Annotated in this window: 53 protein-coding genes, 2 pseudogenes and 1 other annotated feature (2 of these 56 only partly in view); of the genes and pseudogenes, 32 read left to right on the top strand and 23 right to left on the bottom strand. The window is 55.5% G+C overall.

The window, feature by feature from the left end; translation table 11 throughout:
• Positions 1–406: the 3' portion of a gamma-glutamylcyclotransferase gene (locus AC3Y5R_RS13180; RefSeq protein WP_489921714.1), read on the top strand. It extends 272 nt beyond the left edge of the window; the window shows 406 of its 678 coding nt (coding positions 273–678); its start codon lies beyond the left edge, outside the window; it ends in the stop codon at positions 404–406.
• A gap of 40 nt (positions 407–446) precedes the next feature.
• Here AC3Y5R_RS13180 and AC3Y5R_RS13175 read toward each other — a convergent pair whose 3' ends face one another.
• The 9 genes from AC3Y5R_RS13175 to AC3Y5R_RS13135 form a co-directional block, all read right to left on the bottom strand.
• Positions 447–1,889, bottom strand: coding sequence for a serine/threonine protein kinase (locus tag AC3Y5R_RS13175; protein WP_489921713.1), 1,443 nt, complete (start codon positions 1,887–1,889; stop codon positions 447–449).
• 52 nt (positions 1,890–1,941) lie between these two features.
• On the bottom strand, positions 1,942–2,892 hold the full coding sequence (locus AC3Y5R_RS13170; protein ID WP_489921712.1) for a hypothetical protein: 951 nt from the start codon (positions 2,890–2,892) through the stop codon (positions 1,942–1,944).
• A gap of 14 nt (positions 2,893–2,906) precedes the next feature.
• Complete coding sequence (locus AC3Y5R_RS13165; RefSeq protein ID WP_489921711.1) at positions 2,907–3,683, bottom strand: PP2C family protein-serine/threonine phosphatase; 777 nt, start codon at positions 3,681–3,683, stop codon at positions 2,907–2,909.
• Complete coding sequence (gene tagH, locus AC3Y5R_RS13160) at positions 3,680–4,846, bottom strand: type VI secretion system-associated FHA domain protein TagH (protein ID WP_489921710.1); 1,167 nt, start codon at positions 4,844–4,846, stop codon at positions 3,680–3,682. Before tagH ends, AC3Y5R_RS13165 begins: the two co-directional genes overlap by 4 nt.
• Positions 4,847–4,883: 37 nt before the next feature.
• Positions 4,884–5,582 carry a type VI secretion system-associated protein TagF gene (gene tagF / locus AC3Y5R_RS13155; RefSeq protein WP_489921709.1) on the bottom strand — a complete coding sequence of 233 codons (699 nt, stop codon included), beginning with the start codon at positions 5,580–5,582 and terminating at the stop codon, positions 4,884–4,886.
• Positions 5,583–5,597: 15 nt separating this feature from the next.
• On the bottom strand, positions 5,598–7,712 hold the full coding sequence (tssM, locus tag AC3Y5R_RS13150) for a type VI secretion system membrane subunit TssM (protein WP_489921708.1): 2,115 nt from the start codon (positions 7,710–7,712) through the stop codon (positions 5,598–5,600).
• A complete protein-coding gene (icmH, locus tag AC3Y5R_RS13145) occupies positions 7,712–8,932 on the bottom strand; it encodes a type IVB secretion system protein IcmH/DotU (protein WP_489921707.1) in 1,221 nt (406 codons plus the stop codon). The genes tssM and icmH overlap by 1 nt, the downstream gene beginning before the upstream one ends.
• Before the next feature lie 38 nt (positions 8,933–8,970).
• On the bottom strand, positions 8,971–9,489 hold the full coding sequence (locus AC3Y5R_RS13140) for an SH3 domain-containing protein (protein ID WP_489921706.1): 519 nt from the start codon (positions 9,487–9,489) through the stop codon (positions 8,971–8,973).
• A 424-nt stretch (positions 9,490–9,913) separates the two neighbouring features.
• Positions 9,914–10,705, bottom strand: a complete 792-nt coding sequence (locus AC3Y5R_RS13135; RefSeq protein ID WP_158782877.1) for a DeoR/GlpR family DNA-binding transcription regulator — start codon at positions 10,703–10,705, stop codon at positions 9,914–9,916.
• 357 nt (positions 10,706–11,062) lie between these two features.
• Between AC3Y5R_RS13135 and AC3Y5R_RS13130 the strand changes: the two genes are divergently transcribed.
• The 9 genes from AC3Y5R_RS13130 (at position 11,063) to AC3Y5R_RS13090 (ending at position 20,273) form a co-directional block, all read left to right on the top strand.
• Positions 11,063–11,869: a transketolase gene (locus AC3Y5R_RS13130; protein WP_158785300.1), complete on the top strand. Its 807-nt coding sequence runs from the start codon at positions 11,063–11,065 to the stop codon at positions 11,867–11,869.
• Entirely contained in the window at positions 11,869–12,786 is a 918-nt protein-coding gene (locus tag AC3Y5R_RS13125) for a transketolase family protein (protein WP_489921705.1), read from the top strand. The genes AC3Y5R_RS13130 and AC3Y5R_RS13125 overlap by 1 nt, the downstream gene beginning before the upstream one ends.
• A gap of 12 nt (positions 12,787–12,798) precedes the next feature.
• Entirely contained in the window at positions 12,799–13,596 is a 798-nt protein-coding gene (locus AC3Y5R_RS13120) for a GolD/DthD family dehydrogenase (RefSeq protein ID WP_489921704.1), read from the top strand.
• A 95-nt stretch (positions 13,597–13,691) separates the two neighbouring features.
• Entirely contained in the window at positions 13,692–14,627 is a 936-nt protein-coding gene (locus AC3Y5R_RS13115) for a D-ribose ABC transporter substrate-binding protein (protein WP_489921703.1), read from the top strand.
• A gap of 54 nt (positions 14,628–14,681) precedes the next feature.
• Positions 14,682–15,293, top strand: coding sequence for a DUF2291 family protein (locus tag AC3Y5R_RS13110; protein WP_489921702.1), 612 nt, complete (start codon positions 14,682–14,684; stop codon positions 15,291–15,293).
• A 10-nt stretch (positions 15,294–15,303) separates the two neighbouring features.
• Positions 15,304–16,854 carry a sugar ABC transporter ATP-binding protein gene (locus AC3Y5R_RS13105; RefSeq protein ID WP_489921701.1) on the top strand — a complete coding sequence of 517 codons (1,551 nt, stop codon included), beginning with the start codon at positions 15,304–15,306 and terminating at the stop codon, positions 16,852–16,854.
• A 36-nt stretch (positions 16,855–16,890) separates the two neighbouring features.
• Positions 16,891–17,958 carry an ABC transporter permease gene (locus tag AC3Y5R_RS13100; RefSeq protein WP_489921700.1) on the top strand — a complete coding sequence of 356 codons (1,068 nt, stop codon included), beginning with the start codon at positions 16,891–16,893 and terminating at the stop codon, positions 17,956–17,958.
• Complete coding sequence (locus AC3Y5R_RS13095; RefSeq protein ID WP_489921699.1) at positions 17,951–19,486, top strand: FGGY family carbohydrate kinase; 1,536 nt, start codon at positions 17,951–17,953, stop codon at positions 19,484–19,486. The genes AC3Y5R_RS13100 and AC3Y5R_RS13095 overlap by 8 nt, the downstream gene beginning before the upstream one ends.
• Entirely contained in the window at positions 19,476–20,273 is a 798-nt protein-coding gene (locus AC3Y5R_RS13090) for an SDR family oxidoreductase (RefSeq protein ID WP_489921698.1), read from the top strand. The genes AC3Y5R_RS13095 and AC3Y5R_RS13090 overlap by 11 nt, the downstream gene beginning before the upstream one ends.
• A gap of 60 nt (positions 20,274–20,333) precedes the next feature.
• Here the strand turns inward: AC3Y5R_RS13090 and AC3Y5R_RS13085 are convergent, their stop codons facing one another.
• Positions 20,334–20,891 (bottom strand): YbhB/YbcL family Raf kinase inhibitor-like protein, encoded by a 558-nt coding sequence (locus tag AC3Y5R_RS13085; RefSeq protein ID WP_489921697.1) that lies wholly within the window; start codon positions 20,889–20,891, stop codon positions 20,334–20,336.
• Between the two features lie 211 nt (positions 20,892–21,102).
• On the opposite strand from AC3Y5R_RS13085, the gene AC3Y5R_RS13080 reads away from it, so the two are divergent.
• Together AC3Y5R_RS13080 and AC3Y5R_RS13075 are read left to right on the top strand one after the other, a co-directional pair.
• A complete protein-coding gene (locus AC3Y5R_RS13080) occupies positions 21,103–22,536 on the top strand; it encodes a YchO/YchP family invasin (protein WP_489921696.1) in 1,434 nt (477 codons plus the stop codon).
• Between the two features lie 108 nt (positions 22,537–22,644).
• Positions 22,645–23,604 carry an apurinic/apyrimidinic endonuclease family protein gene (locus AC3Y5R_RS13075; RefSeq protein WP_489921695.1) on the top strand — a complete coding sequence of 320 codons (960 nt, stop codon included), beginning with the start codon at positions 22,645–22,647 and terminating at the stop codon, positions 23,602–23,604.
• A gap of 271 nt (positions 23,605–23,875) precedes the next feature.
• On the opposite strand, the pseudogene AC3Y5R_RS13070 reads toward AC3Y5R_RS13075, so the two are convergent.
• A pseudogene (locus tag AC3Y5R_RS13070) lies at positions 23,876–24,943 on the bottom strand (porin).
• A gap of 994 nt (positions 24,944–25,937) precedes the next feature.
• On the opposite strand from AC3Y5R_RS13070, the gene AC3Y5R_RS13065 reads away from it, so the two are divergent.
• The 6 genes from AC3Y5R_RS13065 (at position 25,938) to spy (ending at position 32,926) form a co-directional block, all read left to right on the top strand.
• The gene (locus tag AC3Y5R_RS13065) at positions 25,938–27,158 is read left to right on the top strand and encodes a bifunctional succinylornithine transaminase/acetylornithine transaminase (protein ID WP_489921694.1); all 1,221 of its coding nucleotides are present in this window, start codon (positions 25,938–25,940) and stop codon (positions 27,156–27,158) included.
• Positions 27,155–28,189 carry an arginine N-succinyltransferase gene (gene astA, locus AC3Y5R_RS13060; RefSeq protein WP_489921693.1) on the top strand — a complete coding sequence of 345 codons (1,035 nt, stop codon included), beginning with the start codon at positions 27,155–27,157 and terminating at the stop codon, positions 28,187–28,189. The genes AC3Y5R_RS13065 and astA overlap by 4 nt, the downstream gene beginning before the upstream one ends.
• Positions 28,186–29,655, top strand: coding sequence for a succinylglutamate-semialdehyde dehydrogenase (gene astD / locus AC3Y5R_RS13055; protein WP_489921692.1), 1,470 nt, complete (start codon positions 28,186–28,188; stop codon positions 29,653–29,655). Before astA ends, astD begins: the two co-directional genes overlap by 4 nt.
• Positions 29,652–30,980, top strand: a complete 1,329-nt coding sequence (gene astB, locus AC3Y5R_RS13050) for an N-succinylarginine dihydrolase (protein WP_489921691.1) — start codon at positions 29,652–29,654, stop codon at positions 30,978–30,980. The genes astD and astB overlap by 4 nt, the downstream gene beginning before the upstream one ends.
• A gap of 84 nt (positions 30,981–31,064) precedes the next feature.
• Positions 31,065–32,063 carry a succinylglutamate desuccinylase gene (gene astE, locus AC3Y5R_RS13045; RefSeq protein WP_489921690.1) on the top strand — a complete coding sequence of 333 codons (999 nt, stop codon included), beginning with the start codon at positions 31,065–31,067 and terminating at the stop codon, positions 32,061–32,063.
• 371 nt (positions 32,064–32,434) lie between these two features.
• Positions 32,435–32,926: an ATP-independent periplasmic protein-refolding chaperone Spy gene (gene spy, locus AC3Y5R_RS13040; protein ID WP_489921689.1), complete on the top strand. Its 492-nt coding sequence runs from the start codon at positions 32,435–32,437 to the stop codon at positions 32,924–32,926.
• 90 nt (positions 32,927–33,016) lie between these two features.
• Here spy and cho read toward each other — a convergent pair whose 3' ends face one another.
• The 5 genes from cho to AC3Y5R_RS13015 form a co-directional block, all read right to left on the bottom strand.
• Positions 33,017–33,880 (bottom strand): excinuclease Cho, encoded by an 864-nt coding sequence (gene cho / locus AC3Y5R_RS13035; protein WP_489921688.1) that lies wholly within the window; start codon positions 33,878–33,880, stop codon positions 33,017–33,019.
• A 65-nt stretch (positions 33,881–33,945) separates the two neighbouring features.
• Complete coding sequence (gene yddG / locus AC3Y5R_RS13030; RefSeq protein WP_489921687.1) at positions 33,946–34,830, bottom strand: aromatic amino acid DMT transporter YddG; 885 nt, start codon at positions 34,828–34,830, stop codon at positions 33,946–33,948.
• A gap of 59 nt (positions 34,831–34,889) precedes the next feature.
• The gene (gene nadE, locus AC3Y5R_RS13025) at positions 34,890–35,717 is read right to left on the bottom strand and encodes an NAD(+) synthase (protein ID WP_489921686.1); all 828 of its coding nucleotides are present in this window, start codon (positions 35,715–35,717) and stop codon (positions 34,890–34,892) included.
• A gap of 122 nt (positions 35,718–35,839) precedes the next feature.
• On the bottom strand, positions 35,840–37,033 hold the full coding sequence (locus AC3Y5R_RS13020; RefSeq protein ID WP_489921685.1) for a multidrug effflux MFS transporter: 1,194 nt from the start codon (positions 37,031–37,033) through the stop codon (positions 35,840–35,842).
• Positions 37,030–37,611: a TetR/AcrR family transcriptional regulator gene (locus AC3Y5R_RS13015; RefSeq protein ID WP_489921684.1), complete on the bottom strand. Its 582-nt coding sequence runs from the start codon at positions 37,609–37,611 to the stop codon at positions 37,030–37,032. The genes AC3Y5R_RS13020 and AC3Y5R_RS13015 overlap by 4 nt, the downstream gene beginning before the upstream one ends.
• A 201-nt stretch (positions 37,612–37,812) precedes the next feature.
• Here AC3Y5R_RS13015 and osmE point away from each other — a divergent pair, with 201 nt between their 5' ends.
• On the top strand, positions 37,813–38,148 hold the full coding sequence (gene osmE, locus AC3Y5R_RS13010; protein ID WP_158782900.1) for an osmotically-inducible lipoprotein OsmE: 336 nt from the start codon (positions 37,813–37,815) through the stop codon (positions 38,146–38,148).
• A gap of 60 nt (positions 38,149–38,208) precedes the next feature.
• On the opposite strand, the gene AC3Y5R_RS13005 is transcribed toward osmE, so the two are convergent.
• The 5 genes from AC3Y5R_RS13005 to hxpB form a co-directional block, all read right to left on the bottom strand.
• Positions 38,209–38,592, bottom strand: a complete 384-nt coding sequence (locus tag AC3Y5R_RS13005) for a DUF6515 family protein (protein ID WP_489921683.1) — start codon at positions 38,590–38,592, stop codon at positions 38,209–38,211.
• 157 nt (positions 38,593–38,749) lie between these two features.
• Positions 38,750–41,014, bottom strand: coding sequence for a catalase HPII (gene katE, locus AC3Y5R_RS13000; RefSeq protein ID WP_489921682.1), 2,265 nt, complete (start codon positions 41,012–41,014; stop codon positions 38,750–38,752).
• Positions 41,015–41,116: 102 nt separating this feature from the next.
• Positions 41,117–42,514: an L-cystine transporter gene (locus AC3Y5R_RS12995; RefSeq protein WP_489921681.1), complete on the bottom strand. Its 1,398-nt coding sequence runs from the start codon at positions 42,512–42,514 to the stop codon at positions 41,117–41,119.
• 163 nt (positions 42,515–42,677) lie between these two features.
• A complete protein-coding gene (locus AC3Y5R_RS12990; RefSeq protein ID WP_489921680.1) occupies positions 42,678–43,268 on the bottom strand; it encodes a metal-dependent hydrolase in 591 nt (196 codons plus the stop codon).
• A 149-nt stretch (positions 43,269–43,417) separates the two neighbouring features.
• Positions 43,418–44,089, bottom strand: a complete 672-nt coding sequence (gene hxpB / locus AC3Y5R_RS12985; RefSeq protein WP_489921679.1) for a hexitol phosphatase HxpB — start codon at positions 44,087–44,089, stop codon at positions 43,418–43,420.
• Positions 44,090–44,259: 170 nt separating this feature from the next.
• On the opposite strand from hxpB, the gene AC3Y5R_RS12980 reads away from it, so the two are divergent.
• A complete protein-coding gene (locus AC3Y5R_RS12980) occupies positions 44,260–44,799 on the top strand; it encodes a YniB family protein (RefSeq protein WP_489921678.1) in 540 nt (179 codons plus the stop codon).
• A 20-nt stretch (positions 44,800–44,819) separates the two neighbouring features.
• On the opposite strand, the gene AC3Y5R_RS12975 is transcribed toward AC3Y5R_RS12980, so the two are convergent.
• Together AC3Y5R_RS12975 and ghoS are read right to left on the bottom strand one after the other, a co-directional pair.
• Positions 44,820–45,713 (bottom strand): fructosamine kinase family protein, encoded by an 894-nt coding sequence (locus AC3Y5R_RS12975; protein WP_489921677.1) that lies wholly within the window; start codon positions 45,711–45,713, stop codon positions 44,820–44,822.
• A 107-nt stretch (positions 45,714–45,820) separates the two neighbouring features.
• On the bottom strand, positions 45,821–46,114 hold the full coding sequence (gene ghoS / locus AC3Y5R_RS12970) for a type V toxin-antitoxin system endoribonuclease antitoxin GhoS (protein ID WP_489921676.1): 294 nt from the start codon (positions 46,112–46,114) through the stop codon (positions 45,821–45,823).
• 366 nt (positions 46,115–46,480) lie between these two features.
• On the opposite strand from ghoS, the gene AC3Y5R_RS12965 reads away from it, so the two are divergent.
• The 12 genes and pseudogenes from AC3Y5R_RS12965 to btuD all read left to right on the top strand — a co-directional run.
• The gene (locus tag AC3Y5R_RS12965) at positions 46,481–47,236 is read left to right on the top strand and encodes a DUF481 domain-containing protein (protein WP_158782909.1); all 756 of its coding nucleotides are present in this window, start codon (positions 46,481–46,483) and stop codon (positions 47,234–47,236) included.
• Between the two features lie 274 nt (positions 47,237–47,510).
• The gene (thrS, locus tag AC3Y5R_RS12960) at positions 47,511–49,439 is read left to right on the top strand and encodes a threonine--tRNA ligase (RefSeq protein ID WP_489921675.1); all 1,929 of its coding nucleotides are present in this window, start codon (positions 47,511–47,513) and stop codon (positions 49,437–49,439) included.
• A gap of 3 nt (positions 49,440–49,442) precedes the next feature.
• Positions 49,443–49,994: a translation initiation factor IF-3 gene (gene infC, locus AC3Y5R_RS12955; RefSeq protein WP_158785302.1), complete on the top strand. Its 552-nt coding sequence runs from the start codon at positions 49,443–49,445 to the stop codon at positions 49,992–49,994.
• Between the two features lie 97 nt (positions 49,995–50,091).
• Positions 50,092–50,289 carry a 50S ribosomal protein L35 gene (gene rpmI / locus AC3Y5R_RS12950; protein WP_004157374.1) on the top strand — a complete coding sequence of 66 codons (198 nt, stop codon included), beginning with the start codon at positions 50,092–50,094 and terminating at the stop codon, positions 50,287–50,289.
• A gap of 39 nt (positions 50,290–50,328) precedes the next feature.
• Complete coding sequence (gene rplT, locus AC3Y5R_RS12945) at positions 50,329–50,685, top strand: 50S ribosomal protein L20 (protein WP_016169860.1); 357 nt, start codon at positions 50,329–50,331, stop codon at positions 50,683–50,685.
• 125 nt (positions 50,686–50,810) lie between these two features.
• Positions 50,811–50,935 (top strand) — a sequence feature (Phe leader region).
• Positions 50,820–50,861 (top strand): annotated as a pseudogene (gene pheM, locus AC3Y5R_RS12940) (pheST operon leader peptide PheM). It overlaps the preceding feature by 42 nt.
• Before the next feature lie 78 nt (positions 50,936–51,013).
• Positions 51,014–51,997 (top strand): phenylalanine--tRNA ligase subunit alpha, encoded by a 984-nt coding sequence (pheS, locus tag AC3Y5R_RS12935; RefSeq protein ID WP_489921674.1) that lies wholly within the window; start codon positions 51,014–51,016, stop codon positions 51,995–51,997.
• A gap of 15 nt (positions 51,998–52,012) precedes the next feature.
• Positions 52,013–54,400 (top strand): phenylalanine--tRNA ligase subunit beta, encoded by a 2,388-nt coding sequence (gene pheT / locus AC3Y5R_RS12930; RefSeq protein ID WP_489921673.1) that lies wholly within the window; start codon positions 52,013–52,015, stop codon positions 54,398–54,400.
• A 4-nt stretch (positions 54,401–54,404) separates the two neighbouring features.
• Positions 54,405–54,704, top strand: coding sequence for an integration host factor subunit alpha (ihfA, locus tag AC3Y5R_RS12925; RefSeq protein ID WP_004157378.1), 300 nt, complete (start codon positions 54,405–54,407; stop codon positions 54,702–54,704).
• A gap of 119 nt (positions 54,705–54,823) precedes the next feature.
• Entirely contained in the window at positions 54,824–55,807 is a 984-nt protein-coding gene (btuC, locus tag AC3Y5R_RS12920; RefSeq protein WP_489921672.1) for a vitamin B12 ABC transporter permease BtuC, read from the top strand.
• Positions 55,808–55,849: 42 nt separating this feature from the next.
• Entirely contained in the window at positions 55,850–56,395 is a 546-nt protein-coding gene (locus tag AC3Y5R_RS12915) for a glutathione peroxidase (protein ID WP_489921671.1), read from the top strand.
• Positions 56,396–56,745, top strand: partial view of a vitamin B12 ABC transporter ATP-binding protein BtuD gene (btuD, locus tag AC3Y5R_RS12910; protein WP_489921670.1) — the 5' end (the start) only. It continues 391 nt past the right edge of the window; only the first 350 of its 741 coding nucleotides appear in the window; its start codon is at positions 56,396–56,398; its stop codon lies off the right edge, out of view.

Below are 56,745 nucleotides of genomic sequence, written 5' to 3'. Positions count from 1 at the left end.
GCCTGGCAGGATGCTGGCGCTGAAAGAGGGCGGCGCAACCACCGGGCTGGCATTTTGCCTGCCGGAAGAGAAGCTGCACGAAGAGCTGGAACTGTTGTGGAAGCGTGAAATGGTAACCGGCTGCTATCTGCCAACCTGGTGCGAGCTGTCACTGACCGATGGCCGCAAAGTCACGGCATTGGCGTTTGTTATGGATCCGCGCCACGCGCTCTACGAGGCTGATTCCTGCCCGAAAACCATCGCGCCGCTGATTGCCCAGGCGAGCGGTCCCCTGGGCACCAATGCTCAGTATCTTTTCTCGCTGGAGCAGGAGTTGCAGAAGCGGGGCTTGTATGATGACTGCCTGACCGATTTGGTACAGCGCGTCCGTGAGCTCACGCAGTGTCATAACGGGATGGCGGGGTAAGCCCGCTCAGCCCGGAATACCGGGCTGATGTCAGTTCGCGTCAGCCCGGGTTAATCAGCCAGGTTCCCACCCGGTTAATCTCCAGCTGCTGGCTGTGCACCGCGGTGCCAGTCTGCACTTCGATTTTGTAACTTCCCGCCGCCAGATTCAGCGAGGCATAACCGCTGTTATTCGGCTTCACATCCACCGGCTTGCCGTTCAGCGTCACTTTCTGACTGTTATCCAGCTTGAGGTAGACCGTTGCCATCATTGGACTTGCGGCGACGGCTGGTGAGGTTGCGCTGGTTGCCGGAGCCGCCGGAGCAGTGGTGCCAGCCACGGCGGGCCGATCGGTGCTGGCTGGCGCGTCATCACGATTCAGCAGGACCATCACGGCGATCACCGCCAGCAGAGCAACGCCGCTGAGGATCGCCAGCGGTTTTGACAGTTTTCGCACTGGGTGAAGGAGAACCGATTCTGCTGCTCCGGCACCCGGATTGAAGGCAAGCACCACCGGCTCTTGCACCGGCTCGGGGTCTGGCAACAACGGCTCAGGCGTTTCTTCAGCCACATGCGTGACGTTAGTGACCAACTGCTCAACGCTGCTCACCGGCAGTTCAATCAGCGCGGCCAGCTCATCGATGCTTTGCGGCCGGTTCTCAGGCTTCATCGCCAGTGAACGGTCGATGGCATTGAGCAGCGACAGCGAGAAGCCTTCCGGCCGCAGCGTGGTCAGCGGCTCGTAGCGATCTTCAATGCAGCGCACCACGCTGACCGGCGGTGGGTTACCGGTGACCAGCGTGTGCAGCACGGCTCCCAGCGCGTAGATGTCGGTCCACGGCCCCTGGTCAATGTCACTCTCTTCGCTGTACTGTTCAATTGGCGCATAGCCGGGTTTCAGCATGATCTCCGTTTCATCGGAGAGATTGCCGATCTCCTTGCGTGCGGAGCCAAAGTCCAGCAGCACCGGCAGCTGATTTTCCTGGATCTGAATATTGTCCAGTGAGATATCACGGTGCAGGTAACCGGCACGATGAATGGTGTCAATGGCCCCGAACAGCGGCGGCAACAGTTGTCGGATCCAGGCGTCGGTCAGCGTCTCCGGGCTACCCAGTTGCCACTCTTTCAGCGTCATGCCGCTGTAGTAGAGCGTACCCATGTAGGCAGTGCCGTTCTCTTCCCAGAAGCGCAGCACGTGCAGCAGCCCCGGATGGTTAAACCGCGCCAGAAGACGGGCTTCCTGGATAAAACTGTTCAGGCCAGCCGCAAACAGCTTCTGGTACCGCTCGCCGCGCAGGACGATAGCCAGATCTTCATCGCGGGCGGCCAGCGAAATGGGCAGGTACTCTTTGATTGCAATGGTGCGCTCAAGCAGGTGGTCCCAGGCGCGATAAACAATCCCGAAACCGCCACCGCCAATCACTTCCTTAATCTCAAACTCGTTAAAACGGTAACCAGCCGGAAGGGCGTTGGGCACGTTTTTCGCATTCTCGTTTGCCGACATAGTAAACACTCTCTCAGTGCTAACGTCCTGTTATCCCCGGGGACTGTCCGGATTAGTTAACGGTGCGCCAGGCGCCAATAGCCGGGTCGGCCAGGTCTGCATGCAGGTCATCAACCAGCAGCACATTAATTTTCACTTGTTGATCCACCACGGAACCCCAGGCTTTACGCAGGGTATCCACGCGGGCTTTCAGCGCATCCGCATCAGCGGCACGATCTTTGTCCATCTTCACCAGCAGCGCCCCGTCAAAGGACCAGACGTGCAGAGCAGGATTAAAGGTCAGCAGCAGCCAGCTGTCCGGCGCGTCTTTTTTGCTGACCACCAGTCGCTGATTGTTGGCTGCCACGATATCAAGTTCTCCGCTGGCCGGGTGGACGTTACGCAGCGGGAATCCTTCGTAAAATTGCACTGGCACCGGCTGGGTTTTGCCGTTAGCGGAGAGCGTGAGTTCGCTTTTGCCTTCCAGCCAGCCTTCGGTTGAGCAGGAGAGATCCTTGCCGTCCGGAATAAACAGCGACTGGCCTTCTTCATCCCACCAGGTGCGGAAATGGCAGCCGCCCGGCAGATCGAAATGCTGCAGCGGGGCGCTATTGGCGGGCTGGGAAAGATCCAGCGGCTCGGCGTTGCTGGCCGTGGCCGTCGACGTCGCGTCAGCAATCACAATCGGCCGCCAGCTCTGCTCTTTGGCCGCAGTGCCGGTAGCCAGCACCGAACCGGTATCGTTAGTCATCTGCCAGGGCAACTCGACAAGTTTGCTGCACTGATTCTGCAACAGCGTGCCGACGCGGGGCAGGAAACTGGTCAGCACGCTGGACTCTTTGCTCTTTCCGGAGACGATACGTAAATGGATATTTTCCTGGCACCAGTCCTGTGGCGCATTACTCTCAACGTTGTCGATAAACACTTCCAGCGCCAGGCTGGGGGAGTAAACCACGCGATAATCCTCCGCCTGTGCGGCGGTCGCTATCAACAGTGTGGCGGTGGCTGGCAACCAATATTTCATAGCGTTCCTTGGTGTTAATCCCGCGGCGGTAAAAAGCGAGCAGAGTCCGCCATCGATTGTAATAGGGTGGTTTCCTGAGGCGAGCCGATCCAAATCGCCACCGCGCTCAAATTGTCTTTTTTGTCGCTGCGGTTTATGGCTCTTTGCATCAGCGCCAGCCACTCTTCAGGGGAGTTCACCATGCGCAACGCCTGTTCCATCTCTTCCGGCGTCAGGCTGCACCAGAAGCCATCGGTACAGACCAGAAAAGCATCGCCATCTTCCAGTGGCAACACCGTGCTGTAACTGACCGGCTGTGGACCATCCGCGCCGAGCGCATTATAGAGTAAATTACTGTTAATTCCGGCATTATCAACACCCGCATCCTTTAACTGCTGTGCCAGGCTGTGGTCGCGGGTCACCGAGTGGATATACCCCCGGCGGAAGTGATAAATGCGGCTGTCACCAGCGTGGGCCCACCATGAGCGCTGTAAATCACGGTCAATAAACAGCGCCGCAAGGGTGGTGCTCATTTGCTCAAAATTCAGAATATTCCTTTGCGCTTGACGCACCGCCAGGTCGGCGTTTTCGACCCAGCGCACTGTATCATCGGGATTCATCGCCGAATCATGGACCAGCTCGGCCAGTAAAGCGTCTCTGGCAACCCTGGCGGCAATTTCCCCGCCTGCCGTGCCGGCCACGCCGTCACAGACCAGGAAACAGGCACTGTGTTCGCCCAGCAGGGCTCCGGTTTCATCCTGATTACTTTCTCGCGCGCCGGTCTGCGAAGTCGCGGCATAGTTAATATTCATTCGTCATCCGGTTGGATCTGGGAGTCTTTGTACTGATTCACTTCCATGTCATAGGCCTGCAGGAAAGCATCGCCAAACAGGGTATGGAAATCGTCTTCGATTTCACCAGAGGTGTTCTGATAATGGCGCAGGAAGTAGTCCCACAGGGCGGCTTTCTTGATCGGGCTCAGCCCCATGCGCGGCAGATTACCATCGCGCTTCGCATGCTCTTCCAGCCGCTGCGGATTAAAAGATTGCAGCATGGCGGCAATGATGGCGCGGATCCCGGCGATCATTCCCAACTGGTGGGCTTGCAGGTCAACCAGCGCATCCCGTACTGCCTGTTCTGGTGGCATAAACCCCGGCATCTGGCTCTGATAAATCTGCATCAGCACCGTTTTACCGGAAGGCAGGATTTTAAACGGGTTGTTGGCTTCATTGAGGATCATAGTCATCTCTGCCTTCACGCCGCGCTTAAGAATTGAACGCGAGGAGAGCAGCGCCACCGTACCCTGAGAGAACAGGCTCAGCATCCGGCCGGTAATGCGCATCTGGTCTTCGGTCAGCTGAGGTTTGTCGGCATGATTATCCAGCCCCATCCCTTCCATCAGCGCGGCGAGCAGACGCTGCTCGTTGCCCTGAGGCACTCTGCGCCCGGTATGCGGGGCATCATGGTTAACCGGGTCAATGCCCAGTCGGGCATCATTCTGGCGGGCAGTACGGGCGGCAAGTTGTTCAGCAGAGTGCAGTTCCGTGGGATGAACCAGAATCGGCTCCTGCTCATGTAAAATACCCAGCGGATCCTGCGGCAGGGTATCGTTATGGCTGAACAATGCCAGTGGATCAACGTCGCTGAAGGCTTGCTCCTGCTCGCGGGCCGGGTCGCTGACGGCTATCTGGTATTCGCCGATCCCCAGTACGTCACCATGCTGCAGTGAAATCTGACTGCCGCGCGCCAGCGGGGCATGGTTATGCACCACCGCAATCACGCTGCCGTGGTTGGTCAGACGACAATCGCCATTACCGGCGACATGCACCACCGCCTGCAGGCGGGAAATGGCCCGATCCGCATCCGGAAGCACCAAATCGTTGTCCACGCTGCGGCCAATCGTGCCGCCAGGCGGCACAAATTCACAGGCGTTAACGGGTACCTCGGTTTTGCTCTCAACAATGGTAAATCGCATGCGCTTTTCCTGAAGCCAGGCCTTGGGCCAAATAACTCTATTCAAACATCGGCGGATAGAGTCCATGTCGTCCCGGCTGTGCCACAGCGGCCGGATCGAATAACTGAGAAAACAGCTGAGCGGTCAGATTTCCGCTGTGTTTGTGGCTGGCCAGTGGATAGCCATCACTCTGATTGGTCCACCAGTAGCTGGTGTACTGCATCGGGTCGAACTTTACCGCCACTTCGCGCCATGCCAGAGTACAGGGCAGATCCTGATAGCCGATCACATCCATAATATCCGAACGGCCGGTGTCAGGCAGCGACAGGGGAGGCAGCGCCAGCAGTTCATGCTCCAGTTGTTCAGCACTGAACGGAGCGCTGACGGCGTGATGCAGCGTTTCACCCAACTGCTGAAACCAGTCGCCTGAGACTGCCAGCTGAGCCGGATGCCACTGGGCCACCCGCACGCTCTGCAGCGCCAGTAGCGGCCATGAACGCCCAACGCGGTCACGTGACGGTAGAAGGCAGCCAATTTGCACACGCTGGACGCCCAGCGTGGCTGGCAGGGCGAAATTCCACACCGGCGCATGAGAGAACTGCTCGCTGACGCCTTCACTGTGATGATGCCAGTGGGTCAGTCCCAGCAGAAACCAGTTTGACCAGTTGGTGACAATCGCCTCAGGGATCCGCCACTGTAAAAAGTCACCGGTGCCTGGCAGCTTGCCGTACCAACCCAGCTTATTGTTCTCTGGCATCGTGAACCCCTCGGGCTAGTAATCGTCGGACGAAGCCGATTCTTGTGCGGCCATCCCTGCCGTCATCGCCGGGGATTTTTGCCCCGTATTGTCCAGATTGATTGCCATCTTCATCATCAGCGCGTTATCCCTGGCGAACGGCGAGGTCTGAATTTGCCGATCCAGCAGCTGGCTGAGGTGCCAGTCAAGCTGCTGTAACTGGCGGGTGGTGACGTTGGCGGGCAGAGTGCGCTGCAGGTTTTGCATCACCCAGCCACGTAAGAATTCACCATCGTAACTGCGCGGCTGATAGAGCATCTGATAGGCGCGCAGGGCATTACGGCTGAATTCGCTGTCATCGCCCTTATCGTTGCGCAGCGTGGCGGTAATATTCTGCGCCACGCGCGGCAACAGCAGAATCTTCAACGCATTCTGATAGAAGCCCCAGGCCGCGTCACTGACCTGATCGCCACGATACAGCCCTCCGCGCATGCTCAGCGGCGGGTCTTCCAGTGAAAAACTGTCGCTCTGCGGCAGCGCGACCAGGCTGTTTAAGAAGGGTAGCAGATCCAGAATATCGCCCTTATTATTCGCCGCCAGTTGCCGGGCCTGCTGCTCCACCGGCGCAAGGCGTGCCGATACCTGCTGCAGATAGTGCTGGTTTTTATAATAGCTGGTGGTCCATAAAAGTGCGGTAATCAGCAGCGCCACACCCATCGAAACATAACCCGCCCAGTGCAGTACGCGGTTGCGGTGCTCCCAGGAACGATCACTGCCAGCCAGGCCGCTTTCCTGGAAAATCATGTCGCTGAGCAATGATCGAATAAAGTAGCTCTGGCCCTTGTTCGCCGGGATCGGGGCGTTGCGGTTAACGGTATCCCAGCTGGCGATGGAGTGATCAACAGCCTGCGGCAGCTGCAGCTTGCGCGTCAGTTCACCCATAATCCGGTCGAAGGGCAGACCTTCCTGAGTACCGCTGGTGAAGAACAATCCGCGGGCTGACCACGGCATTCCGCCATTTTCCGGTGAAAAGACTATATCGAGATATTCCGCCAGCAGCGGGCGCAATGAGGCAAATTCCTGCGGGAACAGGAAACAGTCGGCACGCTGGGTTAAATCACTCTCTTTCGCCATTTTCCCGGCCAGCTCTTCCTGCAGGCGTAGAGTCAGGTTGCTGAACTGCTGTTCAAAAAGGGCGTTCAGCGCGGGTTCACTGTTGCGGTCGGCCTCCCACGGGAAGCTGAAACCCCAGATACGGTCACGCTGGTTCTTGTCCAGGGTGGCGTAGTAGCTCATAAACCCTTTCAGCAGATCGGTTTTGGTGACCATCACATAGACCGGGAAGTGGATCCCGGTTTGCTGGTGCAGCTCGGCCATGCGCTGGCGTAGCGAGGTGGCCTGAGCGAAACGCGCTTCCGCAGAGTCGCTCAGCAGATCGGCCACGCTGAGGGTCATGATCACGCCGTTAATTGGCTGGCGGGTGCGGTAGCGCTTGAGCAGGTTGATAAAAGTCTGCCATTCGCTGGCATCCCGGGCGCGAAGGCTCTCCTGCAGGGTGTAACGGCCTGCGGTATCCAGCAACACCGCCTCTTCAGTGATCCACCAGTCGCAATGACGTGTGCCGCCAACGCCGCGCAGGGCCGTTTTACCCATGCTGTCGCTGAGAGGAAAATCCAGTCCTGAATTGATCAACGCGGTGGTTTTGCCTGCACCCGGTGCGCCGATAATCATGTACCACGGCAGCTGATAGAGGTACTGGGCACTGAAACGCTGCAGCCAGCCGCGCTTTTTCTTCGTCTGGCGACCGGAAAATTGGATCTTCTTCAGCAGTATTGCTGCTTCGCTGAAGCGGGCGCTGAGCAGCTCTTCGGTAGCTGCCTGTTCAGCATGATCCACGTTGTAACTCTGCAGATTATTCAGCAGCTTGCTGTTAAACCACGCGCGGTAGAGTTGTGGGATCAGCTGAAAGACAATCCACAGGAAATAGCACAACCCGATGACAATCTGGCGATTAAGGTTGTTTTCCAGCCAGTGATAGTCGCTGAATGAGAACTGCGGGCCGATCATCCAGATCAGCGCGGAGAGGGCGGTGATCCCGAGGAAACCCCAGAGTAACCGGCTCAGGAGCACAGTCGTAAAAGTGGATGGCATCAGGATTTCCCCGCTTTACCGGCCGGCGCTTCTGGTGCCGGGAAGAGAATAATTTCAACCCTGCGATTTTGCGCCCGGTTTTCCCGGCTGTCATTCGGTAACAGCGGGCTGCTGTCTCCCCGACCTTCACTGCGGATCATATGGCCTGGCGTCTGCATCTGTTGCTGCATCAGGGTGCTGATACTGCGGGCCTGTGCCAACGAGAATTCATAGCTGGAGGCGAAGTGGGTTGAGCGCACGCGCTGGTTGTCAGTATAAACACTCACCAGGACGGTTCCCTTAATATTGTCCATAGCCGCAGAAACGCGGGTAATGATGGCGCGGCCCTCCGGAGTCAGATCGGTGCCGGAATCGCTGAACAGCTTGTCGGCAGCGACAATCACTTTGCTGCCGCTGGTGCCATCAGTCACGTCCAGCTGGCGTGCAGAGATCAAATCGTCCAGCCGCTGGCGGATGTCCAGCAGCGATCTGGTGGAAGGGCTGCGTTTGCCCAGTTCAAGTTTTGGTAACGGCGTCTGCCAGATTGAGCGCAACAGCGGCTCGGCAGAGTTGCCCAGTCGCCAGTTCAGGCCGGTGTAGATCAGGCAGGCAATAAAAGCGGTAACGGTAATACAGGCCCAGAGTGGAACCGGTGGACGCCACAGGGTATTTTGCCCGGAAGAGGCCAGCGGTTGCGGCGGCGCTGGCGACTGCTGCACGCCACGGGTATCAATGATTAACTGGGCGAGGCGGGTACGCACCGAGTCGCACTGAATACGGCCATGATCGACCGCCCGGTAACGTCCTTCATACCCCAGCAGCAGGCAGTAGTGGATCACTTCCAGCAACCAGAGATGTTGCCCCGGCGTCTGGGAAATGCGCGACAACAGCTGAAACACTTTTTCACCGCCCCAGCTTTCGTTATGGAAGGTGACCAGCAGCCCATTGCCGGACCAGACGCCGCGCGTTCCCCACGGGGTTTGTGCAGCGGCTTCATCCAGCGCACTGCACAGGCAGTAACGGGCACCGATAATGATATCGAAAGGTAAACCGGCCTGCTTACTGCGGGTTTCAAACTGGCGGATCTCATCGACGAGCTGCTGACGCAGGCCGGCGGGATCGTCATGCGTTGCCGCCAGACGTATCTGCACAATGGCATTGAGCAATGGTGCAGCAGCGGCAAGTAACGGGTTCTCTTGGCTGACGGAGAGAGGCTTGTCAGCGGGGTATTCCGGGGTCATCAAACTTAACTGTCTCTGCTGTGCGGCAGCTGCCGGGCCTATTCAAGGATCCAGGTCGCTGTATCATTATTGCGACAGGCTTTGCTCTTTCCACCCACGTCAACGCAAACCTTCTTAGCGCTGCTGTTTTTACGTACACGCGGCCGATCGCCTTTGATAGTGGCATCGTAGAGTTCGGCTTTTACTCCGGCCTTGAAGGGGACGTAGCCGATCAGCTGCTGTTGATCTGCTTCTGCCACGGCCAGCCAGTGGTTTTCCACCTCGCCCAGCACGGTGAACGGCTTGCCATTATCCAGGTAGCGGATAATTTTACCGCCAAAGTCAGGGCTGCTCATTACCGAGGCGTTATACAGAGCACGGTAAGTTTCATTAACCGGGTTGAAAGAGTTTGGTGCCTGTACTGCATGACGATGCGTCAGCTGTACACCATCCACTTCCGATGTGACAAGGGTGTCATCAGTAACCGGAGGCGGAGGTGCTTTACATCCGGCCAGGGTCAGTACTGCCAGCAGGGTTAACGCGATGCTTATTTTCACATTGATCCTCGTGAATATCATCAGTGAGTCTTATAGTCCACAAGCAAAATCCCACTCTTACGCAGAAGACCGGCTGGCCTCTGCGCATGAAAAATTATTCAGGTTTACAGAAAGATAAATATCCTGTCAGTCTACATGACGCTTTTGGGAATGGGAACCATTGCAGCGTGCGACTTTACATGTTAACGGCTGCCCCGCAGGTGGCAAAGTAAGCGGTAAAGTTGACAGCGGGCTAATTTGATTAGGATTGATTATAGGGTTCGGGCCGATTCACCCTGACTGGCTTCAACCGGCCTCTTCCTGTGCGAAGATTTGGGACTTTAATGATTAGATTATCTGATGGGTTTTCCGGCATGAAGAATTTATCAGGCACCGCTCTTTTCAGCCAAATCCCGGTCAGATGTGACAGTGTTTTTCTCACACGGGCGGGCAAAGTGACATCGGATCACTCCGCAATCAGCACCTTCACCCCCAGCGCTTCAAAAGCCCTGACCGACTCCGGCGTGATGCCGCTGTCGGTGATCAGAAAATGGATATTGCTCCAGTCACAAGGCAGCGCAAACATCGACACTTTGTCTATCTTGCTGGAGTCGGCCACCACATAGACGGTGTTGGCGGAGTTAATCATCGCGCTTTTGACCTTGATATCCGTTTCGCTCGGGAAGCTCAGTCCCAGTCGGGGTGAAATACAGGCAGTGGCCAGGAACAACTTCTCCGCCAGCACGTTTTCGAAAAAGCTGGCTGCCTTTTCACCGGAAGTGGAAAGCGTGGGGAATTTAAACGTCCCGCCAGTCAGCAGAATGTTGATCCCCGGTTCGCCGCCCAGCATCAGCGCAATATTCACTGCGGTGGTGACCACCGACAATTTACGGATATGGGTAATATGTTGGGCAATCGCCGTGGTGGTGGTGCCGGAATCGAAAATGATCGTGTCACCATTTTCGATATGCTGCGCAGCCAGTTTGCCGATGGCATCCTTTTCATTCAGATGAGTTTGCCGTTCCAGCAGCAGCGCACCGGTATTCTGCTTGCCGGTCATCAGGGTGGCACCGCCATGATAACGTTGCACATATCCCTCTTTCTGCAGCATACGCAGATCGGTACGGATGGTCGCTTCTGTCAGGTTAAAGGCTTCAGTCAGCATTTTGACGGTGACCGTGCCGTCCTCGCGGATCATCTCAAGGATTTTCTCACGGCGCTGCTGCATATCCGCCAGTTGTTCATTTTTGCTTTTCAACCGAAACACTCCCTTCACCTGAGGATCGGGCCTCAACCCCCGTCGGCCCTGTTGTTATGGCAAATATTACCCCTCGTTCAAACCGAATGCGAGTATCCTTCCCGGTAATTTATATTTTCGAACGAAAATTAATTTTAGGGTGATTGTTGATAAATCACGTTTTTTTCCAGCGATTCAGCGATAGATTACCTGTTTATGTGCGGGTAAGTCCATATTTCAATGAGTTATATTTTCTAATGGCTTTTGTTTGAAATTTGATCTGCGGCACAAAATGCCATAAAACGATAGATTATATTTTTATTCGAAAATGAATGGGCCGCTATCCCCTACGCGGCATGACGATGAGCTGAGGTAATGATGGACTTTCAGGCAATCAAACAGACAGCGCGGCAGGCCCGGCGCTATGTTCTGCAAATGAATCATCGGGCTGGGAAAGGCCACACGGGGGCCGATCTCTCTGAAGTGGACATCATTTGCACATTATTTATGGGCGTGATGGACCGGGGAACCGAACGGCCGGATCAGGATCGCTTCATTCTGTCGAAAGGCCATGGCGCGGGCGGCCTGTACTGCAGTGCAGCGGCAATGGGCATGATTTCGCCTGAGATCCTCGACCAGTTTATGGGCGACGATACGTTGCTGGCCGGGCACCCGGTACGCCAGAAATTACCGGAGCTGGTGGAAATTAACTCCGGCGGTCTGGGGCACGGTCTGCCGATTGGCGTGGGCCTGGCGCTGGGCAACAAACTTTCCGGTCTCGGCCACCGCCGCGCTTTCGTGTTGCTGGGTGACGGTGAACTGGCGGAAGGCTCCAACTGGGAAGCGGCAATGTCCGCCAGCAAATTCAAACTCGATAACCTGATCGCCATCGTCGACCGTAATCGTCTGCAGCTGGCGGGCAAAACCGAAGACATCATGCCGCTGGAGCCGCTGGCGGACAAATGGCTGGCATTCGGTTTCGAAGTGCTGGAGTGCGACGGCCACGATCCGCAGGCAATCGCTGACGCGGTGAACCAGCCTTCCGCTGGCAAACCACGGGTGATCCTCGCCAACACTGAAAAAGGGCACGGTATCTCCTTTATGGCCAATGTCCCGGCCTGGCACCACTCTGTACCCAATGATGAGCAGCTGGCCCTGGGGCTGGCAGAGCTGGAGGAAGACTGATGCAAGACTTACGCGACGCTGTAATCGCCACGCTGGTGGACGAGCAGGGCAAAGGCGCTAACCTCAGCGTGATGGTGGCAGACTCCACGTCCACCTCGAAAATTGCCCCATTTGAGAAGGCTTACCCTGAGCGGGTGGTTAACGTGGGTATTGCCGAACAGAACATGGTTGGCATGGCGGCAGGAATGGCCCTGAGCGGCCGCACGGTATTTACCGCCAATGCGGCACCGTTTCTGTTTGCCCGATCTAACGAGCAGGTGAAGAACGACATCTGCTACACCGAAACCAACGTGAAAATGCTGGGCCTGAACGCCGGTTTCGCCTATGGCCCACTCGGGGCCACACACCACTGCACCAACGATATTGCTATCGCCCGGACCTTCGGCAACCTGCAAATCTTCGCGCCGGCTGATGCGGTGCAGGCCAGCGCCATTGCCCGCTATGCTATTCAGCATCCTGGCCCGGTTTATATCCGTATGGACAGTGACAAAGTGCCGGTACTGCACGACGAGAACTATCAATTTGTGCCGGGCAAACCCGAAGTCCTGCAGCAGGGACAGGAGACAGTGGTGTTCTGCATGGGCACGCTGGCCCACGAGGCACTCGCTGCCAAAGACGACAGCATTACCATCGTGTCACTGCCTTCTCTGTGGCCGCTGGATGAAGCTGCCGTGGTGAAGTTGATCGCCAGCCATCAGCAGGTGCTCACCATGGAAGAACACACCCTGAGCGGCGGCCTGGGCAGCATTATTGGCGAGATACTGCACAAGCACGGTCTGCGCCAGCGCTTCACTCCGCTGGGTATTCCCGCTAACGAATTTACCCACAGCAGCAGCCGTGCGGCCCTGCGCAGCCAGTTCCGCATCGATGCGGAAGGCCTGCGTACCACGCTGCAACACGTTGTTGCCGCAGCCTGAGGAGAGCCACCAATGAGCAATGAATATGACGTCAGCCTGCGTTACGGCGTGGACAGCAATACGGACCTGAGTGGCAAAGTGGCAGTAGTCACCGGTGGTCTGGGGGGTATCGCCATGGCCAGCAATGAGATGCTGCTGGCGAAAGGTGCGAAGCTGGCGCTGCTGTACCCGGCCTTTGAACACGGCAAAGTGAGTGACGTGGCCGGGCAATTTGATGCCGATCGTGTGCAATTTGTTGAGTGTGATGTGACCGATCCCGCATCTGTGGAAAAAGCCTTCGCGGCAGTGGAGGCGCATTACGGCCAGATTGATATCCTGGTGAACTGCGCAGGTTACGTGATGTTGCAGCCGGTGCTGGAAACCGAGTTCAGCGAGTGGGAAAAGCAGGTCGCGGTGAACCTCACCGGGCCGTTTCTATGCTCGCAGGCGGCTGCCAGGCGCATGGTGAAAGCAGGCAAGGGCGGCAAAATTATCAATATCGCCTCGCAGGCGGCCTCCATCGCCATCGATAACCATGTGGCCTACACCTCAGCCAAAGCCGGTCTGCTGGGCATGACCAAAGTGATGGCGAAAGAGTTTGCCCCGCACAAAATTAACGTTAACACGCTGTCGCCAACCGTGGTACTGACGCCGATGGGCGAAAAAGCCTGGCGCGGAGAGAAGGGCGAAACGATGAAGAAACTGATCCCGCTTGGCCGCTTTGCTTATACCGATGAAATCGCCGCTGCGGTGCTGTTCTTCGCCGGTAACGGCAGCGACATGATTACCGGCGCCGATCTGATGATCGATGGCGGATTTACCATTTGGTAATACTGCGCCCAGACCAGAGAAGAGTTGTACGACAAACGCAATACCCTACATAAAAAACCATAACGCTGTACCTACAATATTGAGAGAACATCATTATGAACATGCGTTTAACAGTATTAGCCGTTACCACAGCCTGCACATTTTCTCACGCTGCACTGGCTGCCGATAAGGGCACCATTATGATCATGGTGAACTCGCTGGATAACCCTTATTACGCCTCAGAAGCGAAAGGGGCGAACATGAAAGCGCAGGAGCTGGGATATAAAACTTCTGTTCTTTCTCACGGCGAAGACGTGAAAAAGCAGAGCGAGCTGATCGATGCGGCTATCGGCAAAAAAGTGCAGGGTATTATTCTCGATAACGCCGACTCCACCGCCAGCGTCGCAGCGATTCAGAAAGCCAAAGATGCCGGTATTCCGGTGGTGCTGATCAACCGCGAAATTCCGGTTGATAACGTTGCGCTGGAGCAAATCACCCACAACAACTTCCAGGCTGGTTCCGACGTCGCCAACGTTTTCGTCGAGAAAATGGGCGAAAAGGGCAAATACGCCGAGCTGACCTGCAACCTTGCAGATAACAACTGCGTAACCCGTTCCAAATCCTTCCACCAGGTGCTTGACCAGTATCCGGACCTGCAGAGCGTGGCGAAACAGGATGCCAAAGGCACGCTGATCGATGGCAAACGCATTATGGACAGCATTCTGCAGGCTCAACCGGATGTGAAAGGGGTGATCTGCGGCAACGGGCCGGTAGCGCTGGGTGCCATTGCCGCGCTGAAGGCAGCAAACCGTAGCGACGTGATCGTGGTCGGCATCGACGGCAGTAACGACGAACGTGACGCGGTGAAAGCCGGTTCGCTGAAGGCTACCGTGATGCTGCAGGCCCAGGCTATTGCCGCGCAGGGCGTAACCGACCTCGACAACTTTATCCAGAAGGGCACCAAACCCGAGAAGCAGCGCGTGATGTTCCGCGGCATTCTGATTGGGCCGGATAACGCCTCTAAGGTGCAGGATTTCAATTACAAATCGTAGTTGGTGTTGTCGTGATACTGCTGCACCCCTGCGGGGGCGCAAAGGAGAGAAAGTATGTCCAGGCGAGTCTGGCTGGCAATCGCGGTACTGGCCCTGGGTGGCTGCCGTATTGTGTCACAACAGGAATTAGCCGACCTGAAAAATCCGCCTAATCCCAAAATGGCGAATATCGCCAGCACTTACCAGCATGCGATTGTGCCGCAGGTGCTTAACGACGCCAAACCGCTGGGCGAGGTGATGAAGGATCTGGCCGCCGTGAAAGATTTCGACAGCGCCTGTAAACAGTTTGGCTATCGCAGCCAGGAAGAGAATCCCTGCGTGTTCACCGTCAAAGTGAATGGCACTGTCGCCAGCGTTAACACCACATCCCGCAGCGGAAAGATGACGGTGAAAGATGCCAGCGGCCAGGATGTGGCCGTGCAGATTGGCCCCATTATTCGCGGTACCGCGCTGCGTGACGTTTATAAAGGCGTGAGCTATCAGGACTTTAATGACCAGGTGATGTTTGGCGACTACGGCAAGGCGATTAACGCCCTGGCCTCGAATGAGGTGATCAAGCTGCAGCCGAAAGTCGGCGACCGGGTGGAAGTTGACGGCGTGTTCAGCAGTTGGGACGTACCGCAAACCGCTCCAGATATCACCCCGGCCCGTGTCGTTCGTCAATGAGGAGTGCACCATGGCGCACAGTGAAGCAGATGTCCTGCAGCCAGCCAGCGAACAGTCCGAAGTCATTATAGAGACACGTAATGTGTCGCGCATTTACCCCGGCGTCACCGCGCTGGACCAGGTGGATTACCGCGTGTATCGCAACAAGGTCAACGTGCTTATCGGCGAAAATGGCGCGGGCAAATCAACCATGATGAAAATGCTGGCCGGGGTGGAAGTGCCGTCCTCGGGCCAGATCCTGCTGGATGGGGAACCGGTCACGCTGGGGTCAACACAGCAGGCGGAAAAGCACGGGATCAGCATTATTTTCCAGGAGCTGAACCTGTTTCCCAACATGAACGTGATGGACAACATCTTTATCGGCAACGAGTTTTTCCAGCGTGGCGTGATTAACGAAAAGTACCAGTACCAGCTGGCAAAGGCGCTGCTGGAGAGGCTGGAGCTGGACGTGGATCCTTACGCCTCGCTGGGAGAGCTGGGCATCGGCCATCAGCAGCTGGTGGAGATTGCCCGGGCGCTGTCCAAAGATACCCGCGTGCTGATTATGGATGAGCCCACCTCGGCGCTCAGCCAGTCCGAAGTGAAGGTGCTGTTTAACGTCATTGCCGCACTCAAGCGCCGTGGCGTCACCATCATTTATATCTCTCACCGGCTGGAAGAGCTGATGGAAATTGGTGACCACATTACCATTTTCCGCGACGGCAAGTTTATCAGCGAGCGTGAAGTCCGTGATGCCAGCGTGCCGTGGATTATTGAGCAGATGGTCGGTGACAAGAAAAAACACTTCGATTATCAGGCTGCGGTTCAGGGCGAGGAAATGCTGGCAGTCGACGGGTTGACCGCGCTGGCGCAGAACGGCGGATACAAGCTTAACGATGTCTCCTTACGGCTGCGTAAAGGCGAAGTGGTGGGGATTTACGGTCTGCTGGGGGCCGGGCGTACCGAACTGTTCAAGGGCCTGATTGGCCTGATGCACTGCCAGAGCGGCAGCGTAACGCTGAACGGTGAGTCGCTGGATAAACGCAACTTCCAGCAGCGTCTGAAGCGTGGGATCGCGCTGGTGCCGGAAGACCGCAAGGGCGAGGGCGTGGTGGAGCTGATGTCGATCAAAACCAATATGACGCTCAGCGACCTCAGTCTGCGAGGGTTTCGCCGGGCGCTGAACATGCTGCGGCCACAGCAGGAAGAGACGCGGGTCAATGAGATGATCCAGCGGCTGGCTATCAAGGTCAGCGATGCCGAACTGCCGATCACTTCCCTGAGCGGCGGCAATCAGCAGAAGGTGGTGCTGGGCAAGGCGCTGATGACCAGTCCGGAAGTGGTGCTGCTCGACGAACCGACGCGCGGTATTGACGTCGGGGCGAAAACGGACGTTTACCACCTGATTGGCACCATGGCACAGCAGGGGCTGGCAGTGATGTTTTCGTCGTCGGAGCTGGATGAGGTAATGGCGCTGGCCGACCGCATTCTGGTGATGGCCGACGGCAAAATCACCGCCGACTTATCCCGGGCCGAGGCAACGCGCGAAAGGCTGATCACCGCCTCCACTCCCCACGATTAATTTGCCGATGCCGCCTCTGGCGTTGAGGAAAACATTATGAATCAGAAATACCTGCTCTATATGTACTTGCTGAAGGCCCGAACCTTTATTGCGCTGTTAATCGTGATTGGCTTTTTCAGCGTGATGGTGCCGAATTTTTTAACACCGTCTAACCTGCTGATCATGACCCAGCACGTGGCGATCACCGGGCTGCTGGCTATTGGTATGACGCTGGTGATCCTGACCGGCGGCATTGACCTGTCGGTCGGCGCGGTCGCCGGGATCTGCGGCATGGTTGCCGGGGCGTTGCTGACTAACGGGGTACCGATCTGGGGCGGTGAGGTGCTGTTCCTCAACGTGCCGGAAGTTATCCTGGTTGTCGCCATCTTCGGCGTGATTGTCGGCCTGATCAACGGTGCGGTGATCACCCGTCTGGGTGTGGCTCCGTTTATCTGTACGCTCGGCATGATGTATGTGGCGCGCGGTGCGGCACTGCTGTTCAACGACGGTAGTACCTACGCCAACCTGGTAGGGATGCCGCAACTGGGTAACACCGGATTCGCCATTCTCGGCTCCGGTACCATCCTCGGTGTTTACATCCCGATCTGGCTGATGGTCGGCTTCCTGTTGCTGGGTCTGTATATCACCCGCAAAACCCCGCTGGGCCGCTATATCTACGCCAGCGGCGGTAACGAGTCAGCCGCCCGGCTGGCCGGCGTGCCGATTGTCAAAGTGAAAATTTTCGTTTATGCCTTCTCCGGTCTCTGTGCCGGTCTGGTTGGGCTGGTGGTGGCTTCACAGCTGCAAACCGCGCACCCGATGACCGGTAACATGTTTGAGATGGATGCCATCGGCGCAACGGTGCTGGGTGGTACGGCGCTGGCGGGTGGGCGCGGACGTGTGTCCGGCTCGATTATCGGTGCCTTCGTGATCGTCTTCCTCGCCGACGGCATGGTGATGATGGGCGTCAGCGACTTCTGGCAGATGGTGATTAAAGGCCTGGTGATCGTCACCGCCGTGGTTATTGACCAGTTCCAGCAGCGTTTGCAGAGCAAAGTGGTGCTGATGCGTCGTCATGAAAAAAAGCAGGCGGCCGCGCCGCTGTCTGAGGTGAGTCATGGCTAGAGAGCTGATTATCGCCCTCGACGAAGGGACAAGTAACGTCAAAGCGGTGGCAATTGATGCCCGCGGGCAGGTGGTCAGTAAGGCGTCCCGGCCGCTGACGGTGGAGACACCGCAGCCTGGCTGGGTGGAACAGGATGGCAGGGTGCTGCTGAGTGCTTCCCTGACGGTGATCCGCGAAGTGATCGACCACGTCGGAGAGAACCGCATCGCGGCTTTGGCAATCAGTAACCAGCGGGAAACGGCGATGGGCTGGGAGCGGGCAACCGGCCAGCCTGTGGCCCCGGCGCTGACCTGGCAGTGCTCGCGCTCCGCGGCATTTTGCGAACAGTTGCGGCGCGATCTGCAGGACGAGCTGATCCGCTCGGTGACTGGTCTGCCGATTGCTCCGCTGTTTTCCGGTTCGAAAATGCGCTGGCTACTGGATAACACCGCCAACGGTATTGAGCGGGCGGTCAACGGTGAGATTTGCCTGGGTACGATTGATTCCTGGCTGTTATGGCACTTCACCGGCGGCAAGCAGTTCCGCTGCGACACCTCGAATGCCGCCCGTACCCAACTACTGAACCTGCAGACCGGCGACTGGGATGAGGTAATGCTGGCGCTGTTTGGCATTCCTCGCGTGGCGTTGCCGGAGATCCGTCCTTCCAGCGGCCTGTTCGGAACCACTCGTGGGCTGAGCGGTATCCCGGATGGTCTGCCGGTGATGGCGATGATCGGCGATTCCCACGCCGCGCTTTACGGCCACGGGCTGGGCGCGCCGGGGGGCGTAAAGGCCACTTATGGCACCGGTTCGTCGGTAATGGCACCTTTGCTCACGCCAGATACCAGCATTACTGAACTGGCGACCACCGTGGCCTGGCATGACGGCCAGCAGCTGGTTTACGGGCTGGAAGGCAATATCCCGCACACCGGCGACGGCGTGGCGTGGATGGCGCAGGCGACCGGCTTAACCGACGGCAAAGGCCAGGTGCTGAGCCGGGCACTGCATGAACTGCCCGCCAGTATCGACTCCACGCTCGGCGTTTACTTTGTGCCCGCATTGACCGGCACCGGTGCCCCCTGGTGGGACGATCAGGCGCGCGGTGTGGTCTGCGGCCTGAGCCGTGGCGTGACGCCAGCCCATCTGATCCGGGCCTCGCTGGAGGCGATTGCCTACCAGATTGGCGATGTCATCAATGCCATGCGTCAGCATCCGGGGTTCCAGCTGGCGACGTTGATGGTGGACGGCGGCCCGACGCAGAACCCGTGGCTGATGCAGTTCCAGGCCGATCTGCTGGGTGTTCCGGTCGCCCGCAGCACCACGCCGGAACTCTCCGCCCTCGGAGCCGGACTGCTTGCACGCCGGGCGCTGGAGAAGTTAAAAGACCAGCAGTTGTTATCGCTGTTGCCAGAGCACGATCGGTGGCTGCCCGACGAGGTCCGCCATCACTTATTGCAGCACGCCTGGCAGGGCTGGCGCGACGCGGTTCAGCGAACGCTCTGGCAGCCAGGCACTCAGACAACTAAGGGAGCACAGTATGAATCGTAATTTCCAGGGGAAAACCGTGTTGATCACCGGTGCCTGTCGCGGGATTGGTGCCGGGATCGCAGAACGCTTCGCCAGTGATGGCGCGCAGCTGGTAATGGTATCCAACGCGAAACGGGTGTTTGAAACCGCCGAAAAGCTGAAGAGCGCTTACGGTAGTGACATTCTGGCGCTGCAGGTTGATGTGACCGATGAAGGTCAGGTGCAGGATCTTTATCGTCAGGCCGCAGAGCGCTTCGGCACCATTGATGTTTCCATTCAGAATGCCGGAGTGATCACCATCGACTACTTCGACAAAATGCCGAAGTCAGACTTCGATAAAATCCTCGCCGTCAATACCACCGGCGTGTGGCTGTGCTGCCGTGAAGCGGCAAAATATATGGTGAAGCAGCAGTACGGCAGCCTGATCAATACCTCTTCCGGTCAGGGACGTCAGGGCTTTATCTACACGCCACATTATGCGGCCAGTAAAATGGGCGTTATCGGCATTACCCAGAGCCTGTCGCAGGAGCTGGCCCCCTGGAACATCACCGTGAACGCCTTCTGTCCGGGTATTATTGAAAGCGAGATGTGGGATTATAACGACCGCGTGTGGGGCGAAATCCTCAGCAGCGAGGAGAAGAAGTATGGCAAAGGGGAGCTGATGGCGGAGTGGGTGAAGGGGATCCCGCTGAAGCGCGCCGGGCAGCCGCAGGATGTCGCCGGGCTGGTGGCGTTCCTCGCGTCCGATGATGCCCGTTACATCACCGGACAAACCATTAACGTCGACGGTGGCCTGATCATGTCCTGATCGACCACCGATCAAAGTAAACCGTCAAACGCTGACGTCAGGCATGCTTATGCGCTGACGTCAGTCGTTACTGAACCGACCAATCAGTCCGGCCGCACCCAGCGTATGGCCTTTTAGCTGTTTGAGTAACTCATCGCGCGTCAGTCCGGGCTTCAGGCTGTTCACCGGAAGATCGGTGGCAATCAGCGTGAAGTTATAGTGATGCTGGCCACTGCCTGCAGGCGGGCAGGGACCGTAATAACGGAATGTCCCGGGACTGTTTTTGCCGCCGGTATAACCTTTTCCGTCCGTCAGCTCACCCTGAGCAAAATTGTTACGTTGCGCCGGAATGTTATAAGCCACAAAGTGGTTCACTCCCAGCCCTTTCGCTCCCACCGGGTCGACAATCGTCAGTGCGTAACTCTTCGTTCCTTCCGGAGGGGAAGTCCAGCCTAAAGCGGGTGAGACGTTCTCACCGGTACAGCTGGGATTGCCTTTCGCCGCACCAGCAAACTTTGTTGCCAGCACATCGTTATCGTTAAAATCAGGCGAACTCAGGCTGAGCACGGGCACTTGCGCTGCGCTGGTGGCAGCAGAAACGCCCATTAGCAGCGCCACAGAGAGCAGGGTTTTCTTCATTGGAACCTTCCTGTTAAAAGGGATGCAGGCAAAGTCTGGTTGATAATTACGCGATGCGCCAGTGGGTTACACCTAAATGCACTCTAAACCGCAGGGATTACGGGATGATCCCAGGCGGGCAAAAGTGTTAAGCTGATCGTATATCAAATTTGTGAGCCATCTTCCATTTTTAAAGCTAATGCCATCTTGCCAGCTGGCAATTAATGAGGTTATGAGAAGAGTCCAAACGTTTTCCATACTTTATCGCAGCCTGGCGCTGCTGATCCCGGTGACCGTTGGTCTGCCCTCGGCGCAGGCACTGACAACGGACACCCGCGTTGCCGATGCTCCTTTTGACAATCCCGCCCGTTTCACCAGCCAGTTACCCTCGCTTGGCAGCACCCCTGAGTCCGATTCCACGCTGGAAAAACGTGTGGCGGAAGCCATGAGAAGTATCGGAGAAGCCAGCATGAACAGCGATGACGATAAATCGCTGGGGAATGAAGCGGGTCAGTGGGCGTTTAACCATTTCCGTGATGAGGCGGCGCAACGGGCGGAAACCGAGGGCAAAGAGCTGCTCTCTCCCTATGGACGTGCCAGCCTCTCACTGATGGTGGATACGCGCGGAAACTTCGACGGCACCTCGGCGCAGCTGGTGACGCCCTGGCAGGATAACTACCGCTATCTGACCTTCAGCCAGTTGGGCGTACAGCATACCGATTATGGCCTGGTGGGCAATGCCGGACTGGGCCAGCGCTGGCTGACGGGGGACTGGCGGCTGGGTTATAACGCTTTTGTCGACGATCTGTTTGAGTCCAGTCAGCAGCGCGGCTCGCTTGGAGCAGAAGCCTGGAGCCACTTCCTGCGCTTCTCGGCCAATTATTATCAGCCCCTTTCCGGCTGGAAAAATCGTTCTGACACCTCGCAAATGCGCATGGCGCGTGGCTATGACATTACCACCCAGGGCTACCTGCCTTTTTATCAGCAACTGGGGGTTTCCCTCAGCTATGAGCAGTATCTGGGGGACAACGTTGATCTGTTTAACAGCGGCACTTATGGCACCAATCCGTCGGCCGTCGAACTGGGCGTCAGCTATACTCCGGTGCCGCTGTTTACCGTGACCGCCTCGCGGAAAACAGCGGATACCGGTGAAACTCAGGATCAGTTTGGTCTGAAAATGAATTATCAGATTGGCGTGGCGCTGAGTAAACAGCTGTCGGCCGATAACGTTGCGGCCGCCCGTTCACTCAGCGGCAGCCGTTATGATGTGGTGAGTCGCAATAATTCACCAGTGATGGAGTTCCGCCAGCGTAAAACCCTGTCGGTTTTCCTCGCCACGCCGCCGTGGCAGGTGCAGCCGGGCGAAACGCTGCCGCTGATGCTACAGATCCGCAACAGCAACCCAATCACCGATATCCGCTGGCAGGGCGATACTCAGGCGCTGAGCCTGACCACGCCGGCGAGTAAAACGGATGCGCAAGGCTGGAGCATCATTATTCCTGCATGGGATAACTCGGTGAATGCCAGCAACGAATATCACCTGTCAGTGACGCTGGTGGACAATAAACAACAGCGAGTGACCTCAAACTGGATCACCCTGAAGCTGGTGCAGCCGGTGACGCTGCAAAATAGTCAGTCCGACCAGTATGACCTGATGGTTCCCTGACGGAGCTGTGCGGTGGTGGCCACACTTCTCTCTCCTGCGCCGGGAGCCGGGGCCGCCTCCTTTTGCCACAGGTGTTAGACTGAAGTCACCAGGGCAAAAGGGGAAACTATGAAAACTGGCTTCGCATGTAAATTTCTCGGTGAAGATCTGAAACAGGTCTTTCCTTTCAGGGCCACTACCCGCACGCGGTTTCTCGGCCTGGATCACAACCAGCGGTTCGCACTCCTGCATGACATCACCCAACACAATCTCAACGCGCTTTATCAGGTGCTGGAGCAACTGGCCGCGCTGCCGGAAGATCGCCGCATGTTCAGAATCGGCAGCGATTTACTGCCGCTGTATACCGTACCGGAAGCCAGAGAACTCTTCGGGGCCTTTTTAAAGGATTTCCATCCACAGTTTGCCCGCTGCGGCGAGCTGGCGCGGACAAAGCAGATCCGCCTCTCTTTTCATCCCGGACAGTATTCCGTACTGGCGTCAGACAATCCCGCAGTGGTGGAAAGGGCGCTGGAAGATGTGGAATATCATGCCCTGTGTGCCACGTTGATGGGTTATGGCCGGACCTTTCAGGATTTCAAAATCAATATTCATATGAATGGCAAAGGTGGATTTGCAGGCTTCAGCGAGGCTTTTGGCCGGCTGAGTCCGGAAGCGAGGCTGATGCTGACCGTCGAAAATGACGAGATTTCCTGCTCGCTGGATGATGTTCTGCAGGCCAGAGAACTCTACCCGGTGGTGCTGGATATCCATCATCACTGGGTAAAGGAAAATGCATTTATTCAGCCTGACGATCCGCGGATTGAGTTAATCAAAGAGTCATGGCGGGGAGTCAGACCTGTTCTGCACTATTCCATCTCACGTGAGGGATTGATCCCTGAACAGGGCTTCCCGGACCGGGATGCTCTGGGGGGCCCGGCTACAAAATTACGGGCGCATGCGGATTATTACTTCAACGACACCCTGAACGACTGGGCATTATCCTTCACTGATTTCGATATTATGTGCGAGGTGAAAATGAAGAATCTTGCCCGGGACCGGCTGGCTGCATACAGCCAGCAGAAACGTTAAGGATAAGTACTGATGAGTCGCATTGTCGTGCTGCTCAGGTTCAGCGGGTGACCCGACGGCATACAGACCAATAACCAAAAAAGAACGAAAATAACCCTACCCAGAAAGCCACGCTTGAAAAGCTGGCAAAAATTTATGATTGCCGGGTAACTCAGCTGACGCTGGTTTGATAACCGATTAAAGATCCCTGAACGCAGGCGAACTTATTCGCCCTGAAAGAACAGAGCCCCTGAATGCACAAACACTCAGGAGGCTCTTAAGGCGGGGATCATCAGAACTGGTAGGTCAGACCCACGGCAGTGATATCGTCGGTTTTCAGCCCCAGTGGATTGTTGTCATCCAGCTGGTTGATACGGTATTCCGCATAGGCCAGCATGTTCTTGTTGAAGTAGTAAGTGCCGCCGACGCTGACATATTTGTAGATGTCGGCGCTGCCAATGTTTTCAATATCCTTCCCACGGGAGACAACATAAGCCAGTGAAGGGCGGAAGCCATTCAGGAACTGGTACTGTGCCACCACTTCAAAATTCTGCGCTTTGTTAGCGAAACCGCCGGTAATTGGGGTGGCGTTGCGCGTTTCTGCTTACATTGCTGCCAGATAGATCTGGTTGGCATCGTATTTGGCTGCCGTTGACCACAGTTCGGCGCGATCGCTGTCACCGCGTAACGCCAGATTTTGTGCTTCGGTGCGATCGATATTGGCATAAGTTGCCACCAGTCCCAGGCCGAAGTCGGCATTGTATGCCACGGAAGTGGCATAGCCATCTCCGTTGGAGCGGCGAACGGCATCTGCACCGCTGCGCTCGTTTTTGCCCTGATATTGGGCCGCCACGCTCAGTCCTTCCACCAGGCCGAAGAAATCGGCGTTACGCCAGGTTGCCACGCCGGTAGAACGGCCAGCCAGGAACGCATCGGTGAAGCCTGCATCACCACCAAATTTTGGCAGCATGTCGGTGTAGCTCAGTGCATCATAAATCAGGCCATAGTTACGGCCGTAGTCGAAGGAGCCCGCCTGCCCGAATTTCAGACCAACGAAGCCCAGACGGGTTTTGTTGCCAGCCTGCGCGTCAGCGCCTTCAGAGTTATTGACCTGGAACTGGTACTCCCAGCGGCCATAGCCGGTGAGCTGGTCGCTGATCTGGGTCTGGCCTTTGAACCCCAGTCGGGTGTAGGAAACGTCGCCGTTATTGGCCGTGTCAGAAGAGATAAAGTGACCCGCGTTAATTTTGCCAGTCAGATCGAGTTTGTTGCCGTCTCTATTATAAATTTCGGCTGCGTTGACACTGCTGAACCCGAGAAGGGCAGGGATAACCCATGCCAGTAAATTGCGCTTCATCATTAATTACCCTGTTCATTATTTATATTATCGACGTCGAAATGCGTCGTGAAAGAAAATTACACAGCTTGATGTGTCATAAAAACTAAATAGTTATAACTAATTAAGAATTATCGTCATTTGCTATGGTCAGAGGCATTTATTTTCATCCTGCATGTATTTTTCTTATTTATTAGTAAGATTATCTTATGGTGTATTGTTATTGTATCTGGCTGATTTTATGTTGAATTATCATTTTATTTTACTAAGTGATAACATTTTTTCAGCGAAACTTCGCTATGGCGGTAATTTTTATTGATTAATTATTTCTCAATAACAAAATAATTATATCGTTAGTCATAAAACAGTTTTAACTGTTCCTGGTAACTGAATATTTCATGATTTTTCTGTATAAATAAAAGCCATTTTAAAAATGATTTATCGCGTGATAATACAGAGAGTTCTTAATGATTAAATTAATTAGTTGGTAAATTATCCTTCTACTTGATAGCGGTGTTATTCACTGGCCCTGACATTATTCCCTGCGTGAAAGCAGAGGGATTTAAACCTGTGTCAGCTTAATACTGCTATTAATTCCTCACGCACAGTGAAATCCCCTCTCAGGATTGAACGCTAACATCTTTTGCGGAGTTTGCTTCAGGCTTTTTTGCTCTTTATCGGTGCGTGGCGCGCCAAAAAGGTGCGCTAAATGCCTCTTTTTGCGACCAAATTTCAGGAGCGATCACAAAAGCGATATTTTATTTTCCCATTGCATAATTCTTCTCTTTTTTATTCGGTAAACCCGCTCGGATCACGATGCTATTCACTTTTTATGCATTTTAAGTGAATGGAGAGGGTATCTAACTTATTGATATTCTGTGTTACTAACTGGTTTATGCAATTTTATCGCTGGCTGGCACGAACCGTGCAATTTACAGTGGAGGCGTAATGAATCTTTTTATTAACACTTTATCAACTTAATGATTACCTGCCAGTGGGCAGGACTAACGGGGCCGTCATGCAACCAGAAGTTACTCGCCAGAATTTTGATCAGTGGATCGTTCCAACCTATATTCCGGCCAGCTTTGTGCCGGTGCGGGCGGAAGGCTCCACGCTGTGGGATCAGCAGGGCAACTCTTACATCGACTTTGCGGGCGGCATCGCGGTTAATGCGTTGGGCCATGCTCATCCTGACCTTCAGCAGGCATTGCAACAGCAGGCAGCGCTGCTCTGGCACACCGGCAATGGCTACACCAATGAACCGATCCTGCGCCTGGCGAAGCAGCTGATTGATGCCACCTTCGCCGACCGGGTGTTTTTCTGTAACTCCGGGGCGGAAGCTAACGAAGCCGCGCTCAAGCTGGCCCGTAAAGCCGCACATGATGCTGCCGGTGATCAGAAGAGCGGGATTGTGGCGTTTAAAAATGCCTTCCACGGACGCACGCTGTTTACCGTGTCAGCGGGCGGACAACCGGCTTATTCAAAAGATTTTTCGCCATTGCCGGGCGGTATTCAGCACGCGGTCTATAACGACCTCGCTTCGGCGGCGGCGCTGATCAATGACCAGACCTGTGCGGTGATTGTCGAGCCGATTCAGGGCGAGGGCGGCGTGGTTCCTGCGGAGCCAGCCTTCCTGCGGGGCCTGCGTGAACTCTGTGATAAGCATCAGGCCGTGCTGATTTTTGATGAGGTGCAGAGTGGGGTCGGCCGTACCGGATCGCTGTATGCCTACATGCGCTACGGTGTGACGCCGGACGTACTGACCACCGCCAAAGCACTGGGTGGTGGTTTCCCCATTGCGGCCATGCTGACCACGGAAAAACTGGCTGGTGTGTTAAATGTCGGCACTCACGGCACCACCTATGGCGGTAACCCGCTGGCTGGCGCGGTGGGGGGCAAAGTGATGGAGCTGATCAACCGTCCTGAAGTGATGGCGGGAGTGGCGTTACGTCACCAGTGGTTTGTGGACGGCCTTAACGACATCAACCAGCGCCTGCATCTGTTCAGCGAAATCCGCGGGCTGGGCCTGCTGATCGGTTGCGTACTGAATGAAGACTACAGCGGCAAGGCCAAACTGATTAATCAGGCGGCGGCCCGTGAAGGGCTGATGGTACTGATTGCCGGGGCCAGCGTGGTGCGCTTTGCGCCGTCGCTGATCATCAGCGAGCAGGAAGTAAAAGAGGGCCTGGCCCGCTTTGAAACAGCCTGCCGCGCCGTGATTGAAGGGGCCGGATCATGATGGTCATCCGTCCTGTTGAGCGTGACGATCTTGCTCAACTGATGGCTCTCGCTGGAAAAACCGGCGGCGGGTTGACTTCTCTGCCTGCCGACAGCGCCACGCTGTCCGCGCGTATTGATCGCTCAATCCTCACCTGGCAGGGCGTGCTGCCGCGGGCAGAGCAGGGTTATGTGTTCGTACTGGAAGACGGTGAAACGCAACAGGCGGTGGGCATCTGCGCCATAGAGGTGGCCGTGGGGTTGCAGGATCCCTGGTACAACTTCCGCGTTGGTACTCAGGTTCACGCCTCAAAAGAGCTGAACGTCTACAATATGCTGCCGACGTTGTCGCTGAGCAACGATCATACCGGCAGCAGCGAACTTTGCACGCTGTTCCTCGACCCGAAATACCGCAACGGCAAAAATGGCTATCTGCTGTCGAAGTCCCGCTTCCTGTTTATGGCCGCCTTTCGCGATCGTTTTATGCAGAAGGTGGTCGCTGAAATGCGTGGCTGGATCGATGAACAAGGCCATTCACCATTCTGGGAAAGTGTCGGCAGCCGTTTCTTCTCTATGTCCTTCAGTGCGGCAGATTACCTGTGCGGCACCGGGCAGAAATCTTTTATCGCCGAGCTGATGCCTAAGCATCCGTTATATATAGACTATCTGTCGCCCGACGCGCAGGAAGTGATTGGCAAAACCCATCCGCAGACCTCGCCAGCCCGTGCGGTTCTGGAAGCGGAGGGATTCAGGTATCTCAATTACGTCGACATCTTCGACGGTGGCCCGACGCTGGAGTGCGATATCGATCGCGTGCGGGCGATCCGTAAGAGCCGAGTGTTACCGGCCAGCATTGGCGCAGAGCAGGACAGCAATCATCCTTTATGCCTGGTGGGCAACGAGCGCTATGACGATTTCCGCGTGGTGCTGCTCAATGTTGATCCACAGGGAGAAAGCCTGGCTATCACCCCGGAACAGGCAAAAATTTTACGCTGCGGGCAGGGTGATCTCCTGCGCGTGGTGACATTATCAGGTTCGGAGAAAAAAGCATGACGCACTGTATAAACGGACAATGGCTGACCGGCGGCGGTGAGAATTTTAACAAACTCGAACCGGTCAGCGGAGCGCTGCTTTGGCAGGGTAAGGCTGCCAGTAAAGGCCAGGTTTCTTCCGCCTGCGAAGCGGCCCGCGTCGCGTTTCCGCGCTGGGCACGTCGTCCTTTTGCTGAGCGCCAGGCGATTGCGGAAAAATTTGCCGCGCTGCTGGAAAAGAACAAAGAAGATTTGACGGTAACCATTGCGCAAGAGACCGGTAAACCACGCTGGGAAGCGGCGACGGAAATCCAGGCGATGATCAACAAAATCGCCATTTCCGTAAAGGCTTATCATGCGCGTACGGGGGAAACCCTGACCGCTGACAGCTCGCTGCGCCACCGCCCGCATGGCGTGATGGCGGTATTTGGTCCCTATAATTTTCCAGGACATCTGCCGAACGGGCATATCGTTCCTGCGCTGCTGGCGGGCAACACGGTGGTCTTTAAGCCCAGCGAACTGACGCCGGTCATTGCGGAAAAAGTGGTAAAGCTGTGGCTCCACGCCGGTCTGCCGGGTGGCGTGCTGAATATGGTGCAGGGCGGTCGCGATACCGGCCAGGTACTGGCGCAGGATCATGAAATTGACGGCCTGTTGTTTACCGGCAGCGCCAGCACGGGTTACCAGCTGCACCGGCAGTTTGCCGGACGGCCGGATAAAATGCTGGCGCTGGAGATGGGTGGCAACAACGCGCTGATTGTGGAAGATCCTGAAGATATTGATGCGGCGGTGAATATCGCTATCCAGTCCGCTTTTATTACTGCCGGGCAGCGCTGTACCTGCGCCCGCAGGATGCTGGTGAAGCGTGGTGCAACAGGGGATGCTTTCCTTTCCCGTCTGACTGAGGTTGCAGAAAAAATTCGTACCGGTCGCTGGGATGATGAGCCACAGCCGTTTATGGGCAGCGTGATTTCGCTGCAGGCCGCAGAGCGGATCTTCAGCGAGTGGCAGGCGCGGGTCGATGCTGGCGGCAAAGTGCTGCTGCCGATGCGCTGGCCAGCACGGGACAGCGCCATTCTCACTCCCGGCATTATTGATGTCACCACGCTCAAAAACGTACCGGATGAAGAGGTGTTTGGCCCGCTGCTGACGGTCATTCGCTACGATGATTTCGATCAGGCCATTCGTCTGGCAAACGCCACGCGCTACGGTCTGTCACTCGGTCTGATTTCCGGCCAGCGTGAACTGTTTGACCGTCTGCTGATTGAGGGGCGTGCGGGGATTGTCAACTGGAACAAACCGCTGACCGGTGCGGCCAGCAGTGCCCCGTTTGGCGGCATCGGCGCTTCCGGTAACCACCGCGCCAGCGCATTCTATGCAGCGGATTACTGCGCATGGCCGATGGCTTCGCTGGAGAGTGCCGATCTGTCGTTACCCGTGACGTTGTCACCTGGTCTGGACTTCGGCCAGTCGGAAGGTGAGCAATGAACACCCGTGAAGCGAATTTTGACGGACTGCCCGGGCTGACTCACCACTATGCCGGGTTGTCGTTTGGTAATGAGGCATCCACCCGCAATCAGCATCAGGAGTCGAATCCCAGGCTGGCAGCGCAGCAGGGTCTGCTGAAAATGAAGGCCCTGGCAGATGCCGGTTTCGTACAGGGAGTGATCCCGCCGCATGAGCGACCGAACGTGGCCGCTCTGCGGCAAACTGGTTTTACTGGCACAGATGCACAGGTGGTGGAAAAAGCCTTTCGCCAGGCACCGCAATTACTGTCAGCGGCCAGTTCCGCCTCGGCGATGTGGGTAGCCAATGCGGCTACCGTTTCCCCTTCGGCGGACAGCGCCGATGGCCGCGTGCATTTCACCGTGGCCAACCTGAACAATAAATTCCACCGGGCAATGGAAGCACCGACAACCGGAGCTTTATTGCGCGCAATCTTCCGCGATGCTGAGTATTTCAGCGTGCATGACGCATTGCCGCAGGTGGCGATGTTTGGTGATGAAGGAGCCGCCAACCACAACCGTTTCAGTAACGGTTACGGCGAACAGGGTGTACAGCTGTTCGTCTATGGTCGTGAAGAGCGAGCCAGTGGGCTGGTTCCTGCACGCTATCCTGCCAGACAAACGCGCGAAGCCAGTGAAGCCGTTGCCCGCCTGCATCAGCTTGATCCGCAGAAAACCGTCTTTGCCCAGCAGAACCCGGCGGTGATCGATCAGGGAGTTTTCCACAATGATGTGATTGCCGTCAGCAACCAACAGGTGCTGTTCTGCCATCAACTGGCGTTTTTGCATCAGCCCGAACTGCTGGCGACGCTGCGGGAAAAAATACCCGGTTTCACGCCAGTGGTCGTGCCGGACAACCGCGTCAGCGTGGCGGATGCGGTGTCGACCTATCTGTTCAACAGCCAGCTGCTCAGCAAACCAGACGGGAAAATGCTGCTGGTGTTGCCGGAAGAGGCACGCAGGCATCCGGGCGTCTGGCGTTACCTGTGCGATCTGGTAGAAAGCGGCGGGGTTATTGATGAGCTGAAGGTCTTTGATCTGCGTGAAAGCATGTTCAACGGCGGCGGCCCGGCCTGTCTGCGTCTGCGGGTGGTGCTTAACGAAGCGCAGCAGGCAGCGGTCAATCCTGCGGTGATAATGGACGATCGACTATTCACCACGCTGAACGGCTGGGTGGAAAAACACTACCGCGATCGCCTGCGGCATGAAGACCTGGCCGATCCACAATTGCTGAAGGAAGGAAGGGAAGCGCTGGACGAACTCACCAGGCTGCTAAACTTAGGGAATGTATACCACTTTCAACAGTAAACACGGAATCAAGAGTGCGTTGTGATACTGTGCGACGCACCTTGCCATTTTCGAAGGAGCCGAAATTCATAATAAGGAGAATGCATGCAGGATTTACTGAAACAAACCCTCTCTGGAGAGCCACCCGCAAAGTTTTCAGGCCGCAACGACCAACTGAGCTGGCAGTGGCTGGATGACGGGATCCTCGAACTGACCCCGGTCAATGCGTCATCGCTGGCGCTGGTTATTTCTGCCGGAGTTCACGGCAATGAAACCGCTCCGGTAGAAATACTCAATGAACTTGTCAGTCAGCTGTTAGCCGGTGAGCGCCCATTGCTGCCCCGGCTGCTGGTGATCCTCGGCAACCCAATGGCTCTTAGAGAAAACAAACGCTACCTGCGCTGCGACGTTAACCGGCTGTTTGGCGGCCGCTGGCAGCAGTATGAGGACTCGCCGGAAGCCCGCCGGGCCTGGCGGCTGGAACAGGCCATGGAGACCTTCTGGCAGGCGGGTAGCAGCGATGAAGTTCGCTGGCATCTGGATTTACACACTGCCATTCGTGGCTCCTGGCATACCCGCTTTGGCGTGATGCCGTTGCGAGAAACGCCGTGGCCGGAAGATTTTTTGCACTGGCTGGCGGCGGCCGGTATGGAAGCGCTGGTGTTTCATCGCGCACCGGGCGGCACTTTCACGCACTACAGCTCTCAGCTTTTCAACGCCGCCAGCTGCACGCTGGAACTGGGCAAAGCTTTACCCTTCGGCCGCAACGATCTGAGCCAGTTTGCGGCGGCCAGGGATGCGCTGGCGGCGATTCTGTCCGGTGATGCACTTCCTCAATATGCTGAAGAACCGGTACGCTATCGTGTCTCACAGCAGATCACCCGCCTCTCAGGAGCCTTTGTGCTGCATATGAGTAATGACACGCTTAACTTCACCGCGTTTCCGCAAGGCACGCTGCTGGCTGAAGATGGCGAAAAGCGATACTTCGTGCAGCAGGCGAGGGAATATGTGATGTTCCCCAACCCCAATGTGGCACCGGGCCAGCGGGCAGGGTTGATGCTGGTGGAAGATAATGCCCATAATGAGGCAACCGGCGCAGGTTAATGTCGTCCGGCAGTCCAACGGCGTAAAGGTTATTTCCCGGCCGTAGTTATTTTAAACGTACTTTGCCTGGCGTTACCCGTTATGGTTATTTCACCGCCAGGCGAAAGCCTGTTTTGCACTTACTTTATCCTTTCCCAATACTGTCACTTGTATTACACTTCTCCACAATCTCTGCATTAACCGCTTTAAATTCATATTTTTTTGCAATTCCTCACCATAATCTTCGCATTCTCTCCATGATTGGCGCGTTTTTGTCTTTTATGCTTTCAGGGTTTTACCAACCCTCTGAGTAATTGACGTTCAGTACAATAAACTTGTTTCCGACATCGCGACATAGCGTCGCCATTGAACTGAAAGATAAGGACACTATTATGCGTAAATTCACTTCTCTTGTTGTTGCTATGACTCTGGCTATGGGCGCTGCGAATATCGTTCACGCTGCGGCTGATAACATCACCCCAGCACCGGCCGGTGCAGACAAACCAATGATGCATAAGCCACCGCGTCACCATGGTCCGCAACACGAAATGTTTAAAGGTCTGAATCTGACCGACGCGCAGAAACAGCAAATGCATACCATCATGAAAGATGCACACAAGGATATGAAACGTCCTTCACTGGAAGAGCGCCGTACCATGCACAGTATTATTGCTTCTGACTCCTTCGACCAGGCGAAAGCCGAAGCGCAGGCCAGCCAGATGGCGGCGAACGGTAAGGATCGTGCGCTTAAAATGATGGAAACGCAGAATAAAATGTATAACGTGCTGACGCCTGAGCAGAAGAAACGGTTCAATCAGAACTTTGAGAAACGTCTGACTGAAAAGCCGCGTCATGAAGGTAAAATGGCCCCTGCAGAAGGTTAATCGCTTCGCTGCCAGACTAAATTGAGACCGCCGACGTTGTTCACAATGGCCATGATGCCGTGGACAGCGCCGGCGGTTTTATTTTGCCGCTCAGGAGAGCGGGATGATGGGGAATTTACCACTGATCACCGGGCGGCAGAGGATCTTGTAACCATCACTGTCAAAGCCCTGCGGCGTTGAGGTCAGATCGCTGGCTGAGGCGATATCGGTCACTGAGCCCAGATAGAACCAGTTATTAATGATGTGGATTTGCGTCTGCAACGCACCTTCCTCCACCACGCCCACTGCACCTTCCCACGGCCAGCACTGTACGCGGACTTTTTCCAGCGCCGCCAGCAAACGCTGGTGATGTTCCTCCACCGACTCCCGGCCACAGCAGGCACCAGCACAGCGGCCGAGGCTGGACCTGAAGCATGCACGGTCCTTGCTGAGATTCTCCAGCCCCAGCAATCCCAGGCAGAGACTCTGCTCATCGGCGATTTTTTGCAGTGTTTCCAGCGCCGAGCGGCGGCTGGAATAGAGGCCAAACAGATTGAGCGTATGGGAGAAATCCACCTCTTTGGCATAGACCACGGCGGGCTTCATCCCGCTGATGTGCAACGAGCACAGCTGGCGGTTTTTGCGCAGGCGCTTATTAAACAGCGGCTGCTGGTTTTTGATCATCTGTGCTTCCAGCAGCAGTGCGCCCAGCTCTCCGGCGGTGGTAATAAAGGAGACGTGACGAGCCTGACGCAGCATTCTGGCTTCGTCAGCGGTGCGAAAGTGGGACATCACCCGGCTGCGAATATTCACACTCTTGCCGATATACAGCGGCATAGTGTCGCTTTCGCCGTGAAAAATATAGACGCCGGGCAGGGAAGGCAGCCCTTCGAGCGAAGGGCGCAGATGCTCGGGATACTGATAAATCGCCGCCGGTTCAAACTCCAGGCGGTGGCTTGCTGTACGTCTTACCACATTGCACTCCGATTACTGGTTACTTGTACAGTGTAGCAGGCGCGCAGTAGAGAAAAAAGAACCAGTCAGCGCGTGGCCCGCCAGCAAATCAGCGAGCCTGCCGTCACCATCGCCACGCCCTGCCAGAAGCTGAATGACGGCGTGAGCTGTAGCCAGAGGGAAGCCAGCAGCGCGGAGAAGACCGGCGTAAAGTAAGAAGCCGTTGCCAGCAGCGTCATATTACCGTGCTGAATGCCGGTGTTCCACGCGGAGTAGGCGATTGCCGTTGAGGCCGCCATAAACAGCGCTTCCAGCACCACGCCGATGCTGAACTGCATCGGCTGTGGCTGGCCGGCAATAAAGAATTTTGCCCACAGGACGAGGGCGGTGATCACAAAAAACAGCATGACGCCGCTCTGGCCTTCTGCGTACCGGCGGGTGACGTTGTTGTACAGTGCCCAGGCGAAAGCGGCAAAAAACGCCAGGCCATAGGCCAGTGGATTATCCATAATGTTGTGCCACAGCAGCAGTGGCGTCCAAACGCTGTCGCCCTTAAGCACCCAGACGATCCCGCCCAGCGCCAGCGCCAGGCCCGGCCACAGCAACCAGCGAAAGTGCTGACGATTAAGGGGGATGGCGAAAACGATGGTCAGGCTCGGCCACAGATAATTGATCATCCCCAGCTCAAGCGCCTGTGGACGGTTATGGGCCAGCCCGATCGACACAGCAAGGCAGATTTCATAGCTGACAAACAGCAGGCCGCCCAGCCACAGATAGCGGGCAGGAAGATTGCGCCAGGTCGGCAATCCTCGGGCGAGGCAGAGGAACACCGCGCTGGCACTGTAAATCAACGCCGCGCCGCCGGTAGCACCGAGAGATTCAGAAATGCTGCGGATTAACCCGACGGTGGTGCTCCATAAAACGATGGCGCAGAGCCCAGTCAGCGTTGCGCGTTGCGGTGTCAGTGCCATGAGTTCCCTCTGACAAAAAAAAGGGCGCCTGCAACAGCGCCCGTTGATACTTTGTGGGGTTATTTTTTCCAGAAATTGTCGAAAACGGTAATCGGCGGACGGCGCTTGTGCTCCGTTTTCAGATACCAGCCCTCAATAATTTTGGCGGCTGCGGCATCAATGGTCTGGCCTTCGAGGTAGCGATCGATCATCTCGTAAGTCACTCCCAGCGCCACTTCATCCTGCAGGCCCGGACGGTCATCTTCCAGATCGGCGGTAGGATGCTTGAGATAGAGATGCTCAGGGCAGCCCAGTTCTTTCAGCAGTTTTTTCCCCTGGCCTTTGTTCAGGCGGAAGATCGGGTTGATATCGGTGCCACCATCGCCATACTTGGTGAAGAAACCGGTCACCGCCTCGGCTGCGTGGTCGGTGCCTACCACCACGCCAGAGGTCATCCCGGCGATGCTGTACTGCGCCTTCATACGTTCACGGGCTTTTTCATTGCCGCGAATATAATCCGACAGGCTGATGCCCGCATCGCGCAGAGCCTTCTCACTGGCCAGGACGGCCTCTTTGATGTTGACGGTCAGCACGCGGTCCGGCTTGATAAAATCAATCGCATCCTGGCAGTCCTGCTCATCGGCCTGTACGCCATACGGCAGGCGTACGGCGATAAATTGCAGGCTCTGGTCGCCGGTTTCCTCGCGCAGTTCGCTGATGGCGGTCTGGCTCAGTTTGGCGGTCAGGGTGGAATCCTGGCCGCCGCTCAGGCCGAGTACCAGCGTTTTGATAAACGGATACGTTTTCAGGTAGGACTTCAGAAACTCAACGCTGGTGCGAACTTCCTGCTTCACGTCAATGGTGGGTTTGACGCCCAGCGCGTCGATAATTTCCTGTTGCAGAGCCATTTACCTCTCCTCAGAGTCAGTGCCTGCCCGGCAGGGCAGTGACGAAAACATTTGCATTAAAACTAACTCGCCAGGCGCGAAACAACAAGATTCAATCCGGTTGTTTGCACGCCTTTTGCTGATTAATCAGACGTTTTCGGTTTTTGCGCCAGCAAAGTGAACATCACAATTGCCAGCATATAGCAGCCGAAGATGGTGGCGGTCATGGTCAGCACCGAGGTGCCGCCAATGCCGGTAACCGGAACCGAAATACCGCCCAGCGTAAACATGGTCACCCCCAGCACCGCTGAGGCGCTGCCTGCACGATGGCCCTGGCTTTGCATCGCCAGCGAGGCCGCTGCCACGCCGACCGCACCGTTACTGGCTACGCTGAAGAACAGCGCCACCAGCACAAACGGCAGCGCCGCGCCGCTCAGCCCGGTGATCAGCAGGCTGGCGGAAGAGACAAAAGCCATAGTCAGCGCGCCTCTCAGCACGCGATATTCACCCCAGACCGGGCTGAGACGCGCACTGGTTTGTGATGCAAGAATCAGACCGAGGCCATTGGCCGCGAAGCAGAAACTGAAAGCCTGTGGCGAAAGGCCATAGATTTGTTGCAGCACAAACGGCGACGCGCCGATGTAGGCGAACATCCCTGACATCATAAAACCCTGGGTCAGGCAGAAGCCCATAAACGGCCGGTGTTTGATCACCTGGCCCAGCGCGGCCCAGGCGGAGAAAATAGTGCCCTGGCTGCGACGTTCCGCAGGCAGCGTCTCATGCAGCTTCACTTTTGTCAGAATAAACAGCAGCACGGCAATGGCAGCGATCACCATAAATAAGCCACGCCAGCTGAGCAGGGCCATTAAAGCGCCGCCCATAACCGGTGCAGCAATCGGTGCCAGGCCGTTCACCAGCATCAGTAACGCGAAGAAGCGGGTTAAATCGTGGCCGCTGTACATATCGCGGGCAATGGCGCGTGACAGGACCGCACCGCCAGCGCCGGACAGACCTTCAAAAAGGCGGGCCAGCAGTAACTGATTGATATTTTGAGCCAGCGCACAACCCACTGAAGCGATCAGCAGCAGCACCAGTGAAATCAGCAGCGGGCGGATACGGCCATATTTGTCACTCATTGGCCCGAAAATTAACTGCCCAAAACCCAGACCCACCAGCCCGGCCGTCAGGCTGAGCTGCGCAGTGGCGGTGGGGGCATCCAGCTCTTTCGCCAGTGAAGGCAGAGCCGGAAGATAGAGATCGATGCAGAGCGGCCCGAGAGCGGCCAGCAGGCCGAGCGTGATGGCGTAGCCAAGGCGATTGGGATGTGCAGGTGTCATTTTTCCTCTGTCTTAAAAAGCAGATCGTTGAACTGTTGATATAAGGAGTACAGGCGCTTCGCTGACGCTTTCTGTGGCGTCAGGCGTCGCCATGATGTGCCTTCCGTCAGCACAGCAAGGATTTCCACGCAGGCGCGGATATGCTCATCGCTGAATTGCGGATGGTCTCGTTTAACATTCAGGCAGGCATGGGTGAACATCCGGTTATCCGCTTCAATCATCATTGCCGCAACGATCGGATTGCGGGTGGCTTCTGCGGCCACTTCCATCATCAGCGCTTCATCGTCTTCATTCAGCGCGTGTCGCCAGGCCAGCATTTTTGGCAGGCTGACGGCGGCGGTCTCTTCCATATGGACCAGCCGGGTGTCGATGATGCGCTTGACCATCTCTTCGATAATCGCGTTTTTACTGGTGAAATAGCGGTAAATCTGACCGACGCTGAGGCGAGCTTCCGCTGCCAGCTGTGCCATGCTGGCTCCGTGAAAGCCGTGCTGGCGAAAACAGCGACGGCCAGCGGCAATGATCTCATCTTTCCGCTGACGATGGCGGGCATCCCGGGCTTCACCTGACGTATTCATACTTACCTCATTCTGCAGGCTGCTCATCGCCGGGGAGCCGTGTGGGTTTCCGGACTGAGAGCGAACGTTCATTCTCATAAGAGCCATTATAAGCATGCCTCAGGGGAACGCGTAAGGAGTTTTTCTCTGCCATAAAGTTGATTAATCTACCTTTATGTTCCAGGCTTATGCAGATATGGAAAATAAATGAGGAAAAAAATCATGAAGAAGATAACAGGATTTATTGGTGCTGCTGTGGCTCTGGCCGTTTTATCCGGCTGTACAGCCTATGATCGCGCGGAAAGCTACGTGACTAAACCGGTTGTACAGGATGTGAAAAAGGGCATGACCCGCCAGCAGGTTCGTGATATCGCTGGCCCACCTTCTACTGAAATTACCATGGTCCACGCCCGCGGAACCTGCCAGACCTACGTTCTGGGAGAGCGTGATGGTAAACAGCAGACTTACTTCGTAAGCTATGGTGATACCGGCCGTGTGATGAACTACGGCTTCCAGAGCTGTAAAGAGTACGATACCGATCCACAGGCCGCACAGTAATTTTTCATTGCAGTGCTTAAAGAAAAACGGTCACCCAGGTGACCGTTTTTTTATGCTCATCTACAGCCCTGGCGGGCGCGGCACTTCGAGATAGCGGCCGTCAATGTCACGACGGTAGTAGTGGCCGTCCTGTACGTAGAATCGCTCGCCGTTGTAGTCCAGCGCGCGCATGTCACCGCTGACGCGCTCTAGCGATGGCTGAACCACAACATAAGTATTGTCGTTCTGGCGCTGATAGTAGTTCCCGTTCAGCGCGTAATAGGTCAGGCCGCCGATAATCACCGCCGCCGCCGCATCCGGCAGGAAAGAGAGCCGTCCCGGACTGTGGTCCCATCCATGTCCCCAACCTGGTCCCGGCCCTGGCCCCCAGCCACCTGGATGGGCGGAAACCAGCGCGGGTGATAACAACGTTAAGGCGAACAGAGTGCTTATCACCTTTTTCATACAGTTTCTCCTGGTTCTGACTGAGGCTAACATTACTCCGGGCCGGTCAAAACACAAGGGGCAAAAGCCCCCTGTTGTCCGTTGCTTACAGTGCTTAACGATTTCTTAACCCAGACTGCACTATCCCTCTCAGATCCGGCTTATTACAGACAAAAACTTAAGCAGGTACGCTTAGCGCTTTCTGGCTGCGGGACCAGATGCGATGTGCGGTCATTGATGCGAGGAACTCGCTCATCAGTACGCCCTCCGCCTTACTGTCTTCCACAATGCCTTCTTCCTGCTCGCTGTCACCTAACCCGAACTGGGATTTGAAACGGCGGGCATCGCCACTCAGGCCAATCACCTTCAGGTGTTTGTAGGCCTCAAGCAGGAAGTAACGGGCATCGCCGCTGAGCAGCAGGGCATCAATATTGCCATCAGGCACGATAACCGCATCAAAGGTCAGCGACGGCAGGCCGCTGAAGGTGGCATCGATCGGCAGGTGCGATCCGTCATCGGCACGAACCTGGCCCATATGGGGAGCCAGCAGTTTGGCATGCACGCCCTGTGCCTTAAGCTCCTGCAGGATGGCCAGAACGTCAGTCGCCACCACGCCATCGCTGACCAGCAGCGCCACCTGGCGGCCTTTAATCGAGCCACTCGGCACGGCATACAGACTCAGGCTGGCATCTTTCTTCAGGCCATTCACATCTTTCGGTGGCGCGATATGCATCTTCTCGTCGGAGAGGGCAATACCCAAATTTTCCGCCACGCCATTAGCCAGGGATACGTCAATATGCAGCAGATGATCCACCACGCGCTCGCGGATATAGGCGCGGGCGACCTTGCTCAACTCAAAGGAGAACGCATCCACAATGTGCTGCTGTTCTACCGGCGTCTGGCTGTTCCAGAACAGGCGCGGCTGGGAATAATACTCACCGAACGACGGGCTGCGATCGCGCACCTTATGACCTTCGATTCGCTCCTGATAGCTTTCAAAACCACCACGATGGGGAGACGGTGGCGTTTCGCGCGGCCAGTTATCATTGATGGAATTTGGCTCGTAGTTGGCCGGATTGGTATCAATGTCCATCCGGTGCATCCCCTGGCGCTGGAAGTTGTGATACGGGCAGACAGGCCGGTTGATCGGGATTTCATGGAAGTTCGGCCCGCCCAGTCGGCTGATCTGCGTATCGGTATAGGAGAATAACCGGCCCTGCAGTAGCGGATCGTTAGTGAAATCCATGCCGGGCACGATATGGCCGGGATGGAAAGCAACCTGTTCAGTTTCAGCAAAGAAGTTGTCCGGGTTGCGGTTCAGCACCATTTTGCCGATCAGCTCGACCGGGACCAGCTCTTCCGGGATCAGCTTGGTGGCATCCAGCAAATCGAAGTCGAATTTGAATTCGTCCTCTTCCGGGATCAGCTGCACGCCCAGTTCATACTCCGGGAAGTCTCCGGCTTCAATCGCTTCCCACAGGTCACGACGGTGGAAGTCAGGATCGCGGCCGGTGAGTTTTTGCGCCTCGTCCCAGAGCAGGGAAGCTTTTCCGGCAACGGGCTTCCAGTGAAAGCGCACAAAGGTGGCTTTGCCTTCAGCATTGATAAAGCGGAAGGTGTGGATGCCAAAGCCTTCCATAGTGCGGTAGCTGCGGGGAATACCGCGGTCGGACATCGCCCAAATTACGTTGTGCAGCGTTTCCGGCTGCAGGGAGACGTAATCCCAGAAAGTGTCGTGCGCGCTCTGTCCCTGAGGGATTTCATTGTGCGGTTCAGGTTTAACCGCATGAACAAAGTCCGGGAATTTATGCGCATCCTGAATGAAGAACACCGGAGTGTTGTTGCCCACCAGGTCAAACACACCTTCTTCGGTGTAGAACTTGGTCGCCCAGCCACGGATATCACGCACGGTATCGGCCGAGCCAGCGCCACCCTGCACGGTGGAGAAACGCACAAAAACTGGCGTCAGTTGCCCGGGATCGCGCAGGAAGTCAGCTTTGGTGACGTCACTCATATCGCGGTACGGCTGGAAGTAGCCGTGTGCGGCGGATCCACGTGCGTGGACGATACGCTCAGGGATTCGTTCATGGTCGAAATGGGTGATTTTTTCGCGCAGGATAAAATCTTCCAGCAGCGTCGGCCCACGGGTACCGGCTCTCAGTGAATTCTGATCGTCGGCAATGCGTGTGCCCTGATTAGTAGTCAGGGGGAAATTTTCACTGCCTTTGCGGAACGTTCCCAGCGCGTCAATTTTGGCGTTGCGGGTATCGGGAGCTTTCAGGCTGCCAGGCGCAGTTGGCTGTTTGCCGGGCGGCGTTGGCTCCGCCGCAGGTTTGTGCGATCCATCTGCTGGTGCCAGAGAATCCATGCCCGGCTTTGCCGAGTCTGGTCCGGTTAATGGGGCGTTATGGCTTATTTCCTTGTTATCAGTTTCTTTCGACATGCTCACGGCTCCTGTTATTGTCGTTACAGACATCAGTAACTATAGAACAATAAAAAAAAAGGCTGGCACCAGGTCAGCCCTCAGGGAAAAGTCGCGAGTCAGTTAGCGGTGCGCTAACTCCACGTCATTTTCCACTTCGCTGTTCATCAGCGACTTATCGGTCTGCTTCAGCCACTGGCTGGTCAGCGTACCGGCGGTCATCGAACCGTTAACGTTCAGCGCGGTACGGCCCATGTCGATCAGCGGTTCAATCGAGATCAGCAGCGCCACCAGCGTGACCGGCAGGCCCATGGTCGGCAGGACTATCAGCGCAGCGAAGGTCGCACCGCCGCCCACACCGGCCACACCGGCAGAGCTCAGCGTGACAATCCCCACCAGCGTGGCAATCCACATTGGGTCAAAGGGGTTAATACCCACGGTTGGCGCAACCATCACCGCCAGCATGGTCGGATAGAGACCGGCACAACCGTTCTGACCGATGGTGGCACCGAAGGAAGCCGAAAAGCTGGCGATGGATTCCGGGATGCCGAGACGACGGGTCTGTGCCTCAACGCTCAGCGGGATGGTCGCGGCACTGGAGCGGCTGGTGAAGGCAAAAGTGATCACCGGCCACACTTTCTGGAAGAAGCGCTTAGGGTTCACGCCGTTGACCGACAGCAGCAGGGCGTGCACGGCAAACATCATCGCCAGGCCCAGATACGAAGCCACTACAAAGCCACCGAGCTTGATGATGTCATTCACGTTGGAGCTGGCCACCACTTTGGTCATCAGCGCCAGCACGCCGTACGGCGTCAGCTTCATGATCAGGCGAACCAGTTTCATTATCCATGCCTGCAGCACATCAATGGCAGCCAGCACCCGTTCCCCTTTTGGTTTGTCATCCCTCAGCAGGTGCACGGCAGCAACGCCCAGGAAGGCGGCAAAAATCACCACGCTGATAATAGAAGTCGGGCTGGCACCGGTCAGGTCAGCAAACGGGTTCTTCGGTACAAACGACAGCAGCAGCTGTGACGTGGTCAGGTCGGCTACTTTGCCGACGTAGTTTGACTGAAGTGCGGCCAGGCGGGCCGTTTCCTGCGCACCCTGCACCAGACCGTTAGCATTCAGGCCAAACAGCCAGGTGACGAATACACCAACCAGCGCGGCAATGGCCGTGGTAAACAGCAGTACGCTAATGGTCAGCACGCTGATTTTTCCCAGCGATGAGGCGTTATGCAGACGAGCCACGGCGCTGAGGATTGAGACGAACACCAGCGGCATCACAATCATCTGCAGCAGTTGGACGTAGCCGTTGCCGACGATATTGAACCACGAGATGGATTCTTTCAGCACCGCGCTGTCGGAACCGAAGATGGCATGCAGGCTCAGCCCGAACAGAACGCCGATCACCAGACCGACCAGAACACGTTTAGACAGGCTCCAGCTGACACTGCCGGTTTTAGCAAGGATCGCCAACAGGACGATAAAAGCCGCCACGTTAGCTATTAATGGAAGGTTCATCCCCAGATCTCCAGTGGTGACGGGGTTTGTCCTCACCCCGTAAAATGACAGATAATTTTCAGCGCGCAACAAGTGCACCAATGTGCGAATGGTATCAGTTGAGTGAAGTGCAGCTATATATCCAAAAAGAATGGGTTATAACTATTTGGTTTTAATGGCCTATTTAATGCGCTATTTGGTGATTTATAAAGCGATTCATGCTGTTTTGTACCGAATTAACCATCTGTGCAGGCCAGCCGCTGGCACCGAATGGAGGCATTCCCTGCGGGAACCACATGGCATAGCCGACCAGTGCCAGGCATAACACCCGTTCCAGCTGGTTACCTTTCTGGCTGTGAAGCAGCGGCAGGCGGAAGCGCCACCGGCATGGCCACAACAGGGGAACGCCAGCCGGGGTCAGCATATCGGCCGCGATATGGCTGAGGTAGCCCAGCACCAGGCCCTGAAAAGCATCGGCGGGGATCACCCATTCAGAGGGAATTTTAAGCTGGAACAGCACCACTCCGCCGATCACCGCCAGCAGACTGTGGGTAAAGCCACGGTGACCAAAGGCCCGGGCGATGGGTTGTGACAGCCATTTCAGGCGCTGGCCGAGGGTGGATTTGGGGTGATCGATATCTGGCAGCAGGCAGGTCAGCAGGGCCGCAGGCACAATATGCCACCAGTCACCACTGGTCAGCTCGGGCGTCAGTTCGGCCCGTTTGGCAAAAATTGCACTGGCAATGGCAAAAATAACGTGGCCTTCGGCCGTCATGGAAAACACCTGGCTGCAGAACTGTCGATTCATCCAGTATAGGGGATATATACAGTGGAATAAATATGTGACGCTGTAACGAAAGATAAATAGTTAGCGCAGGCTGTCGAACGAAATGGCGGACAGCTTATATTCTGCCCGCAGAGAGGTTATTTGTCGTGCAGGGCGGCTGATGTCAGGTCATTCAGCGAGGAAAGTTGCACGTCGGCCAGCGCCCAGCGCGGGTCTGCAGCGAGTTCAGCGGCTGGCACCACAATAGATCGCATACGCGCTGCTTTGGTGGCAATCATGCCATTAAAGGAGTCTTCCAGCGTCACGCAGTTCAACGGGTCAACGCCCAGTCGTGCGGCAGCATCCAGGTAAACTTGCGGATGAGGCTTGCTGTAAGGCAGCGCTTCAGCGGAAACCAGCACTTCAAAGTAGCCGCGCAGGTCGAACATCTCCAGCACTCGTTCGAGCATATGCAAGGGAGAAGCAGAGGCAAGACCGATTTTCAGTCCCTCGGCTTTACACAGGCGCAGTGCCTGTTCGACGCCCGGTAATAAAGGACGGGTTTCCTCAACCAGATTCAGGGAACGGGCAATGATTCGCCGGGTGACTTCCTGCTGGTCCGGGCCACTCCACGGCAGCGTTTCATACCACATGCGGACCACCTGATCGATGCGCAGGCCGAGCGTATCAGGCAGCTCGCTGCGCCTGGAGAGATCGATATCCAGCGTACCAAAAATATCCATCTCAGCACGTTCCCACAGCGGTTCGGAATCAATCAGTAAACCATCCATATCAAAAATTGCAGCCAGCACAGGGCGTGAGTAAGACATAATTCGGCTCCGTTAAAATTTGCACACACCTTAGCATGAAGCTTTCGCCGACAACATCCGGAGATTTACATGGTTAAAGCGCCATTTATGGCGACAGGGTCACTTTTTTCAGGCACATTTTTCACCCTGCGGGTAAACTTACAGCTTCACACTATAAGGATTGAGAAAGCATGACTTATCAACAGGCTGGACGGGTCGCGATACTCAAGCGGGTCGCTGGCTGGATTATTTTTATTCCGGCGCTGATTTCAACACTGATTTCGCTGATGGGATTCCTGGAAAAAAGCCGCGAGAAGCGGGAAGGGATCAATGCTGTGATGCAGGATTTCTCCCACGTTATGATTGATATGGTCCGTTTTAACACCGGCTTCCTGAACTCATTCTGGAACAATTCGCCGGTGCCGGACTTTAATCATGGCGGAAACGTCTCTTTCTGGATTATCTACGTGCTGATCTTCGTGGGTCTGGCGTTGCAGGCTTCGGGGGCCAGAATGTGGCGTCAGTCACGCCATATTAAGGAAGGGATTGAGGATCAGATGATCCTTGAGAATGCCAGGGAAACAGAAGGGCGCAGCCGCCAGCAGCTGGAAGAGAAAATTGTGGTGCCACGTCACACTATTTTCCTGCAGTTCTTCCCGCTCTATATCCTGCCGATAGTGATTGCCGTGGCGGGCTACTTCATGCTTAAGCTGTTAGGCTTTATCTACTGAATCTGCGGCATGAGACGCACTCAGGCCGGGCGGGCATGCTGTTTGCCCAGCTCATCTTCGTCCAGCAGGGCACCCACCGCCCGCTGGGCTTCTCCCAGCCAGTGACCGCCAAACACGTTAGCCCGGTTCAGCAGATAGTAGAGCTGGTAAACCGGCTGGCGCAGCAGATAATCGGCGGGCAGTGGCCAGACCGACTCATAGCCTTCAAAAATCTCTTTTGGCAGCTCTGCAAACCAGCCCAGCATCGCCAGGTCACATTCCCGATCTCCCCAGTAACAGGCCGGGTCGAAAATCCACGGCCCGTTGGCGCTGGCACCGCAGTTAGCCGGCCAGAGATCGCCATGCAGTAGAGAAGGTTGAGGATGGTGGGAGCCAAGAACATCCTGAGCGCAGCGGGTGATCAGCTCAATGTCGCCATACTGGATGCCTTTCTCCGCAGCCAGTTGCAGCTGCCAGCCAATGCGTTGCTCGGCAAAAAAGACCGACCAGCGACGGAGCCAGCTGTTGGGCTGGGGGGAAGTAGTGATGTTGTTATCATAATCGAGGCCGAACTGCGGCTGTTCGCTCCACTGATGAAGGCGCGCCAGTTGCTCACCGAGCTGAAAAGCGCTTTGTGGATCGAGAGGTTGCAGCGGAATATATTCCAGCAGCAGAAAGCTGACCTCGCGGTCGCTGCCCACGCCATACACCTCAGGCACGCGAACCGTTTCGCTGCGGGCCAGCAACTGTAACTGATCGGCTTCCCAGGTAAACAGGTCCAGCATTTCGCGGTTGTTGCATTTCACGAACACTTCGCGGTCGCCGTAGCGGATCCGCCATGCAGGGTGGACATCGCCGCCCGGTAACTCGGTACGCTGACTGATTTCAGCTACACCTAACTGCTCACTCAACAGACGACCAATGGCTGACCACATAGGGGTTTCCTCTTTTCGCTGTGTCTTGCAGGACAGGGTGATACTACCGCTTAAAGAATACTTAAAATCAGGGGTTGCGTACAGGGTTGCGCATCATTTACATAAACTTAGTTTTTGGTTTCCTGCTTAAACTCATCCCAGCTTTGCACTTCAACTTCCGGTTTTACGCCCAGAACCATTTCTCCTATACTTTCGGCCTGCTCGCGTATTTTCTCTTTTTCCTGTGCGCTGACGATGCCAAAACTATTGGTTCCTAACTCGTGGGGATGTCCCTCTTTATCGCTTAACGCAGTCAGAAATCCTCCTGCGGTCAGCGCACTGTTCAGCTCCAGAATATCGCTCAGTCCCTCTTCCTGATAGCGGAAGGTCACCACATATTGCGTCACGCCTGCGGTACTCATAATTCACCTCATTGTTAATCTTGACTTTTCAGCATAGTCCATGAAAGGGCATTGCCATGGGTAAAATGTCATTAACGCCATTTTTACATCGGTAATTAACACCATGAGACGTTCAGACATGTTTTGAAACGTATCAGGGCAGCTCTCGGGAGCTTTCTTATTTACAGCCCACTGCAAATCTCGCTATTAACCTTTATAATGCGCGTCTTTAATGGGAATGCTCTCATTAAGAGGGGGCATAATGGCAGGACGCCTGGCAATTAGAGCGATTTAACAAAATGTTACGATTCTTACCGTAAAATGCGTTGCGAGTCCTCTAAAACTCTTCAGACTCACTCATTTAAACTGTCGTACGGGTCACAATTAATGAAAGCGCTTAACAAGCTGTCTGTCGTACTTTTACTCTCCGGTGGCGCAATCTGCCATCAGGCACTGGCGGATAACAACGTCTTTACGGTCATGGATGATCCCTCCACGGCGAAGAAAAATTTTGAAGGTAATGCCGCTGCCGGTTATCTGGCACAAACCGGGAATACCACCAGTTCTTCACTGACGGCCAATACCAATATGACCTGGTATCAGCCTTCGACCGCCTACAGCTTGTGGGGTAACGCCAGCAACACCTCGTCCAATGACGAACGTTCTTCGGAAACTTATCAGCTCGGTGCCCGTTCCCGTTATAACCTCAACACGGCTGACTACCTGTTTGGTCAGACCAGCTGGCTGAGCGATCGTTTTAACGGTTATGATGGACGTACCTTCCTGGCCGCTGGTTACGGTCGTCAGATCCTTAACGGCCCGGTGCATTCACTGCGTGTGGAAGCGGGTCCTGGCGTACGTTACGACGATTACCACGACGGTGGACATGACACCACTGCTCTGGCTTATGGTGCGCTGAGCTATCAGTGGCAACTGACCGATACCACTAAGTTCATTCAGGGTGTGTCAGTGTTGGGCAGCGATGACACCACGGTGAACTCCGAAACCGGTCTGCAGGTTGCTATTAACAATCACTTTGCGCTGAAGCTGGCTTATAACGTCACCTGGAACCAGAATCCGCCGTCCTCTGCGCCCGACCGGACCGACACCAAAACGACTATTCAGCTCTCTTACGCGATGTAAGACTGCTTGACGGGCCGGGATCCTCCGGCCTGTTTTCTGCGCTCCATTCAAAAACTCTCCCTGTTCATTCTTTGACGTACCGTCTGTAGCGTGTAAGATGTTTGTCCTTCAGGATTTTTTAGGCCCTGGCTGATCTCTGATGATGTGTACCTGGCCTGGTACCAAACCGACAACTGTGAGTGGGTTTCAAGTACCAATGGCCTGACGTATAAAATAAAACCCAATTTTGTATGTAACCTTTCGTGTGGGTTACCACTGCAACTAAGGATGTAACATGCCGGTAATTACTCTTCCTGACGGAAGTCAGCGTACTTTCGACCACGCAGTCAGCGTGATGGATATTGCTCAGGACATTGGTCCGGGGCTGGCAAAAGCCTGTATTGCAGGCCGCGTTAATGGCGAGCTGGTGGATGCGGTTGATCCGATCACCTCCGATGCTAATGTTGCCATCATCACCGCCAAAGACGAAGCAGGTCTGGAAATCATTCGCCACTCTTGTGCTCACCTGTTGGGTCATGCGATCAAACAGCTGTGGCCAGATACAAAAATGGCGATCGGTCCGGTTATTGATAACGGCTTCTACTATGACGTGGACATCGACCGTACCCTGACGCAGGAAGACATCGAGCAGCTGGAAAAACGGATGCACCAGCTGGCCGAAACGAATTATGACGTTATCAAGAAGAAAGTCAGCTGGCAGGAAGCGCGTGATGCGTTTGCCGCCCGTGGCGAAACTTACAAGATGACCATTCTTGATGAAAACATCAGCCATGACGACCGTCCTGGCCTGTATCATCACGAAGAATATGTCGATATGTGCCGTGGACCGCACGTGCCGAACATGCGCTTCTGCCACCATTTCAAGCTGCAGAAAATTTCTGGTGCTTACTGGCGTGGCGACAGCAACAATAAAATGTTGCAGCGTATTTACGGTACAGCCTGGGCTGATAAAAAACAGCTGGCGGCTTACCTGCTGCGTCTGGAAGAAGCAGCCAGGCGCGATCACCGTAAAATCGGTAAGCAGCTTGACCTGTATCATATGCAGGAAGAAGCGCCGGGTATGGTGTTCTGGCACAACGACGGCTGGACAATTTTCCGCGAGCTGGAAGTGTTTGTCCGCAGCAAACTGACTGAGTATGACTATCAGGAAGTGAAGGGTCCATTAATGATGGACCGTGTGCTGTGGGAAAAAACCGGCCACTGGGAAAACTATAAAGAAGCCATGTTCACCACCTCTTCGGAGAACCGTGAATATTGCATCAAGCCAATGAACTGCCCCGGACACGTGCAGATTTTCAATCAGGGGCTAAAATCATACCGCGACCTGCCACTGCGCATGGCCGAGTTTGGTAGCTGCCACCGTAACGAACCGTCAGGTGCGCTGCATGGCCTGATGCGCGTGCGTGGCTTCACCCAGGATGACGCCCACATCTTCTGTACAGAAGAGCAGGTGCGCGCTGAAGTGAACAGCTGTATCCGTATGGTTTATGACATGTACAGCACCTTCGGTTTTGAAAAAATCGTGGTGAAACTGTCTACCCGTCCGGCTAAGCGTATCGGTACCGATGAGATGTGGGACCGTGCCGAGGCCGATCTGGCTGCCGCGCTGAAAGAGAACGACATCCCGTTTGACTATCAGCCGGGTGAGGGCGCTTTCTACGGGCCGAAAATTGAATTTACCCTGCATGACTGCCTGGATCGCGCATGGCAGTGTGGCACCGTGCAGCTCGACTTCTCTCTGCCGGGTCGCCTGAGTGCTTCGTATATTGGAGAAAATAATGAGCGTCAGGTGCCGGTAATGATTCACCGCGCGATCCTGGGGTCAGTAGAGCGCTTTATCGGTATTCTTACCGAAGAGTACGCCGGTTTCTTCCCAACCTGGCTTGCTCCGGTACAAGTTGTGGTGATGAATATCACCGATGGCCAGTCCGAATATGTTGCAGAATTGACCCGAAAACTTCAGAATGCGGGCATTCGTGTAAAAGCGGACTTGAGAAACGAGAAGATTGGCTTTAAAATCCGCGAGCACACTTTACGTCGTGTCCCTTATATGTTGGTCTGTGGTGATAAAGAGGTGGAAGCAGGCAAAGTTGCCGTTCGCACCCGCCGTGGTAAAGACCTGGGCAGCATGGACGTAAACGAAGTGATCGCGAAACTGCAGGATGAAATACGCAGTCGCAATCTTCATCAATTGGAGGAATAAGGTATTAAAGGCGGAAAACGAGTTCAACCGGCGCGTCCTAATCGCATTAACAGAGAAATCCGCGCCACAGAAGTACGACTGACTGGCGTCGATGGCGAGCAGATTGGTATTGTCAGTCTGAATGAGGCTTTGGAAAAAGCTGAGGAAGCAGGCGTTGATTTAGTTGAAATCAGCCCTAACGCCGAGCCGCCCGTTTGCCGTATCATGGATTACGGCAAGTTCCTCTATGAGAAAAGCAAATCTTCTAAAGAACAGAAGAAAAAGCAAAAAGTTATCCAGGTTAAGGAAATTAAATTCCGTCCTGGTACCGATGATGGCGACTACCAGGTAAAACTACGCAACCTGGTTCGCTTTCTGGAAGAGGGTGATAAAGCTAAAATCACGCTGCGGTTCCGCGGTCGTGAAATGGCGCACCAGCAGATCGGTATGGAAGTGCTTAACCGCGTCCGTAAAGATCTGTGTGAAGACATGGATCTGGCGGTTGTCGAATCCTTCCCTTCGAAGATCGAAGGTCGTCAGATGATCATGGTGCTCGCTCCGAAGAAGAAACAGTAGGCCATAAAGTAATAAGAACCGCTGCGGCTCCGGTCGCAGTGTTTTTTATTCGCCTGTCTGATTCATTTTATTAACAATGCGAAGTGGATGTTTTTAAATGCCAAAGATTAAAACTGTACGTGGCGCGGCCAAGCGCTTCAAGAAGACTGCCTCTGGCGGCTTCAAGCGTAAACACGCGAACCTGCGTCATATTCTGACCAAAAAATCTACTAAGCGTAAGCGTCACCTGCGCCCGAAAGGCATGGTGTCCAAAGGCGATCTGGGTCTGGTTATTGCCTGCCTGCCGTACGCATAAGTCATTTTTTTTAAACAGAATATTAAACAGGAGAGCTAAATGGCTCGTGTAAAACGTGGTGTAGTTGCTCGCGCACGTCACAAAAAAATCTTAAAACAAGCTAAAGGCTATTACGGTGCACGTTCACGTGTATACCGCGTTGCCTTCCAGGCTGTTATCAAAGCTGGTCAGTATGCTTACCGTGACCGTCGTCAGCGTAAGCGTCAGTTCCGTCAGCTGTGGATCGCGCGTATCAACGCAGCGGCACGCACTAACGGTATTTCTTACAGCCGTTTCATCAATGGCCTGAAAAAGGCTTCGATTGAAATTGACCGTAAGATCCTGGCTGACATCGCTGTATTCGACAAAGTGGCATTCACTGCCCTGGTCGAAAAAGCGAAATCGGCTCTGGCGTAAGTCAGGTAAAAGAGGGAGCTTGCTCCCTCTTTTATTTTTTGTAACTATTGCAAAACATTGACATTTCTGTCCCCGACCGTTAAAACAGGCACGACAGATAATGAATTTCACGTCAGCCTTAAGGTAATGCCTGCATGAACGCGATTTTTCGTTTCTTTTTTTACTTTAGCACCTGAACACCGGGAGGCTTGCGCTAAGAAAAGAAACGAAAAATCGCGCTGAAAGCCTCCCTGGTGGAGGCTTTTTTGTTTTATGCGTGTCAGATCCAGGGCGAAATCGTCCCCATAATAAAACAGACCGGCCACGTCGGCTGGAAGAAGAGGAAAGCATGTCACATCTCGCAGAACTGGTGGCGAACGCGAAAGCGGCCATTATTGATGCACACGATGTTGCCGCGTTAGACACGGTGCGCGTTGAATATCTCGGAAAGAAAGGCCATCTGACTTTGCAGATGACCACGCTGCGTGAACTGCCTGCGGAAGACCGTCCGGCGGCTGGTGCGGTGATCAATGAAGCGAAGCAGCAGGTGCAGGAAGCGCTGAACGAGCGCAAGAACGACCTGGAATCCGCCGCCCTCAACGCTCGCCTGGCGGAAGAGACCATTGATGTCTCGCTGCCCGGCCGTCGTATCGAGAACGGTGGCCTGCATCCGGTCACCCGTACTATCGATCGTATCGAAACTTTCTTTGGTGAGCTGGGCTTTGCCGTGGCGACCGGCCCGGAGATTGAAGATGACTACCATAACTTTGATGCGCTGAATATTCCGGGTCACCATCCGGCACGTGCCGACCACGATACTTTCTGGTTCGATGCCACCCGTCTGCTGCGTACTCAGACCTCCGGTGTGCAGATCCGCACGATGAAAAACCAGCAGCCGCCAATCCGGATTATCGCGCCTGGCCGCGTCTACCGTAATGACTACGATCAGACCCACACCCCAATGTTCCATCAGATGGAAGGGCTAATCGTTGATAAGAACATCAGCTTTACCAACCTGAAGGGCACGCTGCACGATTTCCTGAATAACTTCTTTGAAGAGGATCTGCAGGTTCGTTTTCGTCCCTCCTACTTCCCGTTCACCGAACCGTCCGCCGAAGTGGATGTGATGGGTAAAAACGGCAAGTGGCTGGAAGTGCTGGGCTGCGGCATGGTGCACCCGAACGTGCTGCGCAATGTTGGCATCGATCCGGAAGTGTACTCCGGCTTTGCCTTCGGCATGGGCATGGAGCGTCTGACCATGTTGCGCTATGGCGTGACCGATCTGCGCGCCTTCTTCGAAAATGATTTACGTTTCCTCAAACAGTTTAAATAAGGGCGGGTAACAGCAATGAAATTCAGCGAACTCTGGCTACGTGAGTGGGTTAACCCGGCCATCGATAGCGCAGCCCTGTCCGAACAAATCACTATGGCTGGCCTGGAAGTTGACGGCGTTGATGCCGTTGCCGGTCCTTTTCACGGTGTGGTAGTGGGTGAAGTGGTGGAGTGCGGCCAACATCCGAATGCCGACAAATTGCGCGTAACCAAAATTAACGTTGGCGGCGACCGCCTGCTGGACATCGTCTGCGGCGCACCAAACTGCCGTCAGGGCCTGAAAGTGGCCGTGGCTACCGTGGGCGCAGTACTGCCGGGTGATTTCAAAATCAAAGCGGCTAAACTGCGCGGCGAGCCTTCAGAAGGTATGCTGTGCTCCTTCTCCGAGCTGGGTATTTCCGACGATCATAACGGCATCATCGAGCTGCCGCTGGATGCGCCGGTGGGTACCGACATCCGCGATTTTCTGCAGCTGGATGACAGCACCATCGAAATCAGCGTCACACCAAACCGTGCTGACTGTCTGGGGATCATTGGCGTGGCCCGTGATGTGGCCGTGCTGAATAAAATGGCGCTGGTCGAACCGGAAATCACTCCAGTTGCAGCAACTATTCAGGATACTTTCCCTATCCGTGTGGATGCGGTGGACGCCTGTCCGCGTTACCTCGGCCGTGTGGTGAAGGGGATCAACGTTAAGGCGGCTACTCCACTGTGGATGAAAGAGAAGCTTCGCCGCTGTGGCATTCGCTCAATCGACCCGGTTGTTGATATCACCAACTTCGTGCTGCTTGAGCTGGGTCAGCCGATGCACGCCTTCGATCTCGATCGCATCGATGGCGGCATTGTTGTGCGTATGGCAGAAGAGGGCGAAACCCTGACGCTGCTGGATGGTTCTGAAGCTAAGCTGAATGCCGATACCTTAGTGATTGCCGATCACCATAAAGCGCTGGCAATGGGCGGTATCTTCGGTGGTGAGCACTCCGGTGTTAACGAAGAAACGGCCAACGTGCTGTTTGAGTGTGCCTTCTTCAGCCCGCTGTCGATTACTGGTCGCGCACGTCGTCATGGCCTGCACACAGACGCTTCTCACCGTTACGAGCGTGGTGTTGACCCACAACTGCAGTTTAAAGCGATTGAGCGCGCCACGCGCCTGCTACTGGATATCTGTGGCGGTGAAGCAGGCCCGATCATTGATGTGACCAACGAAGCGACCCTGCCAAAGCGTGCCACCATCAAGCTGCGCCGTGAGAAACTGGATCGCCTGATTGGGCATGTGATTGCCGACCGTGATGTCAGCGACATTCTGCGCCGTCTGGGCTGTGAAGTGACCGAAGGCGATGGATTCTGGCAGGCGACCGCGCCAGGCTGGCGTTTCGATATTTCAATTGAAGAAGATCTGGTGGAAGAGGTGGCCCGCGTCTATGGCTACAACAACATCCCTGACGTGCCCGTACAGGCCGGTCTGGTGATGACTGCCCACCGTGAAGCCAACCTTTCCCTGAAGCGTGTAAAAGCGATGCTGGTGGACAAAGGTTACCAGGAAGCGATCACTTACAGCTTTGTCGATCCGAAAATTCAGTCGCTGCTGCACCCGGGCGAAGAGAACCTCGTGTTGCCAAGCCCGATTTCGGTGGAAATGTCTGCAATGCGCCTTTCGCTGTGGACCGGGCTGCTTTCTGCGGTGGTATATAACCAGAATCGCCAGCAGAGCCGTGTTCGTCTGTTTGAGAGTGGATTGCGCTTTGTGCCTGATACTCAGGTAAACTTGGGCATCCGTCAGGATGTTATGCTGGCTGGCGTAATCAGCGGAACCCGCTACGAAGAGCATTGGGATCTGGCGCATCAGGCAGTTGACTTCTATGATTTAAAAGGTGATTTGGAGTCCGTCCTCGATTTGACCGGCAAATTGTCTGACATTCAATTCCGCGCAGAGGCCAATCCGGCTCTTCACCCGGGACAGAGTGCCGCAATTTATTTACAGGATAATCGTATCGGTTTCATCGGTGTTGTACATCCGGAACTTGAGCGGAAACTGGATCTTAACGGCCGTACTGTGGTGTTCGAACTGGAGTGGGACAAGGTGTCAGACCGCGTCCTGCCTGACGCGAGCGAGATTTCCCGATTCCCGGCAAACCGCCGTGATATCGCTGTTGTGGTGGCTGAAAACGTCCCGGCAGCAGATATCATCGCAGAGTGTAAGAAAGTTGGCGTAAATCAGGTAGTTGGCGTAAACTTGTTTGATGTGTACCGCGGTAAGGGTGTAAATGAAGGTTTTAAGAGCCTCGCTATCAGCCTGATTTTGCAAGATACCGACCGGACACTCGAAGAAGAGGAGATTGCTGCAACCGTCGCCAAATGTGTTGCGGCATTAGAAGAGCGATTCCAGGCAACCTTGAGGGATTGAACCTATGGCGCTTACAAAAGCTGAAATGTCTGAATATCTGTTTGAGAAGCTGGGGCTTAGCAAACGGGATGCCAAAGAGCTGGTAGAGCTGTTTTTCGAAGAGGTACGCCGCGCTTTGGAAAATGGTGAACAGGTCAAACTGTCAGGATTTGGCAACTTCGACCTTCGCGACAAAAATCAACGTCCGGGGCGTAATCCCAAAACCGGTGAAGACATTCCGATTACGGCGCGCCGAGTGGTGACTTTCCGGCCTGGGCAGAAGCTCAAAAGCCGGGTTGAGAATGCCACGCCGAAAGAAGACTGATTTCTGCTATCTAAAAAGGCCGCTTTTGCGGCCTTTTTCATTGGCGGCTATCGACCCGAATCTGCCCTGGTTCAGGGCAGATTCGGCCATTATTTATCGATTACCAAGAAAACTCACGCATGACTCTGCTTTCCCGACAGAAGGAACTGGCCCGCCGGCACCAGCGACGCTGGCTGATCGGCCTGATCATCTTTAGCCTGCTGATAGGGATTATCAGCCTTTGTGCGGGCGATTGCTGGTTGTCGCCTGCTGTCTGGTTCACGCCTGACGGGGAGCTGTTTGTCTGGCAGCTGCGCCTGCCGCGCACGCTGGCCGTGCTGCTGGTGGGCGCGTCTCTGGCCGTTGCCGGAGCGGTGATGCAGGCACTGTTTGAGAATCCACTGGCAGAGCCAGGCCTGCTTGGCGTGTCGAACGGCGCGGGTGTGGGGCTGGTGCTGAGTATTTTTGCCGGAGCAGAAGCGTTGTGGCAGCTAAGCTTGTGTGCCATTGCTGGTGCGTTGCTGATCACCGTGATCCTGCTGCGTTTTTCACAGAAATACCTCTCCAACAGCCGGTTACTGCTGGCCGGGGTGGCGCTGGGCATCATCTGCAGTGCGATCATGACCTGGGCTGTCTATTTCAGCTCCAGTCTCGATTTGCGTCAGCTGATGTACTGGATGATGGGAGGATTCAGCGGTATCGACTGGCGGCATGGCTGGTTGATGCTGGCGCTTTTACCGGCGCTGTTGTGGCTCTGCTCACGCTGGCGGGTGCTTAACCTGATTGCGCTGGGCGAAGTGTCCGCCCGCCAGTTGGGCCTGCCACTGATCCTCTGGCGCAATTTGCTGGTGCTGGCGATTGGCTGGCTGACCGGCGTCAGCGTGGCGCTGGCAGGCGCGATTGGCTTTATCGGGCTGGTCATACCGCATATCCTGCGTCTTAATGGCCTCAGCGATCATCGTATGCTGTTGCCTGCCTGTGCACTGGCGGGCGGTGGCGTGTTACTGGCTGCGGATATTGTCGCCCGGGTGGCGATGACTTCAGCAGAATTACCCATCGGGGTGGTGACGGCAACGTTAGGTGCCCCGGTCTTTATCTGGTTACTCTTACGCAACCGGCCTTAAACGCCGGTCGGCAAATTCTCTCTACTGAAACAGGAAAAACCAATGAGTATTTTCGACACAGAACTGGTTACGCTGGATAATGAACACACCACGCTTGCGAAGTGGAAAGGAGAGGTGTTGCTGGTGGTGAACGTGGCCTCTAAATGCGGCCTGACCCCGCAGTACGAGCAGCTGGAAAAATTACAGAAGAACCTGCACGGACAGGGATTCTCTGTTCTGGGCTTCCCGTGCAATGCCTTCCTGGGTCAGGAGCCGGGCAGTGAAGAAGAGATCAAAACCTTCTGCAGCACCACTTACGGTGTGACTTTCCCGATGTTCAGCAAAATGGAAGTCAACGGCCCGCAGCGCCATCCGCTGTATAAACAGCTGGTGGCGGCACAGCCTGAAGCCATTGCCCCGCAGGACAGCGGTTTTCTCGAACGGATGGTCAGCAAAGGGCGTGCACCCAAGGAGCCTGGCGATATCCTGTGGAATTTCGAAAAATTCCTGATTGGTCGTGACGGCACGGTTTTACAGCGTTTCTCGCCGGATATGGAGCCTGAAAACCCGTTGATCGTCGACAGTATTAAACAGGCGCTGGCAAAATAGATGCTGTTGCAGTGTGAAGGTGTTGCGGTTGCACGACGCCTTGCTCCTTTCAGCGCCTCAGCGAAGCAGGGTGAACTGATCCACCTGCTGGGGCCCAATGGCGCAGGCAAAAGTTCGCTGCTCACCTGTCTTTCCGGACTGCTGCCGGCACAGGGGCAAATTTTGTTTAACGGCAGGCCGCTGGCAGAGTGGTCCGGCACTGAGCTGGCCTGCCATCGGGCCTGGCTTGCTCAGCAGCAGCAGCCAGTGGGTAATATGCCGGTCTGGCACTATCTGAGCCTGCACCTGACTGGCATCACACCGGCCGATGAGCAGACCGTTATGGCCATCTGTGACACCCTCCAGCTGAC

The sequence above is a fragment of the Erwinia sp. 009765445 genome, assembly GCF_058137865.1.
This window is presented reverse-complemented; position numbering and strand designations above follow the sequence as displayed.

Excerpts from the sequence above, each read along its gene's own strand:
- rpmI (WP_004157374.1), top strand. The coding sequence starts at position 50,092 with ATGCCAAAGATTAAAACTGTACGTGGCGCGGCCAAGCGCTTCAAGAAG.
- AC3Y5R_RS13175 (WP_489921713.1), bottom strand. The coding sequence starts at position 1,889 with ATGTCGGCAAACGAGAATGCGAAAAACGTGCCCAACGCCCTTCCGGCT.
- thrS (WP_489921675.1), top strand. The coding sequence starts at position 47,511 with ATGCCGGTAATTACTCTTCCTGACGGAAGTCAGCGTACTTTCGACCAC.
- AC3Y5R_RS13005 (WP_489921683.1), bottom strand. The coding sequence starts at position 38,592 with ATGAAAAAGGTGATAAGCACTCTGTTCGCCTTAACGTTGTTATCACCC.
- AC3Y5R_RS13105 (WP_489921701.1), top strand. The coding sequence starts at position 15,304 with ATGGCGCACAGTGAAGCAGATGTCCTGCAGCCAGCCAGCGAACAGTCC.
- tssM (WP_489921708.1), bottom strand. The coding sequence starts at position 7,712 with ATGCCATCCACTTTTACGACTGTGCTCCTGAGCCGGTTACTCTGGGGT.
- AC3Y5R_RS13080 (WP_489921696.1), top strand. The coding sequence starts at position 21,103 with ATGAGAAGAGTCCAAACGTTTTCCATACTTTATCGCAGCCTGGCGCTG.
- AC3Y5R_RS13165 (WP_489921711.1), bottom strand. The coding sequence starts at position 3,683 with ATGAATATTAACTATGCCGCGACTTCGCAGACCGGCGCGCGAGAAAGT.
- astD (WP_489921692.1), top strand. The coding sequence starts at position 28,186 with ATGACGCACTGTATAAACGGACAATGGCTGACCGGCGGCGGTGAGAAT.
- AC3Y5R_RS12915 (WP_489921671.1), top strand. The coding sequence starts at position 55,850 with ATGAGTATTTTCGACACAGAACTGGTTACGCTGGATAATGAACACACC.
- AC3Y5R_RS13130 (WP_158785300.1), top strand. The coding sequence starts at position 11,063 with ATGGACTTTCAGGCAATCAAACAGACAGCGCGGCAGGCCCGGCGCTAT.
- astA (WP_489921693.1), top strand. The coding sequence starts at position 27,155 with ATGATGGTCATCCGTCCTGTTGAGCGTGACGATCTTGCTCAACTGATG.
- AC3Y5R_RS13095 (WP_489921699.1), top strand. The coding sequence starts at position 17,951 with ATGGCTAGAGAGCTGATTATCGCCCTCGACGAAGGGACAAGTAACGTC.
- pheS (WP_489921674.1), top strand. The coding sequence starts at position 51,014 with ATGTCACATCTCGCAGAACTGGTGGCGAACGCGAAAGCGGCCATTATT.
- AC3Y5R_RS12990 (WP_489921680.1), bottom strand. The coding sequence starts at position 43,268 with ATGACGGCCGAAGGCCACGTTATTTTTGCCATTGCCAGTGCAATTTTT.
- tagF (WP_489921709.1), bottom strand. The coding sequence starts at position 5,582 with ATGCCAGAGAACAATAAGCTGGGTTGGTACGGCAAGCTGCCAGGCACC.
- rplT (WP_016169860.1), top strand. The coding sequence starts at position 50,329 with ATGGCTCGTGTAAAACGTGGTGTAGTTGCTCGCGCACGTCACAAAAAA.
- AC3Y5R_RS13170 (WP_489921712.1), bottom strand. The coding sequence starts at position 2,892 with ATGAAATATTGGTTGCCAGCCACCGCCACACTGTTGATAGCGACCGCC.
- AC3Y5R_RS13120 (WP_489921704.1), top strand. The coding sequence starts at position 12,799 with ATGAGCAATGAATATGACGTCAGCCTGCGTTACGGCGTGGACAGCAAT.
- AC3Y5R_RS13100 (WP_489921700.1), top strand. The coding sequence starts at position 16,891 with ATGAATCAGAAATACCTGCTCTATATGTACTTGCTGAAGGCCCGAACC.
- AC3Y5R_RS13015 (WP_489921684.1), bottom strand. The coding sequence starts at position 37,611 with ATGAATACGTCAGGTGAAGCCCGGGATGCCCGCCATCGTCAGCGGAAA.
- astE (WP_489921690.1), top strand. The coding sequence starts at position 31,065 with ATGCAGGATTTACTGAAACAAACCCTCTCTGGAGAGCCACCCGCAAAG.
- spy (WP_489921689.1), top strand. The coding sequence starts at position 32,435 with ATGCGTAAATTCACTTCTCTTGTTGTTGCTATGACTCTGGCTATGGGC.
- AC3Y5R_RS13125 (WP_489921705.1), top strand. The coding sequence starts at position 11,869 with ATGCAAGACTTACGCGACGCTGTAATCGCCACGCTGGTGGACGAGCAG.
- AC3Y5R_RS12995 (WP_489921681.1), bottom strand. The coding sequence starts at position 42,514 with ATGAACCTTCCATTAATAGCTAACGTGGCGGCTTTTATCGTCCTGTTG.
- AC3Y5R_RS13085 (WP_489921697.1), bottom strand. The coding sequence starts at position 20,891 with ATGAAGAAAACCCTGCTCTCTGTGGCGCTGCTAATGGGCGTTTCTGCT.
- AC3Y5R_RS13065 (WP_489921694.1), top strand. The coding sequence starts at position 25,938 with ATGCAACCAGAAGTTACTCGCCAGAATTTTGATCAGTGGATCGTTCCA.
- tagH (WP_489921710.1), bottom strand. The coding sequence starts at position 4,846 with ATGCGATTTACCATTGTTGAGAGCAAAACCGAGGTACCCGTTAACGCC.
- AC3Y5R_RS12975 (WP_489921677.1), bottom strand. The coding sequence starts at position 45,713 with ATGTGGTCAGCCATTGGTCGTCTGTTGAGTGAGCAGTTAGGTGTAGCT.
- ghoS (WP_489921676.1), bottom strand. The coding sequence starts at position 46,114 with ATGAGTACCGCAGGCGTGACGCAATATGTGGTGACCTTCCGCTATCAG.
- AC3Y5R_RS13140 (WP_489921706.1), bottom strand. The coding sequence starts at position 9,489 with ATGATATTCACGAGGATCAATGTGAAAATAAGCATCGCGTTAACCCTG.
- hxpB (WP_489921679.1), bottom strand. The coding sequence starts at position 44,089 with ATGTCTTACTCACGCCCTGTGCTGGCTGCAATTTTTGATATGGATGGT.
- osmE (WP_158782900.1), top strand. The coding sequence starts at position 37,813 with ATGAAGAAGATAACAGGATTTATTGGTGCTGCTGTGGCTCTGGCCGTT.
- AC3Y5R_RS13115 (WP_489921703.1), top strand. The coding sequence starts at position 13,692 with ATGAACATGCGTTTAACAGTATTAGCCGTTACCACAGCCTGCACATTT.
- yddG (WP_489921687.1), bottom strand. The coding sequence starts at position 34,830 with ATGGCACTGACACCGCAACGCGCAACGCTGACTGGGCTCTGCGCCATC.
- AC3Y5R_RS13020 (WP_489921685.1), bottom strand. The coding sequence starts at position 37,033 with ATGACACCTGCACATCCCAATCGCCTTGGCTACGCCATCACGCTCGGC.
- nadE (WP_489921686.1), bottom strand. The coding sequence starts at position 35,717 with ATGGCTCTGCAACAGGAAATTATCGACGCGCTGGGCGTCAAACCCACC.
- katE (WP_489921682.1), bottom strand. The coding sequence starts at position 41,014 with ATGTCGAAAGAAACTGATAACAAGGAAATAAGCCATAACGCCCCATTA.
- AC3Y5R_RS13110 (WP_489921702.1), top strand. The coding sequence starts at position 14,682 with ATGTCCAGGCGAGTCTGGCTGGCAATCGCGGTACTGGCCCTGGGTGGC.
- icmH (WP_489921707.1), bottom strand. The coding sequence starts at position 8,932 with ATGACCCCGGAATACCCCGCTGACAAGCCTCTCTCCGTCAGCCAAGAG.
- AC3Y5R_RS13090 (WP_489921698.1), top strand. The coding sequence starts at position 19,476 with ATGAATCGTAATTTCCAGGGGAAAACCGTGTTGATCACCGGTGCCTGT.
- ihfA (WP_004157378.1), top strand. The coding sequence starts at position 54,405 with ATGGCGCTTACAAAAGCTGAAATGTCTGAATATCTGTTTGAGAAGCTG.
- AC3Y5R_RS12980 (WP_489921678.1), top strand. The coding sequence starts at position 44,260 with ATGACTTATCAACAGGCTGGACGGGTCGCGATACTCAAGCGGGTCGCT.
- AC3Y5R_RS12965 (WP_158782909.1), top strand. The coding sequence starts at position 46,481 with ATGAAAGCGCTTAACAAGCTGTCTGTCGTACTTTTACTCTCCGGTGGC.
- pheT (WP_489921673.1), top strand. The coding sequence starts at position 52,013 with ATGAAATTCAGCGAACTCTGGCTACGTGAGTGGGTTAACCCGGCCATC.
- astB (WP_489921691.1), top strand. The coding sequence starts at position 29,652 with ATGAACACCCGTGAAGCGAATTTTGACGGACTGCCCGGGCTGACTCAC.
- btuC (WP_489921672.1), top strand. The coding sequence starts at position 54,824 with ATGACTCTGCTTTCCCGACAGAAGGAACTGGCCCGCCGGCACCAGCGA.
- AC3Y5R_RS13075 (WP_489921695.1), top strand. The coding sequence starts at position 22,645 with ATGAAAACTGGCTTCGCATGTAAATTTCTCGGTGAAGATCTGAAACAG.